General features: G+C 73.2%; 51 protein-coding genes (2 of these 51 cut by a window edge). 21 read left to right on the top strand and 30 right to left on the bottom strand.

Annotated elements, in window-relative coordinates; genetic code table 11:
• Window positions 1–1,605: the 3' portion of an ABC transporter substrate-binding protein gene (locus SYYSPA8_RS06800; protein WP_323446031.1), read on the top strand. 87 nt of this gene lie to the left of the window's left edge; only the last 1,605 of its 1,692 coding nucleotides appear in the window; the start codon falls outside the window, past its left edge; its stop codon occupies window positions 1,603–1,605.
• Between the two features lie 29 nt (window positions 1,606–1,634).
• On the opposite strand, the gene SYYSPA8_RS06805 is transcribed toward SYYSPA8_RS06800, so the two are convergent.
• From SYYSPA8_RS06805 to SYYSPA8_RS06820, 4 genes are read right to left on the bottom strand one after another with little or no spacing between them, the layout of a single operon-like run.
• A complete protein-coding gene (locus SYYSPA8_RS06805; protein ID WP_323446032.1) occupies window positions 1,635–2,810 on the bottom strand; it encodes a C45 family peptidase in 1,176 nt (391 codons plus the stop codon).
• Complete coding sequence (locus SYYSPA8_RS06810) at window positions 2,807–3,532, bottom strand: SDR family NAD(P)-dependent oxidoreductase (protein ID WP_323446033.1); 726 nt, start codon at window positions 3,530–3,532, stop codon at window positions 2,807–2,809. The genes SYYSPA8_RS06805 and SYYSPA8_RS06810 overlap by 4 nt, the downstream gene beginning before the upstream one ends.
• A complete protein-coding gene (locus SYYSPA8_RS06815; RefSeq protein ID WP_323446034.1) occupies window positions 3,529–4,326 on the bottom strand; it encodes an SDR family NAD(P)-dependent oxidoreductase in 798 nt (265 codons plus the stop codon). The genes SYYSPA8_RS06810 and SYYSPA8_RS06815 overlap by 4 nt, the downstream gene beginning before the upstream one ends.
• A complete protein-coding gene (locus tag SYYSPA8_RS06820) occupies window positions 4,323–5,150 on the bottom strand; it encodes a polysaccharide deacetylase family protein (protein WP_323446035.1) in 828 nt (275 codons plus the stop codon). The genes SYYSPA8_RS06815 and SYYSPA8_RS06820 overlap by 4 nt, the downstream gene beginning before the upstream one ends.
• Before the next feature lie 283 nt (window positions 5,151–5,433).
• On the opposite strand from SYYSPA8_RS06820, the gene SYYSPA8_RS06825 reads away from it, so the two are divergent.
• Both SYYSPA8_RS06825 and SYYSPA8_RS06830 read left to right on the top strand, forming a co-directional pair.
• Window positions 5,434–6,861, top strand: coding sequence for an APC family permease (locus SYYSPA8_RS06825; protein WP_323446036.1), 1,428 nt, complete (start codon window positions 5,434–5,436; stop codon window positions 6,859–6,861).
• Window positions 6,862–8,147: 1,286 nt separating this feature from the next.
• Window positions 8,148–9,038, top strand: a complete 891-nt coding sequence (locus SYYSPA8_RS06830) for a S1 family peptidase (protein ID WP_323446037.1) — start codon at window positions 8,148–8,150, stop codon at window positions 9,036–9,038.
• A 114-nt stretch (window positions 9,039–9,152) separates the two neighbouring features.
• On the opposite strand, the gene SYYSPA8_RS06835 is transcribed toward SYYSPA8_RS06830, so the two are convergent.
• Complete coding sequence (locus SYYSPA8_RS06835) at window positions 9,153–9,926, bottom strand: alpha/beta fold hydrolase (protein WP_323446038.1); 774 nt, start codon at window positions 9,924–9,926, stop codon at window positions 9,153–9,155.
• A gap of 180 nt (window positions 9,927–10,106) precedes the next feature.
• The gene (locus SYYSPA8_RS06840; protein WP_323446039.1) at window positions 10,107–10,439 is read right to left on the bottom strand and encodes a MazG-like family protein; all 333 of its coding nucleotides are present in this window, start codon (window positions 10,437–10,439) and stop codon (window positions 10,107–10,109) included.
• A 281-nt stretch (window positions 10,440–10,720) separates the two neighbouring features.
• On the opposite strand from SYYSPA8_RS06840, the gene SYYSPA8_RS06845 reads away from it, so the two are divergent.
• Window positions 10,721–12,112, top strand: a complete 1,392-nt coding sequence (locus tag SYYSPA8_RS06845) for a multidrug effflux MFS transporter (protein WP_407705919.1) — start codon at window positions 10,721–10,723, stop codon at window positions 12,110–12,112.
• On the opposite strand, the gene SYYSPA8_RS06850 is transcribed toward SYYSPA8_RS06845, so the two are convergent.
• Window positions 12,109–13,770, bottom strand: a complete 1,662-nt coding sequence (locus tag SYYSPA8_RS06850) for a hypothetical protein (protein ID WP_323446041.1) — start codon at window positions 13,768–13,770, stop codon at window positions 12,109–12,111. The genes SYYSPA8_RS06845 and SYYSPA8_RS06850 overlap by 4 nt on opposite strands.
• A 430-nt stretch (window positions 13,771–14,200) precedes the next feature.
• Here SYYSPA8_RS06850 and SYYSPA8_RS06855 point away from each other — a divergent pair, with 430 nt between their 5' ends.
• Complete coding sequence (locus SYYSPA8_RS06855) at window positions 14,201–15,241, top strand: small ribosomal subunit Rsm22 family protein (protein WP_323446042.1); 1,041 nt, start codon at window positions 14,201–14,203, stop codon at window positions 15,239–15,241.
• A gap of 146 nt (window positions 15,242–15,387) precedes the next feature.
• Here SYYSPA8_RS06855 and ddaH read toward each other — a convergent pair whose 3' ends face one another.
• Window positions 15,388–16,212: a dimethylargininase gene (gene ddaH / locus SYYSPA8_RS06860; RefSeq protein ID WP_407705920.1), complete on the bottom strand. Its 825-nt coding sequence runs from the start codon at window positions 16,210–16,212 to the stop codon at window positions 15,388–15,390.
• 317 nt (window positions 16,213–16,529) lie between these two features.
• On the opposite strand from ddaH, the gene SYYSPA8_RS06865 reads away from it, so the two are divergent.
• Together SYYSPA8_RS06865 and SYYSPA8_RS06870 are read left to right on the top strand one after the other, a co-directional pair.
• The gene (locus tag SYYSPA8_RS06865; protein ID WP_323446043.1) at window positions 16,530–17,135 is read left to right on the top strand and encodes a TetR/AcrR family transcriptional regulator; all 606 of its coding nucleotides are present in this window, start codon (window positions 16,530–16,532) and stop codon (window positions 17,133–17,135) included.
• Window positions 17,136–17,328: 193 nt separating this feature from the next.
• The gene (locus tag SYYSPA8_RS06870) at window positions 17,329–18,123 is read left to right on the top strand and encodes a bifunctional DNA primase/polymerase (protein WP_323446044.1); all 795 of its coding nucleotides are present in this window, start codon (window positions 17,329–17,331) and stop codon (window positions 18,121–18,123) included.
• Between the two features lie 147 nt (window positions 18,124–18,270).
• Here the strand turns inward: SYYSPA8_RS06870 and SYYSPA8_RS06875 are convergent, their stop codons facing one another.
• From SYYSPA8_RS06875 to SYYSPA8_RS06885, 3 genes are read right to left on the bottom strand one after another with little or no spacing between them, the layout of a single operon-like run.
• Window positions 18,271–19,116, bottom strand: a complete 846-nt coding sequence (locus SYYSPA8_RS06875; protein ID WP_323446045.1) for a heme ABC transporter ATP-binding protein — start codon at window positions 19,114–19,116, stop codon at window positions 18,271–18,273.
• On the bottom strand, window positions 19,113–20,270 hold the full coding sequence (locus SYYSPA8_RS06880; RefSeq protein WP_323446046.1) for a FecCD family ABC transporter permease: 1,158 nt from the start codon (window positions 20,268–20,270) through the stop codon (window positions 19,113–19,115). Before SYYSPA8_RS06880 ends, SYYSPA8_RS06875 begins: the two co-directional genes overlap by 4 nt.
• A gap of 2 nt (window positions 20,271–20,272) precedes the next feature.
• Entirely contained in the window at window positions 20,273–21,313 is a 1,041-nt protein-coding gene (locus SYYSPA8_RS06885; protein WP_323446336.1) for a heme/hemin ABC transporter substrate-binding protein, read from the bottom strand.
• A 262-nt stretch (window positions 21,314–21,575) separates the two neighbouring features.
• On the opposite strand from SYYSPA8_RS06885, the gene SYYSPA8_RS06890 reads away from it, so the two are divergent.
• The 3 genes from SYYSPA8_RS06890 to SYYSPA8_RS06900 all read left to right on the top strand — a co-directional run bounded on the left by SYYSPA8_RS06890 (window position 21,576) and on the right by SYYSPA8_RS06900 (window position 25,762).
• Complete coding sequence (locus SYYSPA8_RS06890) at window positions 21,576–23,030, top strand: HtaA domain-containing protein (RefSeq protein WP_323446047.1); 1,455 nt, start codon at window positions 21,576–21,578, stop codon at window positions 23,028–23,030.
• Between the two features lie 53 nt (window positions 23,031–23,083).
• Window positions 23,084–24,874 (top strand): HtaA domain-containing protein, encoded by a 1,791-nt coding sequence (locus SYYSPA8_RS06895; RefSeq protein ID WP_323446048.1) that lies wholly within the window; start codon window positions 23,084–23,086, stop codon window positions 24,872–24,874.
• Window positions 24,875–25,006: 132 nt separating this feature from the next.
• Entirely contained in the window at window positions 25,007–25,762 is a 756-nt protein-coding gene (locus SYYSPA8_RS06900) for a PhzF family phenazine biosynthesis protein (RefSeq protein ID WP_323446049.1), read from the top strand.
• Between the two features lie 70 nt (window positions 25,763–25,832).
• Here the strand turns inward: SYYSPA8_RS06900 and SYYSPA8_RS06905 are convergent, their stop codons facing one another.
• The gene (locus SYYSPA8_RS06905) at window positions 25,833–26,519 is read right to left on the bottom strand and encodes a biliverdin-producing heme oxygenase (protein ID WP_323446050.1); all 687 of its coding nucleotides are present in this window, start codon (window positions 26,517–26,519) and stop codon (window positions 25,833–25,835) included.
• A gap of 250 nt (window positions 26,520–26,769) precedes the next feature.
• On the bottom strand, window positions 26,770–27,627 hold the full coding sequence (gene map, locus SYYSPA8_RS06910) for a type I methionyl aminopeptidase (RefSeq protein ID WP_323446051.1): 858 nt from the start codon (window positions 27,625–27,627) through the stop codon (window positions 26,770–26,772).
• A gap of 59 nt (window positions 27,628–27,686) precedes the next feature.
• Between map and SYYSPA8_RS06915 the strand changes: the two genes are divergently transcribed.
• Window positions 27,687–27,917, top strand: coding sequence for a hypothetical protein (locus tag SYYSPA8_RS06915; protein ID WP_323446052.1), 231 nt, complete (start codon window positions 27,687–27,689; stop codon window positions 27,915–27,917).
• A 127-nt stretch (window positions 27,918–28,044) separates the two neighbouring features.
• Here the strand turns inward: SYYSPA8_RS06915 and SYYSPA8_RS06920 are convergent, their stop codons facing one another.
• Together SYYSPA8_RS06920 and SYYSPA8_RS06925 are read right to left on the bottom strand one after the other, a co-directional pair.
• Complete coding sequence (locus SYYSPA8_RS06920; RefSeq protein WP_323446053.1) at window positions 28,045–29,391, bottom strand: MFS transporter; 1,347 nt, start codon at window positions 29,389–29,391, stop codon at window positions 28,045–28,047.
• 75 nt (window positions 29,392–29,466) lie between these two features.
• Complete coding sequence (locus SYYSPA8_RS06925; protein WP_323446054.1) at window positions 29,467–30,072, bottom strand: hypothetical protein; 606 nt, start codon at window positions 30,070–30,072, stop codon at window positions 29,467–29,469.
• 148 nt (window positions 30,073–30,220) lie between these two features.
• On the opposite strand from SYYSPA8_RS06925, the gene npdG reads away from it, so the two are divergent.
• Both npdG and SYYSPA8_RS06935 read left to right on the top strand, forming a co-directional pair.
• Window positions 30,221–30,970 carry an NADPH-dependent F420 reductase gene (gene npdG / locus SYYSPA8_RS06930; protein ID WP_323446055.1) on the top strand — a complete coding sequence of 250 codons (750 nt, stop codon included), beginning with the start codon at window positions 30,221–30,223 and terminating at the stop codon, window positions 30,968–30,970.
• A gap of 99 nt (window positions 30,971–31,069) precedes the next feature.
• A complete protein-coding gene (locus SYYSPA8_RS06935) occupies window positions 31,070–31,255 on the top strand; it encodes a hypothetical protein (protein ID WP_407705921.1) in 186 nt (61 codons plus the stop codon).
• A 66-nt stretch (window positions 31,256–31,321) separates the two neighbouring features.
• On the opposite strand, the gene SYYSPA8_RS06940 is transcribed toward SYYSPA8_RS06935, so the two are convergent.
• From SYYSPA8_RS06940 to SYYSPA8_RS06950, 3 genes are all read right to left on the bottom strand, one after another.
• Window positions 31,322–31,531 (bottom strand): DUF397 domain-containing protein, encoded by a 210-nt coding sequence (locus SYYSPA8_RS06940; RefSeq protein WP_323446057.1) that lies wholly within the window; start codon window positions 31,529–31,531, stop codon window positions 31,322–31,324.
• 73 nt (window positions 31,532–31,604) lie between these two features.
• Window positions 31,605–32,933 carry a tetratricopeptide repeat protein gene (locus tag SYYSPA8_RS06945; RefSeq protein ID WP_323446058.1) on the bottom strand — a complete coding sequence of 443 codons (1,329 nt, stop codon included), beginning with the start codon at window positions 32,931–32,933 and terminating at the stop codon, window positions 31,605–31,607.
• A 152-nt stretch (window positions 32,934–33,085) separates the two neighbouring features.
• Complete coding sequence (locus SYYSPA8_RS06950; RefSeq protein WP_323446059.1) at window positions 33,086–33,889, bottom strand: site-2 protease family protein; 804 nt, start codon at window positions 33,887–33,889, stop codon at window positions 33,086–33,088.
• Window positions 33,890–34,011: 122 nt separating this feature from the next.
• On the opposite strand from SYYSPA8_RS06950, the gene SYYSPA8_RS06955 reads away from it, so the two are divergent.
• Window positions 34,012–37,362, top strand: a complete 3,351-nt coding sequence (locus SYYSPA8_RS06955) for an AfsR/SARP family transcriptional regulator (protein ID WP_323446060.1) — start codon at window positions 34,012–34,014, stop codon at window positions 37,360–37,362.
• A gap of 59 nt (window positions 37,363–37,421) precedes the next feature.
• Here the strand turns inward: SYYSPA8_RS06955 and SYYSPA8_RS06960 are convergent, their stop codons facing one another.
• The 3 genes from SYYSPA8_RS06960 to panB all read right to left on the bottom strand — a co-directional run bounded on the left by SYYSPA8_RS06960 (window position 37,422) and on the right by panB (window position 40,365).
• Window positions 37,422–38,306, bottom strand: a complete 885-nt coding sequence (locus tag SYYSPA8_RS06960; RefSeq protein WP_323446061.1) for an ABC transporter permease — start codon at window positions 38,304–38,306, stop codon at window positions 37,422–37,424.
• Window positions 38,303–39,316, bottom strand: a complete 1,014-nt coding sequence (locus SYYSPA8_RS06965; protein WP_323446062.1) for an ATP-binding cassette domain-containing protein — start codon at window positions 39,314–39,316, stop codon at window positions 38,303–38,305. The genes SYYSPA8_RS06960 and SYYSPA8_RS06965 overlap by 4 nt, the downstream gene beginning before the upstream one ends.
• A 188-nt stretch (window positions 39,317–39,504) precedes the next feature.
• A complete protein-coding gene (gene panB / locus SYYSPA8_RS06970; RefSeq protein ID WP_323446063.1) occupies window positions 39,505–40,365 on the bottom strand; it encodes a 3-methyl-2-oxobutanoate hydroxymethyltransferase in 861 nt (286 codons plus the stop codon).
• Window positions 40,366–40,858: 493 nt separating this feature from the next.
• Between panB and SYYSPA8_RS06975 the strand changes: the two genes are divergently transcribed.
• On the top strand, window positions 40,859–41,896 hold the full coding sequence (locus SYYSPA8_RS06975; RefSeq protein ID WP_323446064.1) for an endonuclease/exonuclease/phosphatase family protein: 1,038 nt from the start codon (window positions 40,859–40,861) through the stop codon (window positions 41,894–41,896).
• A gap of 102 nt (window positions 41,897–41,998) precedes the next feature.
• Here SYYSPA8_RS06975 and SYYSPA8_RS06980 read toward each other — a convergent pair whose 3' ends face one another.
• The 3 genes from SYYSPA8_RS06980 to SYYSPA8_RS06990 form a co-directional block, all read right to left on the bottom strand.
• On the bottom strand, window positions 41,999–43,756 hold the full coding sequence (locus SYYSPA8_RS06980) for an NAD+ synthase (RefSeq protein WP_323446065.1): 1,758 nt from the start codon (window positions 43,754–43,756) through the stop codon (window positions 41,999–42,001).
• A 94-nt stretch (window positions 43,757–43,850) separates the two neighbouring features.
• The gene (locus tag SYYSPA8_RS06985) at window positions 43,851–45,485 is read right to left on the bottom strand and encodes a multicopper oxidase family protein (protein WP_323446066.1); all 1,635 of its coding nucleotides are present in this window, start codon (window positions 45,483–45,485) and stop codon (window positions 43,851–43,853) included.
• Between the two features lie 87 nt (window positions 45,486–45,572).
• Window positions 45,573–46,604 (bottom strand): hypothetical protein, encoded by a 1,032-nt coding sequence (locus SYYSPA8_RS06990; protein WP_323446067.1) that lies wholly within the window; start codon window positions 46,602–46,604, stop codon window positions 45,573–45,575.
• Between the two features lie 76 nt (window positions 46,605–46,680).
• Here SYYSPA8_RS06990 and SYYSPA8_RS06995 point away from each other — a divergent pair, with 76 nt between their 5' ends.
• Together SYYSPA8_RS06995 and SYYSPA8_RS07000 are read left to right on the top strand one after the other, a co-directional pair.
• A complete protein-coding gene (locus tag SYYSPA8_RS06995; RefSeq protein WP_323446068.1) occupies window positions 46,681–47,358 on the top strand; it encodes a DUF998 domain-containing protein in 678 nt (225 codons plus the stop codon).
• Window positions 47,358–48,428, top strand: a complete 1,071-nt coding sequence (locus tag SYYSPA8_RS07000) for an alpha/beta fold hydrolase (RefSeq protein WP_323446069.1) — start codon at window positions 47,358–47,360, stop codon at window positions 48,426–48,428. Before SYYSPA8_RS06995 ends, SYYSPA8_RS07000 begins: the two co-directional genes overlap by 1 nt.
• Here SYYSPA8_RS07000 and SYYSPA8_RS07005 read toward each other — a convergent pair.
• On the bottom strand, window positions 48,349–48,768 hold the full coding sequence (locus SYYSPA8_RS07005; RefSeq protein WP_323446070.1) for a CBS domain-containing protein: 420 nt from the start codon (window positions 48,766–48,768) through the stop codon (window positions 48,349–48,351). The genes SYYSPA8_RS07000 and SYYSPA8_RS07005 overlap by 80 nt on opposite strands.
• Before the next feature lie 137 nt (window positions 48,769–48,905).
• Here SYYSPA8_RS07005 and SYYSPA8_RS07010 point away from each other — a divergent pair, with 137 nt between their 5' ends.
• The gene (locus tag SYYSPA8_RS07010) at window positions 48,906–49,364 is read left to right on the top strand and encodes a DUF5990 family protein (RefSeq protein ID WP_323446071.1); all 459 of its coding nucleotides are present in this window, start codon (window positions 48,906–48,908) and stop codon (window positions 49,362–49,364) included.
• A 23-nt stretch (window positions 49,365–49,387) separates the two neighbouring features.
• On the opposite strand, the gene SYYSPA8_RS07015 is transcribed toward SYYSPA8_RS07010, so the two are convergent.
• The 3 genes from SYYSPA8_RS07015 to SYYSPA8_RS07025 all read right to left on the bottom strand — a co-directional run bounded on the left by SYYSPA8_RS07015 (window position 49,388) and on the right by SYYSPA8_RS07025 (window position 51,233).
• Entirely contained in the window at window positions 49,388–50,071 is a 684-nt protein-coding gene (locus SYYSPA8_RS07015; protein WP_323446072.1) for a DUF305 domain-containing protein, read from the bottom strand.
• Window positions 50,071–50,721, bottom strand: coding sequence for a DUF3105 domain-containing protein (locus SYYSPA8_RS07020; RefSeq protein WP_323446073.1), 651 nt, complete (start codon window positions 50,719–50,721; stop codon window positions 50,071–50,073). Before SYYSPA8_RS07020 ends, SYYSPA8_RS07015 begins: the two co-directional genes overlap by 1 nt.
• A 137-nt stretch (window positions 50,722–50,858) precedes the next feature.
• Window positions 50,859–51,233 (bottom strand): hypothetical protein, encoded by a 375-nt coding sequence (locus tag SYYSPA8_RS07025; RefSeq protein ID WP_323446074.1) that lies wholly within the window; start codon window positions 51,231–51,233, stop codon window positions 50,859–50,861.
• A 263-nt stretch (window positions 51,234–51,496) separates the two neighbouring features.
• On the opposite strand from SYYSPA8_RS07025, the gene SYYSPA8_RS07030 reads away from it, so the two are divergent.
• Both SYYSPA8_RS07030 and SYYSPA8_RS07035 read left to right on the top strand, forming a co-directional pair.
• A complete protein-coding gene (locus SYYSPA8_RS07030) occupies window positions 51,497–52,858 on the top strand; it encodes a glutamine synthetase family protein (protein ID WP_323446075.1) in 1,362 nt (453 codons plus the stop codon).
• A gap of 122 nt (window positions 52,859–52,980) precedes the next feature.
• Window positions 52,981–53,217, top strand: a complete 237-nt coding sequence (locus SYYSPA8_RS07035; protein ID WP_323446076.1) for an antitoxin — start codon at window positions 52,981–52,983, stop codon at window positions 53,215–53,217.
• A 66-nt stretch (window positions 53,218–53,283) separates the two neighbouring features.
• Here SYYSPA8_RS07035 and SYYSPA8_RS07040 read toward each other — a convergent pair whose 3' ends face one another.
• Window positions 53,284–53,715, bottom strand: coding sequence for a VOC family protein (locus tag SYYSPA8_RS07040; RefSeq protein ID WP_323446337.1), 432 nt, complete (start codon window positions 53,713–53,715; stop codon window positions 53,284–53,286).
• Between the two features lie 89 nt (window positions 53,716–53,804).
• Complete coding sequence (locus SYYSPA8_RS07045; protein ID WP_323446077.1) at window positions 53,805–54,329, bottom strand: pyridoxamine 5'-phosphate oxidase family protein; 525 nt, start codon at window positions 54,327–54,329, stop codon at window positions 53,805–53,807.
• Between the two features lie 287 nt (window positions 54,330–54,616).
• Between SYYSPA8_RS07045 and SYYSPA8_RS07050 the strand changes: the two genes are divergently transcribed.
• A protein-coding gene (locus SYYSPA8_RS07050; protein WP_323446078.1) for a bifunctional [glutamine synthetase] adenylyltransferase/[glutamine synthetase]-adenylyl-L-tyrosine phosphorylase crosses the window boundary here: on the top strand, window positions 54,617–55,644 show its 5' portion. 1,963 nt of this gene lie beyond the right edge of the window; 1,028 of the gene's 2,991 nt are visible here — the first part of the coding sequence; the start codon lies at window positions 54,617–54,619; the stop codon falls past the right edge of the window.

Genomic DNA, 55,644 nt, shown 5'->3' on the forward strand with positions numbered 1-55,644 from the left:
CTGCTGCGGCGGGTCGCCGGATTCCACGCGTGCGGGCTGCCGAGCGCGCAGTTCCTGTGGTGCGAGGACGGGCGGTGGGCGTGGGTCCGGATGGAGCTGAGGCCCGTCGCCGGGGCCGTCGTCTCCGTCAGTGTGCGGCCGCTCGACGGGCCGCCCGCCGGGCTCACCGCGCGGGAGATCGATATCATCTCGCTCGTCGCCCTCGGGCTCGCCAACCGGGAGATATCCAGCCGCCTCGGCACCAGCGTCCGCACCGTGACCACACAGGTCGAACGGCTGCTGAGGAAGCTGGGCCAGGACTCCCGCGCCGGGCTGAGCGCCCTCGCCGTCGACCGGGACCTGATCCGGCTGCCCATCCCCGGCGGCGTCGAACACCGCCCCGGGATCCGGATGCTCGACCTCGAACGGCACGCCGCGACCGCGCGCACCCTCGCGACCCCCGCCCCCCGGCGCTTCCGCTCGGCCGGCCGGGACACCCTCCGGATCGGGACCATCGCCGTCGCGGGCGCCTTCGCCCCGGACGGGCGGGAGACCGCCCAGGGCGCCGCGCTGGCCGTCCGCGACATCAACGCCCTCCTCCACGACGACGGCCGCTCCGTCGAACACGTCGTCGTCCACGTCGACCCCCTGGACGAGGAGTCCGTACGGGCCGGTCTCGCCGCGCTGACCGCCGCCGATGTCGACGCCGTGACCAGCAGCTACGCCAGCGCGCTCAGCCCCGCCGTCTTCGACTTCGCCGCCGACCTGGGGCGGACCTTCCTCCACACCAACACCTGGACCCGCAGCGTGGACGCGGTACGCGAGGACCCGCACCGCTACGGCCACGTCTTCCAGACCTGCCCGTCCGAGACCGCCTACCGCTCCGCGCTGCTCGCGTATCTCCGCTGCCACCCGGCGGCCACCGGCGGGGAAGGGCAACGGCGAAGGCCCCGGCTGGCGGTGATCGAACTCGACGGCTACGGCTGCGCCGTCACCGACGGCACCTTCGCGGCCCGGGTCCACGACAGCGGCTGGACCGCCGTCTCCACGCACCGCGTCGGCCTCACCGTCGACGACGCCGACGCCCTGGCGGCGGAGGTCCTGGCCGACGGGCCCGACCTCGTCGTCGTCTCGCACCTGGGCGTCGAGGCGGCCGCCGCGCTCCAGAACGCGATCGTCGCGCACAGCCCCCGGCAGCCCACGTACCACATCTACACCCCCTCGGTGCCGGGGTTCGCCCGCCGGACGGCGCGGGGCGCGGGGGAGGGCGAGGTCATCTGGTCCACCGTGACCGGCCGCCCCGACGACCCGCTCGGGCGGCGGTTCAGCGAGGCGTACGCGCGTACGTTCGGCACGCGGCCCGGCCGCAGCCAGGCCAGCGCCGCCTACGACCAGGTCCGTATGCTGCACACCGCCTTCTCCGTGACCGGCTCCTTCCGCCCCGAGGCCGTCGACGCCTACCTCCGTGACGGTGCCTACCGGGGTGTCAACGGCACCTATCTCTTCGCCGAGCCCGGCCAGTCGTCCTCCGGATACCCCTACGACACCGCCGACCGGTCCCTCTCCCAGCCCACCCTGACCTACCGTCTCTCCCGCCACGGCCAGGAGGTCATCAACGTGGCCTGACCCCGGCCTCGGCCACCCCGGGAACCCGGTCAGGCGGCGGCGAAGAACTCCGCGTAGTCGTACGTCTCCCGGGGCACCGCGCACGGATGCCCCAGCACCAGATGCATCATCCGCCGCTCGGGCTCCATCACCACACTCGCCACCGTCGACCCCTGCTCCAGCTCGTGCTGCTTCTCGTCGGGGTGGCAGCAGATCGCGTCCGGGAAGTTGCCGTGGTCGCTGAGCACCTCGTGCCACCCGGCCACCGACGGACTGGGCATCAGCTCCGCCAGGGCCAGCGCCCGTTCCCGCCGGTACAGGGTGTCCGGCATCACCCGCGGGCCGTGATCCGTGACGGCCGTGACGTCCGTGACGTCCGTGACATCCGCGGTGTCCGTGGCGAACGAACCGAACTCCGCCGGATCGCTGGTGAAATGGTTGCAGTGGATGAGATGGCCGCCCCGCTCCACCCGCTGCCAGGCGATGTCGCCCGCGCCGCCGGGACGCGTCTCCGCGTCGACTCCCCGGCCCTCGCCCACCAGCAGATAGTTCGCCGAGGACGCCCGCTCGGCACTCCGCAGCACCTCCTCGGCCGCCCCGACCGACTCCGACTCCAGCAGCGCCCGCAGCATCAGGTGGTACGGGATCCCGGGCGCTCCCACGTCGTGCGAGGTCACCAGGGCGTTGGTCAGCAGCGTCACCCCGGACGAGTTCATCCCGAACTTCGCCAGCAGCCCCGCCTCCACCACCGACACCCACCGGGGACCCCGGTCCGGCACCGCCTCCAGCACCACCACCGTGTCGTGGGAGAACGGAATCCAGTCCCAGTTCTGTCCCACCACCGGCTCCGGCCCCCGCAGATCGCAGAACGCCGTGCACTCGGCGGGCGTCCGCACCCCCGTCGCCTCCGCGATCGCCTGCGCCTTGCCCGAGAACAGGATCTCCGTCCGCAGATTCAGCGCCAGCACATCCTCGAAGGCCACCCCGGCGCCCAGGGCGATGCCCTCCATCTCCTCCAGATACTCCGGCCGCCAGGCGGCTATGACGGGAACGAAGTCCTCCGCGAGAGCGGTGGCCTGGGCCCAGGTGAATCCGGCGAACTTCGCGTACACCCGCTCGTAGTTCTCCAAGGAGAGCAGGATCCGCTCCCGGGCGGCCACCCCGTAGTACCGGCCGCGCTCCCGCGGCCCCCCGTGTGCCCTGATGACCAGCGGTGCCGTACTCATGACGCGCTCTGCCCTCCGTCCACGGCGATCACCGTGCCGCTCACATACGCCGATTCCCCCGACGCGAGGAAGAGACATACCCGCGCCACCTCCTCCGCAGTGCCGAGCCTGCGGGCCGGAATCCGCCGCAGCACCTGCTCGAACGCCTCCGGGTCCCCGGACACCGTCGTCATCGGGGTGTCGATCACCCCGGGCGCCACCGCGTTGCACCGCACGCCGTACGGGCCCCACTCCACCGCCAGTTGCCGGGTCAGCGCCTCCACCGCCCCCTTGCTGGCGCTGTACGCGGCACTCGGCTCGCCCGCGTCGCCCCGCGCGGCGGCGATCGACGACAGCAGGGTCACGCTCCCGCCCCGGCCACTGTCGATCATCCGGCGGGCGGCGGCGGACGCCACCAGCAGCGAACCGCGCGCGTTGACCGCCAGGACCGCGTCCCACGCGGCGGCGCCCGTCGTTACGGCGGGCCCGAAGCGGTAGACCCCGGCGCAGTGCACCACCGCGTCCGGAGCGGCCCCGCCCCACGCCTCGTCCACCCGGTCGAACGCACGGCGCACCGATTCCTCGTCCGTGATGTCACAGGCGATGATCCCCTCCGCCCCGGTGAGATCGAGCCCGAGCACCGACCAGCCGCGCTCGCGGGCCAGCGCGGCGGCGGCCCGCCCGATCCCGGAGCCGGCGCCACTGACCACCAGCCGGCGCGGAGCCTCGACGACAGCACTCATGACGTGAGCACTCCTCCATTCACATTGAGGGTCTGCCCGGTGACATAACCGGCACCGGACAACAGATAGTGGACGGCGTCGGCGACATCCGCCCCGACCCCGTGGCGGGCCAGCGGCACCTCGGCCACCACCCGCTCCCGCTCCTCCTCCACGGAACGCCCGCTGCGGCGGGCCCGCGCGGCCAGCTCCTCCCGGTGCATCCCGGTCATCACATAGCCCGGCGCGACCGCGTTCACCGTGCAGGACGGCGCCAGCTCCACCGCCAGCGTCCGCATCAGCGACTGCACCGCCGCCTTGCTGGCGCTGTACGCACCGGCGCCCGGTGTGGGCCGCTGAGCGAAGAGCGAGCCGACGACCACGATCCGGCCCACCGACCCCTCCCGGCCGAGCAGGGGCCGCACGGCCTGCACGCAGTGGAGCACGCCGAAGAAGTTCACCTCGAACACCCGCCGTATCTCGGTCTCCGGAGTGTCCAGCAACGGGGTGTCGGGACCGCCCACGGCGGCGTTCGCCACCAGCGCGTCCACGCCGCCGAACAGCTCGGCCGCCGTCTCCGCCAGCCGTGCCGCGTCACAGGCCCGCGACACGTCGGCGACCACCCCGGCCGCCCGCGGCTCCCCGCCACCGTCACCGGAGCCGCCGACGGGACTGGTGTCCAGCTCCCGGGCCACCGCCTCCACCCTCGGGTCCACATCGCTCAGCAGCACCCGCCACCCCTCCCGCACCAGCCGCCGGGCGACACTCCGCCCGATCCCGCGCGCCGCGCCGGTGACCACGGCGGTACGCCCGGTCATGACCGCGCTCCCGCGAACCCGGCCCCGGACCCGGCCCCGGTTCCGGCGGGGGCGCGACGGACCGTGTCCGCCACTTCACCGCAGGTCGCGAACCAGACCCCGCCGCCCCCGCCCCCGTCGTACGCCCGCACGCCCGTCAGGAACTCCTCCAGCATCCGCAGCCGCCCCGGCCGGCCGATGAGCTGCGGATGCACCGTGAGCGTCACCAGCCCCCCGATGTCGTGGATCGCCGACGCCTCCTCGCCCCACACCTCGGCCACCTCCCGCGCCGACCGGATCGTCCGGTCCCAGCTGGTGGCGTCGAACCAGAAGTGGGGCGCGTCGTCCAGCGTCCAGTGCACCGGGATCTCCACCAGGTCATGACCCGGATGGCGATACGGCACGACCGCGTCCATCAGATTGGAGGAGTAGCCGAAGCCGTGCTCCACCAGCAGATCCAGGGTGTGCGGACTGAGGTCCCACGACGGCGACCGGTAGCCCGCCACCCGGTCCGTGAACTCCCCGAGCACCGCCAGCCCCCGGGCCAGCTCCTGCGCTTCCTCCTCCCGCGTCATCAGATGCGGCGAGCGGTGGGTATGGCCGTGATGGCCGATCTCATGACCCCGGGCCGCCACCGACTCCATGACCGACGGATACCTCTCGGCGTCCCGGCCGCAGACGAAGAACGTGGCCGGCACCCCTAGCCGGTCGAGCATGTCGAGCAGCCGCGGAACCCCGATCTCCGCCCCGTACCTGGCCTGGGAGAGCACCCCGGGACGGGCCGCGTTCGCGGGGTCCTCCGCGAGCCACAATTCCTCGGCGTCGAAGTCGACCGTCAGCGCCAAAGCCGCCTTATAGCCTGCTGGCCACATATGTGGTGGTCCTCTCTCAACGGGAGATCCCGGCACGATCGAGGAACACCGTAGCGATGCGTCTCCTTTTCCGACTTCCGTAAGATTACGTATCGACCGTGCCCACGGCCGCCGTGTCGCGACCGGCCGGGACGGCGCGTATTCCGCCCACCTCCCGTACGTACAGATACGTATGTCGGACACCCCCCGGGTTTGCCACTCTTCGGGAATCGACGGAACCCCGTCCCACCGACGGGCGCGGAGAGGAATCATGCCGGTGTCCAGTAATCACAGAGCCAGCGCGGAGAACGCCCCGCAGCTGAAGCGCGTGCTGCGGCTGCCCGCCGTCGTGCTCTTCGGCCTCACCTACATGTCGCCCGTCGCCGTCTTCACCACCTACGGGATCGTCAACGACGAGACCGACGGGCACCTCCCCGCCGCCTATGTGCTGGCACTCGCCGTGATGCTGCTGACCGCGCACAGTTACGGACGGATGGTCCGCAGCTTCCCGGCCGCCGGCTCCGCGTACAAGTACTCACAGAAGGTGTTCGGCGGGCATGTCGGCTTCATGACCGGCTGGGCCCTGATGCTGGACTACCTCTTCCTCCCGATGGTCTCCTTCCTGCTGGCCGGGATCTATCTGCACGCCCAGTTCCCCGGGGTGCCGCAGGCCGTCTGGAGCGTGCTCGTGCTCCTGGCCGTCCTCGTCTTCAACGTCCTCGGGGTCAAGTTCGTCAGCCGGATCACCGCGGTCATCATGGGCGCGACCGGGCTGCTGCTCATCGCCTTCGTCGTCCTCGGCGCGACCCACTCGCAGGTCCCCGCCGGTGACGCCCTCCAGTCCTTCGTCCCCGAAGCCGGGCAGTGGTCCCTGCTCGCCGGCGGCGCGGCCATCCTGGCGCTGAGCTTCCTCGGCTTCGACGCCGTCTCCACCCTCGCCGAAGAGGCCCACGACCCCCGCCGGACCATCCCGCTCGGCATCATCCTCACCACCGCCATCGGCGGCGGCCTCTTCATCCTGGTGGCATGGATCGGCTCCCTCGTCCGCCCCGACAACGCCTTCACCGACCCCGACTCGGCGGGCGCCGAACTGATGCGGACCGTCGGCGGCTCCGCGCTGAGCGGCGCCTTCACCGCCGTCTACGTCCTCGGCTGCTTCGGGTCCGCGATGGTCTCCCAGGCCAGCGTCTCCCGCATCATCTTCTCCATGGGGCGGGACGGGCTCCTGCCGCGCCGGGTCTTCGGGCGGCTGCACCCCCGCTTCGGCACCCCTGTGGGGGCGCTGCTCGCGGTCTCCGCCGTGGCCCTCCTCGCCACCGTCCTCACCCTCGACCAGGCCGTCGTAATGATCAACTTCGGGGCGCTGGCCGCCTTCTCGATGGTCAATCTGAGCGTGCTCAAGCACTATCTGGCCGGGGCGGGCCGCCAGACCGGCGCTCACCGGTCGCGGGCCCGGTTCCTGCTGGTCAACGGCGTACTCCCGGCGCTCGGCTTCGCCAGCACCGTCTGGCTGTGGACCAGTCTGACAGGGGACACCTTCATCGTGGGCGTCCTGTGGATAACCGCCGGACTGGTCCTGCTGGCGATCTCCACCCGCTTCTTCACGCGCCGCCCGCCGGAGCTGCACATGGACGAGGAGGGCAGCGATCCGGCCCCGGGACCCGAGGAAGCCGTCGCCCCCGCCCACCCCGCGTCCCCCCGCTGATTCCCGGAGCACGGAGCCCGCAGTCCGCAGTCCGGCGACCGGAGCCCGGCGACCGACAACAGGCGACCGGCACACCGATCCGGATACCGGATATCCGGCCCGCACCGGAACCCGTCCAGGGGCCGGTTCGGGCCGGTGTGGCCGACAACTTCCCTCGATTTCCCCTCTGTTGACTCGTGTTCCTCTCGGGGTGGCCGTCGCGAATCCTTTTGATCGGTGTTTCGTCGATGAGAGAAGAACCCCAGTTCCGTCAGCCGCCCCGAGGGGAACACGAAATATCGACACCCCGAGTGGATCCCGCGTGAACCGTTTCCCTTTCCCTCCGTTCCCGCAGGAACGCCGCTTCCCGCAGTGGCGCGGAACGTTTCTTGTCCAGGCGCAACCACCGCCGACACACTGGACAGGGCGCGCGGGAAGAAGGGCAGCGGATGATCACGGACATCGAGTCGGCCGGGCCCGCTCCGGGTCGTCTGCGCACTGACGGAACGGCCCCTCCGACGGCAGGGCCGGGGTGAACCCGGCGGCCCGCCCGCACGTTCCAGTGATGAGGGCGGCCTTCGGGAGCGCTGGGCCGATGGTGGAGTCGGCCGACCCGCCTTCTCCCCTGGCACATTCCCCTGGGAGATGCAGAACCGGTCACGCCGTTCCGGCGAACAAGCGGATATACGGCGCAAAACGGCAGAGCCCAGTGGAACTGGATAGAAGGATTCCGCACTTGCGCCCGACCGGCGCGCATCCCGCCTCCGGGCCGGGGCCCGGTCCGGCCGCCCGCTCCGGGCGGGTCGGGGTCCGTGGTCCCCACAGCCAGATGTCCGGTAGCGGAATATGGTGAAGCGTTTTCCCTCCGCCCCAACATCGCCCGCCGGGATGTTACTCCGGCGTTATCTCTGATGGTCTGTCAAGTACGCGTCGATCAGCCACGCGGGCGCGGAACGGCCGAAGATCGGGGCCGCCCGGCGGCGTCGTGACCCCGGGTCCGACGCCGGAGACGGGTCCGGGGGCGGAATCCGGACGTCGATCGTCCATTTCAAGGGCGCGGGCTCCCCTGGTGCCGTCGCTCCGTTTCGTGCGGAGGTTCGAGCAAGAGCCACTTCGCGCCATGGGGTCACCTCGCCACCATGACGCGCGTAGTGCGGCCTAAAGCCGCGCTGTACCGGTGGGGGAGCGCGGTTGAGGATCCGTACCACGCCGATTGACAGGCCCATGACTGCCGCATTGTCCATGGGGTTGCCGGAGGCGTATGCGAAGGCCCGACACCGAACGGGCCACGGATTCCCGGAGGATGAGTGAAGATCAACAAGATCTCCGTCGCCAAGCGCGCCCGTGTGATCGCCGTCGGCGTGAGCCTGGCGGCTGTCTCCGCGCTCGCCGCACCCACCGCGGTGGCCGCAGACTCGGCGGCGAAGCCCAGCACGGCCCAGCTCGCGAAGGCGAGCGACGCCGTACTCGACGCCAACATCGGCGGTACGGCCTGGTACACCGACGCCAAGTCGGGCAAGGTCGTCGTCACCGTCGACACCACGGTCTCGGCCGCCGAGATCGCGAAGATCAAGAAGCAGGCCGGCGCCGAGGCCGGTTCGCTCCAGATCAAGCGGACCAACGGCAAGTTCAGCAAGATGGTCGCCGGTGGAGAGGCCATCTACACGGGCGGCGCCCGATGCTCCCTCGGCTTCAACGTCACCGGTGGTGGCGGCTACTACGCCCTGACGGCCGGCCACTGCACCAACATCGGCGCGGTCTGGACCTTCGCCGGCGGCAACGCCACCCGTGTCGCCTCGGTCTTCCCCGGCGCGGACCACGGTGTCATCCAGCACTCCAACCCGGCCAACGCGGACGGCCGTGTCTACCTCTACAACGGCACCTACCGTGACATCGTCAACGCCACGACCCCGGGCATCGGCCAGTTCGTGGAGCGCACCGGCAGCACCACCGGCTACCGCAACGGCCGGGTGACCGGCCTCAACGCCACCGTCAACTACGGCGGCGGCCAGCTGGTCTACGGTCTGATCCAGACCAACGTCTGCGCCCAGCCCGGTGACAGCGGTGGCCCGCTCTTCAGCGGCAACACCGGTCACGGTCTGCTCTCCGGCGGCTCCGGCAACTGCACCGTCGGCGGCACCACCTTCTACGAGCCCGTCCTGCGGCCGCTGACCCAGTACGGCCTGAGCATCCTCTGAGGCACCGCACCACCCTGACACCGGTGGCCCACGCTCTCCGCGGAGCGTGGGCCACCGGCCCATGTCCTCACCACCGGGACGTTCCGGGCTTCGGGGCGACGGGGGCTGCGGGGATCAGCCGCAGTGGGCCAGGACCGTCCCGGCGATCAGATCGGGGACCCGGAGCGGAGCCAGGTGGTCCACACCGGGCATCCGGACGAGCCGGCAGTCCGGGAGCCGCGCCGCCAGCTCCTCGTTGCAGGTAACCAGGGGCGGGCGGTCCAGCTCGCCGAGGAGAACGACCGCCGGCACGGTGATCTCGCCGAGGCGGTCGAAGACCGGTGGGTCCGCCTCCTCGTGCTCCTCCTCGCCCGGCCAGGCCGTCGCCGCCGAGCGCAGCTGCTCCACGGCCCGCTCGTCGGCCCCGGAACGCGCCCACTCCCGGAGGCCGAACGCGGTCAGCCCGTCGATGTCCCGGGCGGCCATCAGCCGCTCGTACTCGGCGTCCACCTCGGGCTCGTCCGGCCAGGGGTAGCCCCCCACGCCCGGGGTGACGAGCACCAGCGACCGGACCCGCTCCGGTGCGAGCAGGGCGAGCCCCAGCGCCGCCCCGCCGCCCATGCTGCAACCGACCAGCGGAACCCGGTCGAGGGCGAAGTGGTCCAGGACGGCGAGGAGATCCCCGAGCAGGGTGTACGGCGCGGTGGGTGCGGGGGAACGGCCGTATCCCCGGACGTCGTAGCGGATGATCCGGTGGTGCGGGGCGAGCCGCTCCACCAGCGGATCCCAGATGCGGGAGTCCCCGACACCGGGGTGCAGCAGGACGACCGGCGGGGCGTCGCCCCCGGAGTCCTCGGCCCAGACGGTGTCGCCACCGGATACCGGGATCATGTGGTGCGTGGTGTGCATGCAGGCAGCCTGCGGGCAGGGTGCCGGACGGGCAAGCCGTTTTGCCTCACCCGGCGCGGGAGTCGTGGGAGTCGCGGGAGTCGTGGGAGTCGCGGGAGTCGCGGGGGCGCCGGATGCCCGGGGGGACGCGGGGCGCCCGCCGGCGGGGAAGGCCGGGCGCCCGCCGGGGGACCGGCCCCCTCACACCAGGGCCGCGCGCTCGGCCACCACCCCCACCCGGTCCTCCAGGACATGGGCCGCGGCCGGGGTCAGCGACCGGAGGGCCACCATCGCGGTCAGGATCACATCGCACAGCTCGGCTTCCACGTCGGTCCACTCATGGGTGTGGCCCTTGCGGGGATTCTGGCCGGTGGCGCCGACGACGGCGCCCGCCACCTCGCCGACTTCTTCGGAGAGCTTGAGGACGCGGAGGAGGATCTCCTCCTCGCGGGGGCGCGTCGAGTGGTCGTCGAGCCAGGTGTGGATTCGGTCTACGGTGTCCCAGATCGGGTCGATCGTGGAGTGCTGGTCCATACGGGTCAGAGTGCCACGCGGACCGGCCGTGGCGGCAGGGGGGTTGACACGGAACCACTCGAACTGGTGATCCCAGTACGACTGATCGCTTAACCCGCCCCGATGCGGGGCATGTTCGTGGCCACGAGCCGGCGGCGCGGACCCGTCCGCGCGCCGTCACCACCGCCGGAGCCGACAGGCACGGAGGCCGCCCGAGCGCGGCTGTACCGAGCGGAAATTCCGCCCGGCCCGATCCGGGGAGCTGAGAGCATAGGAAAGGATTCAACGATATGGAGAGCTGAATGGGCGGCGACCGAGCCGGCGGAGACGGAAACAGCGGAGAAGCACACATAGGCGGACACAGATCCGGCGGACACCGATCCGGCGGTGGCCCCGGCGCCACCGGTACGGCCGGGCCACCGGTGGCCGACGCCCCCGGGCCGGACCTCCGGCCGCCCCTCGCCCCAGCGGTGACGACCCCGTCCGTCGCCGCCGCCCGGCGGGCCGGGATCCTGGTCACCCTGGTCCTCGGCGGGCTCACCGCACTCCCGCCGCTCTCCATGGACATGTATCTGCCGGCGCTGCCCGCCGTCACCGACTCCCTCTCCGCCTCCGCCGCCACCGTCCAGCTCACCCTGACCGCCTGCCTCGCCGGCATGGCCCTGGGACAGCTGGTCGTCGGGCCGATGAGCGACAAGTGGGGGCGACGGCGCCCGCTGCTCGTCGGGATGGTGGTCTACATCGTCGCCACCGCTCTGTGCGCCATGGCCCCCACCGCCGGGTTCCTCATCGGCCTGCGGCTGCTCCAGGGCCTGGCGGGCGCGGCCGGCATCGTCATCGCGCGGGCGGTGGTCCGGGATCTGTACGACGGCGAGGAGATGGCCCGCTTCTTCTCCACGCTGATGCTGATCTCCGGGGTCGCACCCGTCATCGCGCCCGTGATCGGGGCGCAGGTGCTGAGGGTCACCGACTGGCGGGGCGTCTTCGTCGTCCTGACCGTGGTCGGCGTGCTGCTCACGCTGGTCGTGGTGCGCTGGCTGCCGGAGACCCTGCCGCCGGAGCGCCGGCACTCCGGCGGGGTCGGCGCGGCGCTGCGGACCATGCGCGGGCTGCTCGCCGACCGTGTCTTCAGCGGCTATGTCCTGGTCGGCGGGTTCGCCTTCGCCGCGCTCTTCGCGTACATCGCGGCCTCGCCGTTCGTGGTGCAGGACATCTACGGCGGGTCGGCGCAGACCTTCAGCCTGCTCTTCGCCGTCAACTCGATCGGGCTGATCGCGGTGGGGCAGCTCAACGGCCGGGTGCTGGTGGGCCGGGTCCATCTGGACGCCGTCCTCGCCGTGGGGCTCGGCGTCCTCACCCTGGCCGGGCTCGCGCTGGTCCTGATGACCTCCGGGGTGTTCGGAGACCCGGGGCTGGCGGGGGTCGCCGCCGGGCTGTTCGTCCTGATGGCGGCCATGGGTCTGGTGATGCCCAACATCACCGCCCGCGCGCTGGGCCGGACCCCGCACGCCGCCGGGTCGGCGTCGGCGCTGATCGGTACGTCGTCGTTCCTGACCGGCGCTCTGGTGTCCCCGCTGGTCGGGGTCGCGGGGGAGGGGACGGCCGTGCCGATGGCCGTGGTGCAACTCGTCTGCGGGCTGCTGGCGGTGGGGTGCCTGGTGGTGCTCTGCCGCCCGTGGCGGGCGGCGGACTAGCCTCCGGCGTCCCCCGTGTCCCCCGTGTTCGAGGAGACCCCGAGCCGGTCGGTGGCACGGCCCCCGGTGAGGCCCCCAGTGAGGCCCCCGGTGCGGCCCCCGGTGCGGTCGGTGGTGCGGTTGCCGGGTGGGGCGCCCGTACGGGGGTGGGCCGTCAGGTGGGTGTGGTCGCGGGCGTCAGTCCAGGTCAGGAGGGCCAGACCGGAGACCTCCGCCGCCGGGAGACGGATGTGCGGGGGCAGGGGGCGGGGGCCGGAGCCCTGGGCGACGGCGAGTTCGACGGGGGTGCCGCCGCCCGCGAGGGCATCCGCCGCGTCCCGGGCGTTGAGGGCGCCGTACGCGGTGCCGTCGTCCGTCACCGACGTCAGCACCAGCGGTGGCGCCCCGTCGGCCTGGTCGAAGCAGTACCCCTTCTTCCGCCCCAGGTCGAAGGCGAGCTGACCCGAGACGAGATAGCCGCTCCGGGGCGAGAGCACTGCTCTGGGCCGGTCGCCCGGGTCGATCTCCGGCCGGTGGCAGCGGGCGGTGGCCAGCACCCGGCCGGAGCGGGTGTCGTGCACCGCCCAGATCTCATGGGTACGGGCGTCCTGACGTCCCCGCGCCGGGCGCCACTTGGCCAGCAGATGGCCGGGAAGCACGGAGACCGGCACCCCCGAGGAGGGCGCGGTGCCGGGCGGGGCCACCGTCGCGCTGTACCAGCCGCCCCGTACCCAGAAGCCGGACTCGCCGCCGACCAGCAGGCCGCGCTCGGTGAGCCCGCGCACCTCGGTCAGGCGGCGGCAGCCCGCGCAGCCCCGGGGGTGGCCGAGGGCCTTCCCCCGTACCTCCGAGACCTCGCCGGTCGCCGGGTCGACCACCGCGTTGCGGGTGCCGCCGTCGGCGATCAGGACGCCGGGGCCGTCGCCGGACACGGTGGGGGCGCCGGGCCAGGGCAGTTCGACCCGCCGGCGGCTGCCGTCGGCGGCGTCGTACAGCTCCAGGACGACCGAGGTGCCCGCCGCGAGCCCGACCCCGTCGGTGCCATCAGCTCCATCAGCTCCGTCAGCTCGATCAGCTCCGTCCGCGCCATCCGCTCCCGCGGCCGGGGCGTCGCCCATACGGTCGTCCGTGCCGTCGGCCGGGGTCGTGCGGCCGAAGGACCAGACCACGAAGTACTCGCGTCCGTCCCTGGTGACCGGCAGCAGCCGGGGGAAGGGGACGGCGGCCGCGTCGTCGGCACCCCCCTCGGGGACGCCGGCGGGGCGGAGGGCCGGGCCGCTCCAGGACGGGCGGCCGGTGGCGGTGTCATGGGTCCGGACCCGGAACCGGTCGCCGTCCCCGCCCGGTATCCGGGCCAGATGGGCGATCCGGCCGGTGGTCCGGGCCACGGCGTACTCCGGGGAGAGATCGCTGATCTCCCAGCGAGGCGCCGGGGCGTACGAGGGAGGCGGGACCGGCCGGTCGACCGGGGCGGCGGTGCCGGTTCCGGTCCCGGTGCCCGCCGCGCCGGGCCGCCGGTCCTCCTGGCCCTGGCCCCCACCGCCGTCGCCACCGGTACCCGCCCCGCCGCCGGAGCCCCCGCCGAATCCGTCGCCGCCGGCCAGCGTCCACAGCAGCAACAGCGCGAGGACTGCGGCACCGGCCGCCAGGACCGTGCGCGTGACGCGCCGCTGTCTCATGGGCCCCTCGGGTCGTCGGCGCCGGTGGGCCGGCAGCGGGTCGGCTCCGGCCGCCGGCGTGGCGGGCGTACGGGTGGCCGGTGGTACGAACGGCCGGTAGTACGGGTGGCCGGTGGTACGGACGGCCGGTGGTACGGACGGCGGTAGTGCGGGGGTGGCCGTGCGAGCGCCGGTGACTGCGGCTGTGGACCGCACCCACCGCCGGGAAGGCCGTGCTCACCTTCCGTCCTGTCCGTGCGCGACCCGCGACCCCCTCGGCAGCGTAGCAATGCCCCTGCGGTGGCCCGCAGTTCGCTCCCCGGGAAGCGATCCCGTACGGCGGGGTCCGATGTTCCCGCAGGTCGGAGTGGGACGGGCGGGCACGGCCCGGTCCCGGCCGTCCGGTTTCGGGCGGTACTTTCCGCTCTGGTGCGCGACCTAGAATCGGTCAGTGCCTTCCACCCTGCCCACTGCCGCGTCGCTGCGTGCCGCCCTCGCCGGCCTGCTCGACGGGCTGCCGCCGACCCAGGCCGCCCAGGCCGTCGAGCGGCTGATCGCCAACTACCGGGGGACGACCCCGACCGACGCGCCGGTGCTCCGGGACCGTTCCGATGTCGCCGCCTACGCCGCGTACCGGATGCCCGCGACCTTCGAGGCGGTACGGGCCGCGCTGGCCGCGCTGCGGGACGCCGCGCCCGACTGGGTGCCGGTGACCCACACCGACATCGGCGGGGGTACGGGCGCCGCGAGCTGGGCCGTGGCCGAGGCCTGGGAGGACGAGCCCGTGGCGGCGGGGGCGGGGCCCGTGCCCGCGACCACCGTCCTGGACTGGGCCGAGCCCGCGCTCGCCCTCGGCCGGGAGCTGGCGGCGGCCTCCGGGGTGCCCGCGCTGAGCGCGGCCCGGTGGGAGCGCTCTCGTATCAGTGCGTCGCTCCGGATCGAGAGCAGCGATCTCGTCACGGTGTCCTATGTGCTCAAGGAGCTGACCCCCGCCGACCGGGTCGCCGTGGTCACCGAGGCCGCGCGGGCCGCCCGGGCCGTGGTCGTCGTGGAACCCGGTACCCCGGACGGCTATCAGCGGATCATCGAGGCCCGCGAGCGGCTGATCGCCGCCGGGATGACGATCGCCGCGCCCTGCCCGCACAGCGCGGACTGCCCCATCGTCCCCGGTTCCGACTGGTGCCACTTCGCCGCCCGGGTCAGCAGGTCCTCGCTGCACCGGCAGGTGAAGGGCGGTTCGCTGGCGTACGAGGACGAGAAGTTCAGCTATGTCGTCGCCACCCGCTTCCCGGTCCGACCGGCCCCCGCCCGGGTCACCCGGAAGCCGCAGATCCGCAAGGGTCTGGTCCTCCTCGACCTCTGCTCATCGGACGGGACCCTCTCCCGCACCACCGTGACCAAGCGGCAGGGGCCCCTGTACAAGGGGGCCCGCGACGCGGAATGGGGCGACCCCTGGCCCCCGTACGAGGACCAGGACGAGAACCGGGACTGAGGCAGAGACCGTCCGCCCCCGGCGGAGCGGACGGTCCCCGTCGGGCCGGCGAGGTGCACGGCGCCCGGCGCCTACCCGGGACCGGGTACCCGGCACCCGGTCCCGCAGCGGGTGCCCGGCACCCCCGGCCCTCCGTCGTCACCGGCTCACAGCCGCAGCTCCTGCGTACAGCACTTCACGCTCCCGCCCCCCTTCAGCAGCTCGCCGAGGTCCATGCCGATCGGCTCGTACCCCCGGTCCCGCAGGGGTTCGTACAGACCCAGCGCAGCCTGCGGCAGCAGCACATGGCGGCCGTCGCTCACCGCGTTGAGGCCCAGGGCCGCCGCGTCCGGTTCCCGCGCGACCAGCGCGTCCGGGAAGAGCCGCGCGAGGGCCGCGCGGCTGCCCGGTGAGAAGGCGCCCGGGTAGTACATGACGTCGTCCGCCGCGTCGTCCAGGACGCACAGGGCGGTGTCGAGGTGGTAGTAGCGCGGGTCCACCAGGTCGAGTCCGATCACCGGGCGGCCGAAGAACTCCTGCGCCTCGCCGTGCGAGAGCGGGCTCGACCGGAAGCCCCGCCCGGCCAGGACGTACGACGAGGTGACGGCGAAGTCCCCCTCGCCCTCGTTGATGTGCAGCGGTTCATGGACCCTGGTCCAGCCGTGCGAGCGGAACCAGTCGAGATGGGCGGCGGCCTCGCCCTCCCGTTCCCGGTGGGCGAAACGGGCGAGCAGCACCCGGCCGTCCACCACGGTCGCGCCGTTGGCGGCGAAGACCATGTCGGGGAGTTCGGGACGGGGTTCGAGCAGCTCGACGGTGTGGCCGAGCGAGCGGTAGCGGTCCCGCAGGTCCTCCCACTGGGTGATGGCCAGGGGCAGGTCGACGGGTTTCGCCGGATCCATCCATGGGTTGATGGAGTACGTCACTCTGAAGTGCGCGGGTGGGCACATCAGATAGCGACGCGGCGACGAGTCACGAAGCGATGAGCGCAAGGAGAGCTCCCCTCACCTACGACTGCGACTGCTGCGACAGCGAGCACGCGGTCTGCGTGCGTGGAGCCATGGTGAGGCCCGGAGGGTCCCGGGCCAACACACCGGACAGGAGAATCACGGGACCGGAATGCGGGCGCCGGCGGTCGGGGCCGCGCGGGCGTTCGGCCGGACAGCCGGGCGGGCGCCGGGCGGGCCGAGGGCCGACCCCTGGGACAGGCCCCTGAGAACGGCCCGTGGGAGAGGCCCCTGAGAGCGGCCAGGAGGCGCGGCCCGAAGAGACGATACGTATCGGGTCGACCGTTGCTAGATTGACTGCCGTGAACGAGACCAGGACCCCCGATTCCCGCCGCCGCAGCGAACGCTCCCGGAGGGCCATCTACGACGCTGCCCTCGCGCTCGTCTCCGAGACCGGGTACGCCCGGACCACCATCGAGGGCATCGCCGCCCGTGCCGGTGTCGGCAAGCAGACGATCTACCGCTGGTGGCCCTCGAAGGCCGCCGTGCTGATGGAGGCGTTCCTCGACCTGGCCGACCAGGCGGCCGACGGCGAGCACGTCTTCCCCGACACCGGCGACCTGGCCGCCGACCTGCGGCTGGTGCTGCGCGCCACCGTGGACGAGATGAACGACCCCGTCCACGAGCGGCCCACCCGCGCCCTGGCCGCCGAGGGCATCGTCGACGCCGACCTCGGCGCGCGTTTCGTGGAGAAGCTGCTGGAGCCGCCGCTCCAGCTCTACATCGGACGGCTGCGCTCCGCCCAGGCGGCGGGTGAGATCCGGCCGGGCATCGACCTCCGTACAGCCGTCGAACTCTTTGTCGGGCCGCTCACCCACCGCTGGCTGCTGCGTACGCTGCCGCTGACCCACGCCTACGCGGACACCCTGGTCGACTACGCCCTGAACGGCCTCGCGCCCCGCGACTGAGCCCGCGCCCGAGCCCGCGACAGCGACCTCCGCAGCCGCCGGGACTCCTCGTGAGCGGGGCCGGGCAGGGGGCCGGGCAGGGAAACGGAGCGTGAGCCTCCACCCCCGGTTGGGAAGGGTGGCCACCCACGGAGCAGGATGGTGGGACGATGGTAGAGACCACGTGGGGCGAGCGTGAGCTGTGAGGGGATAGATGGGCGACGGTAAAGGCCGGTACGACGGCGGTACCGAGGAGAGGCCGACCTGGGAACGGCACCTGCCCCGATGGCTGCGCAGGCGCCCCAAGGACACCGCCGCAGACGACCTCCGCCGCGAACAGATGCTGCTCGCCGTCGCCGAGGCGGGCATGCCGCTGGCGCCCGCCGCGTACCCCGTCGCGTACCGGTGCTCCTGCGAGCGCATCGGCTGTCCGATCCCGGGCAGGCACCCCGTCTCCTTCGCCTGGCAGACGCAGTCCACCACCGACCGGGCGCAGATCCTGCGCTGGGCCGCCGGCGTCCCGGGCCAGCCGCACGCCAACTTCATCACCGCGACCGGCATGGCCCACGACGTGCTCGATGTGCCGCTGGACGCCGGGCGGGACGCGCTGGAACGCCTGCTGGAGCAGGGCATCGAGGTCGGCCCGGTCGCCGAGTCCTCCGGCGAGGGCGACGAGGGCCGGGCGCTCTTCTTCACCGCGACCCGGGGCACCCCCGAGGACGAGGACGAGTGGTGGCCCTGTGAGCTGGACTGCCGCCCGGAGACCATGGACGAGCACCCGGGGCTGCGCTGGCACTGCCGGGGCAGCTATGTGCTCGTACCGCCCGCCCGACTCCCGGGTGATCACGCGGTGTCCTGGGTACGGGGGCCGGAGCATCCGCTGCCCGATCCGCTGACGCTGCTGGAGACGCTGACGGACGCGTGCGCGCGGTACGCCGGGGAGACGGCGGGCGACGAGTACACCGACGACACCGAGTACGCGGGCGGCGCCGCCGGAGTCAGCACGTAGCCGTAGCCGTAGCCGTAGCCGTAGCCGTAGCCGTAGCCGTGGCCCACGGTGCAGCCGTGCCGTACCGCCCGCCCCGCCCGGCCCCGTGCCGGACGCGGCGGGCGGTTCCGGTTCCCGGTTCTCGGTTCCGGTTCCGGTCCTGGCCGGTCAGGGCGTACGTCTCGGCAGGACCACCGGCACGCCCGTGGCCGGATGCGGGAAGACCTCGACCGGCTGCCGGTAGACGCGGCTCAGCAGCTCGTCCCGGAAGACCCCGGCGGGCTCCCCGTCGGCGGCGATCCGCCCCTCGTGGAGGACGGCGACCCGGTCCGCGTACGCGGCGGCGAGCCCGAGGTCGTGCAGGACGACCACCACCCCGTCGCCCGCCGCCGCGCGCTCCCGGCAGATCCGCAGGACGAGTTCCTGGTGCCGCAGGTCGAGGGCGGCGGTGGGCTCGTCCAGGAGGAGCAGCGGGGTGCGCTGGGCGAGCACCCGGGCCAGGGCGACCCGGGCCCGTTCCCCGCCGGAGAGCGCGGCGAAGGGCCGGTCCGTGAACTCCTCCGTCTCGGTCGCGGCCAGGGCTTCGGCGACGGCCTCGTCGTCCTCGTCCTCGCGGTCGGTCCCCGCCCAGGGCGCGCGTCCCATCCGTACCACGTCCGTCACCGGGAAGGGGAAGGAGACCACGGCGGTCTGCGGCAGCACGGCACGGCGCAGGGCGAGTTCGGCGGCGGTCCACGCTCCGGCCGGGCGGCCGTCGACCAGGACCGAGCCCCGGGCGGGGGCGAGGTCCCCGGCCAGCGCGCCGAAGAGGGTGGACTTGCCGGCTCCGTTGGGTCCGACGAGGGCGAGGACCTCGCCGGCGCGGGCGGTGAGGTCGACGCCGCCGAGTACGTCCCGGCCGCCGAGCCGGACCGCGAGGCCGTTCGCCTCCGCGAGGACGGAGCCGGGTGCGGGCCGCTCGGGGACGGCACGCCGGCGGATGCCGCCGAACAGGGTCCGGACGAGGGTGCTCATGCCCAACCACCTTGCTTGCGACGGGTCCTGCGGAGCAGCCAGAAGAAGAACGGGCTGCCGATGAGCGCGGTGAGGACGCCGAGGGGGAGTTCGGCGGGTTCGGCGACGGTCCGTGCGAGGAGGTCGCCGGCCGCCAGCACCAGCGCGCCGCCCAGCGCGGAGCCGGGGACGAGGAAGCGGTGGCCGGGGCCGTTCAGGAGCCGCAGCAGATGCGGGACGAGCAGTCCGACGAAGGTGATGACGCCCGCGACGGCGACCGCCGCCGCCGTGAGCAGCGCGACCACCAGGATGAGGACGATCCGCATCCGTTCGACGTCGACCCCCAGATGGCGGGCGGGCCGCTCCCCGAGGGAGAGCAGGTCCAGCTTGCGGGCGTAGAAGGGGGCGATCAGCAGTCCGGCGACCGTGCACGGCAGGACGGCGAGGACCTTGGGCCAGGTGGCCTGGGAGAGGGAGCCGAGCTGCCAGAAGGTGATCTGGGTGATCTGCGCGTTGTCGGCGAAGAAGATGAACAGGCCGATCAGCGCCCCGCCGAAGGCGTTCACGGCGATACCGGTGAGGATCAGGGTGACGACCTCGCTGCGGCCGCCGGCGCGGGAGAGCGTGTAGACGAGTGTGACGGTGACGAGTCCGGCGATGAAGGCGAAGACGGTCACGGTCCAGTTGCCGAAGAGGGTCAGCCCGAACGCGATGGAGGCGACCGCGCCGACGGCGGCGCCGACGGAGATGCCGATGATGCCCGGTTCGGCGAGCGGGTTGCCGAAGACGCCCTGCATCAGGGCGCCGGCGCAGCCGAGGGAGGCGCCGATGAGGAGGGCGAGGACGACGCGCGGCAGCCGCACGTTCCACAGGACGCTCTCGCCGACGCGGTCCAGGGGGGTGCCGCCGAGCCCCAGCCGGTGCCGGGCGGAGGCGAGTACGTCGCCGAGGGGGATGTCGTACGCGCCGTACCCGGCGGAGACCAGGGTGACGACGAGGAGGGCGGCGACGAGTGCGACGGTGAGGAGGTACGGGGTGGAGCGGCGCCGGCGCGCGCCGGCGGTGCCACGGTCCCCCTTGGCCGCCTTGGGGCCCTGCCCCTCCTTCGACGGGCCGCCGGCCGCACCGGTCGTATCGGTCGTATCGGTCGTACGGGACGACGAGGTGGTCGTCATGGTCACTTCCCGCCCGCGTACAACTGCTCCACCAGGGAGGTGAGCACTTCGTCGGTCCGGGGCCCGTAGTTCAGCAGGACGCCGTCCGGTACGGAGACCACCCGGCGGTCCAGGCCGGCCGGGGTCTGCGCCACTCCGGGGATCTCGACCAGGCCGTCCACGCCGCCCACCGACTCCAGGCCCTTGGACATGACGAGGATCGCGTCGGGCGCCGCCTTCGCCAGGGCCTCGCTGGTGATGGCGGTGAAGTCCTTCGTCAGCCCGGACTCCTTGCCCGCGTCGAGCGCGCCCGCCGCCTCCAGCAGGGACGAGGCGCCGGATTCCGCCCCGCCGAGGAGGTACACGGAGGCGGTGCCCCGCAGATAGAGGAACGCGACCTTCGGCTTCTCGCCGTCGGCGGGTACGGGGATGTCCTTCTGGACGGCCGCGATCCGGTCCTCGGTGCGCTTCTTCAGCTCGGTGCCCGCCGCCGGTACGCCGAGGGCCCGCGCGACCGCGTCGATCCGGGGGCCCACGTCGTCCAGGCCCTTCGCGGTCTCCACCACGATCAGCGGAATGCCCGCGTCCCGGATCTGCTGAAGGGATTCGTCAGGGCCGGACACCGTTTCGGCGAGGACCAGCGTGGGCCGCAGCGAGAGCACGCTCTCGGCGGAGACGTCGTGGCCGCGCGTCACCACGGGCAGCTTCGCGGCCTGTTCGAAGGTGGCCGTGACATCACGGGCCACGACCTTCTTCCCGAGCCCCAGGGTGTAGACGATCTCGCTGAGCGAGCCGGTGAGCGGAACGATCCGTTCGGTGGAGGTGACGGTCACTTTCCGGCCGTCCGCCGAGGGGACGGTGACGGGCAGTCCGGGGGTGGGCACGGTGCTCAGCGGCTCCACCCGGTCGGGCTTCGCGGCCGCGTGAGCGCTTCCGTTCCCGGCCGGGGAGGTGTCACCACCCCCGCAGCCGCTCGCCGTAAGGGCGAGGGCGAACGCGGTCAACACCGCGCCCACCAGGCGAATTCCGCGCACTGGGCGTGCCGGGCCCCGAGAAACCACCAGAGGTACCGTCCTGTCGTTCCGTCGCCCGCCGGCGTGCGGAGGGGCGCTGGGGGGCGTTCCCCCTGGTCGTGCCCGAGCCCCCCGCCGATTTCCGCCCCGGACGCCGATTCCGAGCCGGATCCGGCGTCCGGGGCCGAAACCGGAATGCATGGGGCTACCGGCACAGGCTGGACATAGCTTAGGTTAGCCTTACCTCGCTTTGCCAGACGCTCGACCCCCGTACGCCTCCGCACACCCCCGCACGCCCTTGGAGGGACCCCTCATGCTGTCGTTCAGACCGGCTCGCGCGTATGGCGCGGCGCTGCTCGCGGCCCTGCTCGGAGCCTTGCTGCTGCCGGCCGGGACCGCCGTCGCGGCCGATCGCACGGTCCAGGGCGGCAGACTCGACTGGGGCCTGAAATCGTCCTTCCAGAAGTACGTCACCGGGCCGATAGCCAACGGCAACTACCGTCTCACCGGCGGCTCCGCGACCGTCGGCCAGAGCCTCTTCCGCTTCCACTCGGCGCAGGGCGCGTACGACCCGGACACCGGCGCCTTCGAGGCCCGCTTCACCGGCGGGGTCCACTTCACGGGCCACCGCAAGCCGGACGGCAGCCATGAGCTGGACCTCTCGCTGAGCCGGCCCACGGTCAGGATCGCCGGCGGCAGGGGCACGCTCCATGCCGACATGGTGAGCAAGGAGCGCGGCACCGGGAAGGTCACGGACTCCCGGCAGGTGGCCTTCGCCTCGCTCGACCTCTCCGGTATCGACATGCGGGGCGGCACCAGCCCCGTCGCGCTCTCCAACGTTCCCGCCACGCTGACCCCGCAGGGGGCCACCGCGTTCGCCGGCTTCTACTCGGCGGGTACGCCCCTCGACCCGATCAGCCTCAGCGTGGACGTGGCGGCGGGCGCGCCGCAGCAGCCCGAGCGCACGCCGGAGACGCCGAAGGCCGAGCAGCCCCCGCAGAAGCAGGAGAAGGAGAAGAAGCCGGCGCCGGAGGAGCGGTCGGGCGCGGTGCGCGACGCCGCCGTGGACTGGGGCGTGCGCCGCACCTTCCGCGAGTACGTCACCGGCGAGATCTCGAAGGGCGGGTGGACGCTCGCCGACGGCGCGCAGGACGGCGGGGCGCTCTTCCGCTTCCCGCAGGGCAAGGGCACGTTCGACGCGAAGAAGCGGAATCTGACGGCGGCGTTCGCCGGGTCCGTCCGCTTCAAGGGTGAGCACATCGACCTCACCCTCGCCCGGGTCACCGCCGATGTGCGGGCGGGCAAGGGCACGTTGAGTGCCGATGTCACCTCGGCGGGCCGCACCGAGAAGGCCGTCCCGCTGGTGACCTTCGACGCCGCCGACCTCACCCCGAAGGCCGGCCTGGTGGCCCTCACCGAGGCCCCGGCCACCCTCACCGAGCGGGGCTCCCGCGCCTTCGGCTCGATGTACAAGGCGGGCACCGCCATGGACCCGGTCTCGCTCGCCGTGGCCGTGGACGAGGGCGCGCGGCTGCCCGCGCTGCCGGACCTGGGCAGCGACGCGGGCGCCTCGCCGTCGCCCGCCGCCTCCGCGACGGCGTCGGGACCGGCCTCCGCCGAGTCCGCCGACGCCCTGGAGAAGACGGCGTCCGAGTCCGACCCGGCCGTCGCCACCTGGGTGTACGTGGCCGTCGGCGCGGCCCTGCTCGCCGCCGTCGCGGTCGCCACCCTGCTCGTCGTGCGCCGCCGCCGTACGACCCCGAACTGATCGACCTGATCCACCTGATCGACTACTCGATCGACACGAGGAGTACCCCACCCATGTCAGCCCCCGCCTCCCGCCGCCGGGCCGCGCTCGCGGCCGCCGTCACCACCACCGTCGCCGCCCTCGGGGCCGGCGCCCTCGCCCTGCCCGCCTCCGCCGCCGGCGAGGGGGACGACCGCAGCGCCGCATCGGCCTCGCCATCGGGGTCGGGGTCGGGGTCGGGGTCGGGAGTGGCGACGGCGTCGGGGAGCGGGGCGGGCGGCCGGCCCGCCGGGGGTTCCCTGGGGCTCGTCGACGGCACGCTGGAGTGGGGCTTCAAGGAGTCCTTCCGGACGTACGTGGGCGCCGGGGGCATCACCGTCCGGGACGGGGCCCGGCAGGCGGAGCGGAACGGCGCGTTCACTTTCACCGGTGGTACGGGGGCGTACGACCTGGGCGGCACCCACGCCACGAGGACCGCCTTCCAGGGCACGGTCGACTTCACGACCTCCCGGTTCGCCCTCTCCCTCGGTGACGTCAAGGTGATCACCAAGGGGGAGAGCGGCACCATCGAGGCCGATGTCACTGTCGACGGCGAGAAGCAGGACGACATCACGGTGGCGACGCTCGACCTGGCCGGGAAGTCCCGTGCCGGCAAGGGCGAGGGCGGGGCGATGACCTTCACCGCCGTACCGGCGAAGCTGACGGCGCAGGGCGGGGCGGCGTTCCGCTACCCGGCGGGTGAGGCGCTGGACCCGGCGACGTTCTCCTTCAAGGCCGGTCCCGCCACGGGCCCGACCGACCCGGACCCGGACCCCGGTCCGTCCAATGAGCCGTCGAAGGAGCCCTCGGGGAAGCCTTCGAAGGACCCGTCCGAGGAACCTTCCCAGGAGCCGTCGGAGGATTCCTCCGGCGACACGTCCGGGAAATCCGGAAAGCCGGGCGGCGGCGGTACGCAGGCGGAGCGGTCGGGGGACCAGGCGTCCGGGCAGCTGGCCGACGGCAATCTCCACTGGGGTGTGAGCACCCGCTTCCGTTCCTACGTCACCGGCCCCATCGCCAAGGGGAAGGCCGAGCTGTCGGGCGGAGCGGTCAAGTCCGGTGAGGGCTACCGCTTCCCGAAGGCCCAAGGCACCTTCGACGCGCGGAAGAAGTCGCTCAACGCCGCCTTCGACGGCAGCGTCCGTTTCCTGGGCCACAAGAACCCCGCCGGGAAGTGGATCCTCGACCTCCAGATGAGCGGTTTCGAGATCCGGGTGAACGGCACCCGGGGCATGCTGATCACCGATGTCTCCACCACGAGCCGGTCCACCGAGAAGGTCACCGTCCACAAGGACCTCGAAATCGCCACGGTGAAGATCCCCTCCGGCGGGCTCCGGGTCACCGACCAGGTGGTCCAGGTGAACGGCGCCGAGGCCGTGCTCACCCAGGCGGGCACCAAGGCGTTCGACGGCGGCTACCAGGCGGGCGAGAAGCTGGACGACGTGAGCTTCGCCGTCTCCCTGGACAAGAAGGCCCCGCTGCCGCCGCAGAGTTCGGGCGGCTCGACCGGCGGTGACGGCGGCACGGGTACGACCGGCACCACCGGCGGTACGGGAACCACCGGCTCCACCGGGACCACCGGAGGAACGGTCGGCGGCGGCACGGTCGGTGGTGGCACCGGTGGCACCGGTGGCACCGGTGGCAGCGTCGGCGGTGGCACGGCCGATACCGGGTCCGCCGCGACGACGGGCGGCTCGCTCGCGGCCACCGGCGCCGGACTGCCCGCAGGCGCCCTGATCGGTCTCTCCGCCGCCGTGGTCGCGGCCGGCGCGGGAGTCGTCCTCGTGGTCCGCCGCCGGGGGACCGCCACCGCCACCGAATCCTGACCCCCGGCACCGAATCCGGCCCACTCCGGCCCGTACCCGCGCTCCCCGCGCGGGTGCGGGCCGTTCCCCGCCCCCGTTCCCGTTCCCGGACGGATCGCACGTCAGCGCCGTCCGTGGTGCTTCAATGCCCCCGTGAACCAACGCGATCCGCGCCAGTGCCTCGACGTACTCCATGTCTTCTGCGACGCCGACGGGCGCCACGGCAACGCCCTCGGGGTCGTCCGCGACCCCGGGGTCTGCCCCGACCCGGCGGCCCGCCAGGCGTTCGCCGACGAACTCGGCTACAGCGAGACCGTGTTCGTGGACGACCCCGAGCGCGGGACGGTGGACATCTACACCCCCGGTGCCCGGCTGCCGTTCGCCGGACATCCGCTGGTCGGCGCGGCCTGGCTGCTCGACCTGGAGGAGCTGAACCCGCCGGCGGGCACCGTCTGGGCACGCGGGGACGGCGAGTTCACCTGGATCACCGCCCGCCCGGAGTGGGCCCCTCCGCGCAACCTGGAGCGGTTCCCGTCCCCCGCCGACGTGGACGCCCTGCCCGCGCCGCCGCCCGGTGAGGGGTGGCTCTACGCCTGGGCGTGGGAGGACGAGGCGGCGGGCCGGATACGGGCGCGCGCCTTCCCCCGCCGTCCCGGGGGGATCGTCGAGGACGAGGCGACGGGCGCCGCCGCGCTGCTGCTCACGGAGGCGCTGGGCCGGGCCCTGAACATCACTCAGGGCCGGGGGTCGCAGATCCTGACGGCCCCCGGCCCCGACGGCACGGTGGAGATCGGCGGGCGGGTGCGGCTGGCGGCCCCGGCGCCCTCCGGGGTCCAGCCGATGGCGGGCCCCGCGCCGGTCCCCGCCCGGCGGCTGAGCGTGGCGGACGCCCTCCGCCTGATGGGCTGAGAGCAGCGCACAGCGAGGGGGCCGTACGGATCGATCCGTACGGCCCCCTCCGCGTCGGGCGGGCGGTCGCTCACGCGGCCGCGAGCGGGAACTCCTCCCCCAGGGCCGCGAAGACCGCGCTGTTGTACTCGTACGCCCGACGGCACTCCTCGACGATCCGCTGACGCTCCAGCTCGTCCGCGTCGACCGCGTCCAGCAGGACGCGGTACTCGCGCCGGAAGGCGGCCGGGTTGGTGATCTGGTCGAAGACGTAGAACTGGACCCCTTCACCCTTGCGGGAGAAGCCCCAGGACCGCTCCGCCCGGTCGCGGATGGCCTGGCCGCCCGCGAGGTCCCCGAGATAGCGGGTGTAGTGATGGGCGATGTACCCGGCGGGCCAGGTGCGCGCGCACTCCTTGATCCGGTCGGCGTAGGCCGTGGTCTCGGGCAGCGCCACCAGGGCGGCACGCCAGTCGTCGCCCAGCATATGGGCGAGGTCGCTCTCGATCCGGGCGGTGCGGAAGAGCGCGGGCAGGACGAAGGGCCCGGCGACCGGGTCGTCCTTCAGGGTCTCGGCCGACTCCTCCAGCGCCTGGTACACGAACCACAGCTGGGCGGTGTAGCGGGCGAACGCCCCGACGGCGTGGCGCCCGCCCAGGAGATCGCTCATGAAGGTCGAGGTGCTCGCCGTGCCGTGCTGCTCCATCGAGGCGGCCCGTATGAGCGCGGAGAACGGCGTGGCGGTGGCGGTGGCGGTGACTGCGGCTGTGGCGTCCAAGGCGGTGACCTCCGGGGGCCGGATGAGCGGACAGGCGTACGGCGGTACGGGGGCACAGACGTACGGAAGCGGCGGTAGTCGTGGCTGTCGCCGCCACCGATCATCCTACTTAGGCTTACCTAAGTCAATGGGATTCCGACGCCCTGTCGGTAAATTCCCGACGCGCTGTCGGTAAAACCCCGACGAGGCCGCCGGTTCCCGGTGCGCGGGAACCAGCGGCCTCGTCGGAGGGAGCTTGAGAGGGAGGGGCTCAGGGAAGGGTCAGGATCTCCGTCCCCGTCTCCGTCACCACCAGCGTGTGCTCGAACTGCGCGGTCCGCGCGCGGTCCTTGGTGACGACGGTCCAGCCGTCCTCCCACATGTCGTACTCGTGCGTCCCGAGCGTCAGCATCGGCTCGATGGTGAAGGTCATCCCCGGCTGGATCACCGTGGTCGCGTGCGGCGAGTCGTAGTGCGGGATGATCAGCCCGGAGTGGAAGGACGAGTTGATCCCGTGCCCGGTGAAGTCGCGCACCACGCCGTAGCCGAAGCGCTTGGCGTACGACTCGATGACCCGGCCGATGACATTGATCTGGCGGCCCGGCTTCACGGCCTTGATCGCGCGGTTGAGGGACTCCCGGGTCCGCTCGACCAGCAGCCGGGACTCCTCGTCCACGTCGCCGCAGAGGTAGGTGGCGTTGTTGTCGCCGTGCACCCCGCCGATGTACGCGGTGACGTCGAGGTTCACGATGTCGCCGTCGCGCAGCACGGTGGAGTCGGGGATTCCGTGGCAGATGACCTCGTTGACCGAGGTGCAGAGCGACTTGGGGAAGCCCCGGTAGCCCAGCGTGGAGGGATACGCTCCGTGGTCGCAGAGGAATTCGTGGGCGACCCGGTCGAGTTCGTCCGTGGTCACCCCGGGCGCGATGTGCCGGGCGGCCTCGGCCATCGCCCGGGCCGCGAGCCGGCCCGCGACACGCATCCGCTCGATGGTGTCGCTGTCCTGCACCTCCGGCCCGGTGTACGGGGTCGGGGCGGGCTTTCCGACGTATTCGGGGCGCCGGATGGCGGCGGGGACGGAGCGGGCGGGGGACAGCGTCCCCGGCACGAGCAGTGACTGGCCAGACATGTCAGCGAGTCTAACCAGGGGGTGTGGGGCAGCATGGCTGAAGAGGAAGGGAGCACCTGATGGCCCTGTTCAAGAGGCGCGAGGCGGGCAAGCCGGGCGAGTGGTACTACTGCCTGAAGCACGGGAAGGTGGAGGAGGGCCCGGAGTGCCGGGCGGCCGACCGCCTGGGGCCGTACGGCACCCGGGAGGAGGCGGCGCACGCGGTGGAGACCGCGCGGGAGCGGAACGAGGAGTGGGAGACCGACCCGAAGTGGAACGACAGCGGCAAGGGCGATCCGCCGAAGGCGTGACCCAAGGCGCGTGACCCGGGGCGCGTGACCCGGGGGGCGCGAGCGGCCCGCCCGGTGGGGGACCGGGCCCGGCCGCGTCCCGTACGCCCGCGTCGCCCGGCGGCGCGGCCCGACCCGTACGCCCGTGTCAGGCGCCGTCCGCCCGCGCGCTCTCCGCCCCCGGGCCCCCGGTGGCCGTTGCCGCCGCCTCCGCGAGGGTCTTCTCCTGCTGGGCCTTGCGGCGCAGCGCGTCCTCGTCCGTGGCCGAGTCGTACCGCAGCAGCTTGGGCAGCGCGGCGGTCAGCAGCACCACGCCCGCCACACAGAGCACCCCGCCGCTCCAGATCGCCGTCCGGGTGCCCGTCCACCCCGCCATCGCGCCCGAACGGACCTGTCCGAGCTGCGGCCCGACGCTGTACGACAGCACCTCGATGCCCGCGAGACGGCCCCGCAGCTCCTCCGGGATCGTCTGGTTCCAGATCGTCATCCGGCCCAGGCCGCTGAGGGTGTCGCCGGCGCCCGCGACCGCCAGGCAGAGCAGCACCAGCCAGATGTTGTCGAACCAGCCGGCCGCCGCGATCGCCAGCCCCCAGATGCCCGCGCCGAAGACCACGAAGAGCCCGTGCCGCCGGACCTTGCTGGTCCAGCCGCTCATCACGCTCAGCAGCAGGGAGCCGACCGCGATCGCGGTGAACATCAGCCCGAGCGACCACTCCGCGTCCAGGTCGTCGGCGAGGAAGGGGAAGATCGCGATCGGGAAGGCGAAGAACATGGCCACCAGGTCGATGGCGTACGTCCCCAGCAGCACCGGCCGGGACCACGCGTAGCGGGCGCCCTCCACGATTCCGCGCAGCGACGGCTTCTCCGCGCCCTCGGCGGCGGGCGCCGGGGCCAGCCGCAGACACATCACCGCCGAGACGGCGAAGGTGACCAGGGTGATTCCGTACGCCGTGGCATGGCCCGACCACGCCACCACCAGGCCCGCCGCCGCGGGCCCGGCTATGCCGCCGAACTGCCAGCGCAGATTGTTCAGCGCGGCCGCCGCCGTGAGCTGGTCGTGCGGGACGATCCGGGACATCAGCGAGTCCAGCGCCGGGCGCTGGAGCCCCGCCATCGCGGAGACGCCCGCCGCCACCACGTAGAGTGGCCACAGCATCGGATCCGGCAGCATCGCGTTCACGAGCAGCAGCGTGGCCAGGACCGCGAGACCCACCTCGGTCCAGATGATCAGCTTCCGGCGGTCGGCGGAGTCGGCGAGCGCGCCCCCGTAGAGCCCGAAGACGATCAGCGGCACCAGCTCCACCGCGCCCATCGCGCCGACCGCGAGCGGCGACTCGGTCAGGTCCTTGATCTGGAGCGGCAGCGCGATCATCGCCATGAAGCTGCCGAAGTAGGCGATCAGGCCCTGGATCCACAGGAGCCGGAAGTCGGCGGAGGAGCGCCAAGGGGAGAGATCCGGCAGGACTGAGGAGAGCTTGGAGGGCTTGGAGGTCACAGCAGGCCATGCTGAGGCTGCGGGAGGGGCCCCGGCAAGCGAATTAGCAGGCCGGGGGACCGGTCCCCGGCCGGGCTACCAGCGCGGCGGGGGCGGCGAGGTCAGCTGGTCGACCAGCCGGGACACGCGGTCCCGGAACTTGCGCCGCCCCCGCGTCCCCGGCAGGCAGTTCTCCCCGGCCGCCGCGCTGACGAGGTGCTGCACCATGTCCAGATCCACTTCGGGGCCCGGGGACGCCACCGTCAGGGCCTCGTGCGCCAGCTCCGGCAGCTCCCGGTCCCGGCCGCCGATGGCCAGGACGGTCGCGCCCGCCCTACGGGCGTCGTGGACCCGTTCCAGCAGGACGTCCTCCGGCCGCTCGGGGGCCACGACGAGCAGGGTCTCCCCCCGCCGCACGGCATCCAGCCGGGACAGGCCGATCGCCAGATGGGCCGGGTCCCCGGCCCGCGCCCGGTGGCGCACCAGGGTGGGCGCCAGCTCCGGCAGGCCCGACCAGGCGGCCTCGTCCACCAGATGGGCGGCCAGGTGCCAGGGCTCGTACTCCTCGGTGCCCACCAGCAGCAGGCCCCCGCCCTGCGGCACCACCGACGACCGCAGCACCCCCGCGAACCGCCGGGTCGCCGCCGGCCACTCCGTACCCGCGAGGACTTCGCGCAGCAACGCCACTCGTACGGCATCCATGGGCGGGATCCTGCCGTACGGGGTGGACACGCGGCGGGCGGTCGGCGCGGACTCACCCGTTCGTGGCGGCCCACCGCCCCGGACCCCGTGTCCGATACCCGTCCGATACCCCCGAACACCGCCTCTACCAGCGAGTAAGGTCGGCGCCATGACTTCCGAGAACTCCGCGAACCCCACAAGCGACCCGTCCGCCGCGCCGAACACGACGGCCTCCGCCAAGCCCGCGCCCAAGGACCCGTGGGACCTCCCCGACGTCTCCGGGCTCGTCGTCGGCGTCCTCGGCGGCACCGGTGACCAGGGGCGCGGCCTCGCGTACCGGCTCGCCCGCGCCGGACAGAAGGTGATCATCGGCTCCCGCGCCGCCGACCGCGCCGAGACCGCCGCCGCCGCGCTGGGCCTCGGCGTCGAGGGCGCCGACAACGCCGAGTGCGCCCGCCGCAGCGACATCGTCATCGTGGCCGTGCCGTGGGACGGCCACGCCAAGACCCTCGAAGCCCTCCGCGAGGAGCTGGCCGGCAAGCTCGTCGTGGACTGCGTCAACCCGCTCGGCTTCGACAAGAAGGGCGCGTACGCCCTCAAGCCCGAGGAGGGCAGCGCCGCCGAGCAGGCCGCGGCGCTGCTGCCGGAGTCCCGGGTCACCGCAGCGTTCCACCACCTGTCGGCGGTGCTGCTCCAGGACGAGTCGATCGCCGAGATCGACACGGACGTGATGGTCCTGGGCGAGTCCCGCGCCGACACCGACGTCGTCCAGGCGCTGGCCGGGCGGATCCCCGGCATGCGCGGGGTCTTCGCCGGGCGGCTGCGCAACGCCCACCAGGTCGAATCGCTGGTCGCGAACCTGATCTCCGTGAACCGCCGCTACAAGGCCCACGCCGGGCTGCGCGTCACCGACGTCTGAGCCACGCGGGTGCCGGTCCGGTGACCGGAGTGTCCGGGCGAGCGGGGCATGGGGGACACTGAACGGGACGGACAGATCCCCCGACAGGAGCCACCTCCCATGCCCCGCCTCGCTCTCTTCGCCCTCGCCGTGTGCGTCCTCGCCGTCGTCGCGGCCGTGCTCTCCTTCACCCAGGGCATGTGGATCGGGGTCGTCTGGGTGCTGCTCGCCGGCCTCTCCTCGAACATGGCCTGGTACTACTACCGCAAGGCCAGGATCGACCGCGCCCGCTCGGCGACCGGCTGACCACACGAGGCAGCCCCGCCTGCTCCGGAGTGCCGGAGCGTGCGGGGCCGCCGCGTGCTGGGCCGTTCAGAGATCGGCGGACCTGGCGAGGGCGACCAGCCCGGCGAACGCGTCTGCGGAGACCATCATGGCCGGGCCGGCCGGGCTCTTGCTGTCCCGGACGGGGACGGTGCCGGTCGTGGACGCGTAGGCGGGGGCCCACTCGACGCAGTTGCCGCCGTTCTCAGGGCTGTAGGTCGACTTGGTCCACCGGACCGCAGTCAGGTCAACGTCCATCTTGGAGATCCTTCCGGGTAGCGTTGATCAGGTCCAGGAAGCCGCCGGGGACAGCGTGCCCGCCTGCGAGCGTTCAGACCCGCTGGGCGACTCGCTCGCAGAGGTGCCTCGCGGTGGCGTTCGACGCGTAGGGACGAAGGCGCGGGATGATTTCGGCGACCTTCTGATCGACCCTCCCGGATCGCACGCCGGCGCGCTCGTCGAGCACCTTTCCCCACGTGTGGCACGCGGCCTCCAGATGTCCCAGCTCCAGCTGGCGCTCGGCGAGCAGGGCGCCGAAACGGAGACCGCTCACCTGGCTGTCGTCCGAGTCCCGCAACGTGAAATGCAGCTGGAGGGACTCGACACTGCCCGCCACATCCCCTCCCCAATAACGGACCTGGGACGTGGCGTAGGCCAGGGTCGACGGGGCGAAATTCCCGAAACTCCCCGCGCCGCTTTCGGCGATGTCGAGCGCCTTTTCCGTCTCCCTGATGCTGCGCAGCGCTTCCGCCCGGTTTCCCGCCACCGCGTAGCTGTGCGCCCGCTGCCCGCTCATGAAGGCGCGCATACGTGGCCCCGTCTGCGGGGAAGCCGCCGAAGCCGCGTCCGCGAGCCGCACGGCGGTGGGGCCGTGCCCCAGGTCTGCCGCCTGGACCGACATCCCTCGGAGGACATGGCAGTACGTGAGGTGATCGCTGCTCGCGCCCGCCAGTTCCAGCCCCTTGGTGTAGTACTTCTGCGCCAGGCCGCGCAGCCCTTCGTCCACGGCCATCCACCCGGTCAGATAGGACAGGAAGGCAGCGGCCGACAGCATGGCGTGACGGACCTCTGCGGACGCGTCCGCGTGAAGGTACGGGACCACCTCATTGACCAGGAACGCGGCGGCCAGAGGGCGTGCTGTCCGCCCTCCGAAATCGTCGTACATCGATCCCAGCCGCTCGGTCATCCGGGTGACCACGTCGACATCGGCCATCCCTACGCGCACGGCCGATCCGGACTTCACGGCCTCCATCCGTCCCACGACGTCCGGCCAGCCGGGGATCGCCAACGCGACCGAGAAGAGGCTCGCGGCACCGAGGATGCCGCGACGGCCAGGCACTATGTCGGCCGTTCCCAGACGGATGAGTTCGTCCACCGTGCCCGAATGGCCCGCGGAGGCATGGGCGGGCGGCGGGAATCCCGCGTCATCGGCCGTGATCGGGCGTTCCAGTCTCCGGGCCAGTGCCTCAAGAATGAGAGGTCGTGTTTCCTCTTTGGGCAGGAGCCCGCTGATCCACTGGCTGACGGACGGTTGCTGATACTTGGTCGGAGTGCCGCGCTCAGTCCCGATGCGATTGACCGCCATGACGAACTGGCGGTTGGTCCATCCTGCTTCTCGGCGCAGAAGTGCCAGACGTGTGTTCGGTTCCCGGGTCGCCACAGATGGTCAACTCCCAGTGGGGAAGCGGTCGTTCACTGCATTACGCCCTGCTGTGCTTTCCACGGTACTCGCACGCCCGCTGCCCTGTTCTCCCGGCCGTGAACACAGCGAGACGCGATATCCGCCGTACGGGTGACCGAGGGTCGGCTCCCTCAGCTCCCCGCCCCCGCCGCGCAATACGCGTTCTCGCCCTGCCAGAAGCGGTAGTACTCCAGACCGCACGACGGCAGCGGCTCATCGACCCCGAGCACCCTCAGCACCGCGTCCACGCCGTCGAAGAAGACCCGGTTCAGCTCGGGCACGAACAGCAGCGCGAAGACCAGGATCAGACCGAACGGCGCCAGCGGCTCGACCTGGCGGCGGATCCGGTGCGGGAGCCAGGGCTCGATCACCCCGTACCCGTCCAGACCCGGCACCGGGAGGAAATTGAGGATCGCGGCGGTCACCTGGAGCAGCGCCAGGAAGGCCAGCGCGTACCGGAAGACCCCCGGTACGCCGTCCAGCGCGTCCAGCCAGAACGGCGCCGTGCACACCACCGCGAAGAGGACGTTGGTCAGCGGGCCCGCCGCCGAGATCAGGCTGTGGCGCCAGCGGCCCCGGATCCGCTGGCGTTCGATGAAGACCGCGCCGCCGGGCAGGCCGATACCGCCCATGATCACGAAGAGGACGGGCAGGACGATGCTCAGCAGGGCGTGCGTGTAGCGCAGCGGATTGAGCGTCAGATAGCCCTTGCCCGCGATCGTCAGATCGCCGCTGTGCAGCGCGGTGCGGGCGTGCGCGTACTCGTGCAGACAGAGCGAGACGACCCAGGCCGAGGTGACGAAGAGGAAGACCGCGAGCCCGGCCGACGACGCGAAGTCGGTCCACACCGCCCACGCGGAGACCGCCGTCACGGCGGCGATGCCGATGAACACGGGGCTGACGCGCCGATCGCTCGCGCGGTACGCGGTGGACATGGAGGCGGCTCCTGGGCTCCTGGAAGAACGGCGGGCTGCGTGGACCGTGGGACGACCGTACCCGCGCCCGCCCCCGCCACACCCCGGACCGGGCCCGCGCCGGCACCGGGGACAATGAACGGGTGCGTCTGCTGCTGTTCGGCCCCACCGAGATCCGACACGACGACGGGACCCCCGTCCCGCTCGGCGGCGCCCGCCTGCGCGCGCTGCTGACCGTCCTCGCGCTGCGGCCCGGCCGGGCGGTCACCGTCGCCCACGTCGTCGCCGAGGTCTGGGACGGGGACCCGCCCGCCGACGCCCCGGGCGCGGTGCAGGCGCTGGTGGGGCGGTTGCGCCGGGCGATCGGGCGGGACGCCGTGGAGTCCGTGGCGGGCGGCTACCGGCTGCGGGCCGGGGCCGACGACGTGGACGTGCACCGGTTCGACCGGCTGGCGGGGGAGGGGATACGGGCCTTCGAGAGCGGTGACGCGGCCGGGGCTGCGGACCTCCTCGACCAGGCCCTGGGGCTGTGGCGCGGGCCCGTCCTCGCGGACCTCCCCGACCGGGCGGCCCCGGCGGCCCGCTGGGAGGCGCGGCGGCTGGACGCGCGCCGCACCCGGCTGGCGGCGGCGCTCGCCCTGGGCCGGGCCGAGGAGGCCCTGCCCGAGCTGACCGCGCTCTGCGCCGACCACCCGATCGACGAATCCCTCCAGACGCTCCGGCTCACCGCGCTGGAGGCCCTGGGCCGCCCGGCGGAGGCGCTGGCGGCGTACGAGACCTTCCGGCGGCGGCTCGCGAGCGACCTCGGCGCCGACCCGTCCCCGTCGCTCCAGGAACTCCACCGGGCCCTGCTGGCGCCCCCGGCCCCCAACGGCACGGCCCCGGCCCCGCGAACGGACACGAACGACCCGGCCCCGGAGACCCCGCAGGACATACCCGGCCCCGGGCTCGGCGCCCCACCCCCCGCCGCCCGGGGGAATCTGCGGGCCCGGCTCACCTCCTTCGTCGGGCGGGAGGCCGACATGGAGACCCTGCGCGCGGACCTGGGCACGGCCCGGCTCGTCACCCTGCTGGGGTCCGGCGGCTCCGGAAAGACCCGGCTCGCCCAGGAGGTCGCCGAACAGCTCGGGGACCGGGCCCCCGACGGCGTGTGGATGGCCGAACTGGCCCCCGTGCACGACCCCGACACCGTCGCCGAGGCCGTGCTCACCGCCCTCGGCGCCCGCCAGACCGTCCTGCGCGGCGCCGGCGCCGAGGAGCTGCGGGCCGCCGAAGGCCACTCCGACGACCCCCTGGACCTGCTCACCGAGCACTGCGCCCGCCGCCGGATGCTGCTCGTCCTCGACAACTGCGAGCACGTCGTGGCCGCCGCCGCCACCCTCGCCGAACGGCTGCTCCAGAGCTGCCCCGGCCTCACCGTCCTCGCCACCAGCCGGGAAGCCCTCGGCGTCCCCGGCGAGCTGGTGCGGCCCCTCGAACCCCTCCCGGCGCCCACCGCGCTCCGGCTGTTCGCCGAACGCGGCGCGCAGGCCCGCCCCGGGTTCACGACCGACGACGACCCGGAGGCGTGCGCCGAGATCTGCCGGCGGCTGGACGGGCTCCCGCTCGCCATCGAACTGGCCGCCGCCCGGCTGCGGCTGCTCGCCCCGCGCCAGATAGCGGACCGTCTCGACAACCGGTTCCGGCTGCTCACCAGCGGCAGCCGGACCGCGCTGCCCCGGCAGCAGACGCTGCGGGCCGTGGTCGACTGGTCGTGGGACCTGCTGGAGGCCCCGGAGCGGGCCGTGCTGCGCAGGCTCTCCGTCTTCGCGGGCGGCTGCGACCTCCCGGCGGCGGAAGCCGTCTGCCCCGACGACCACCGCACCCCCGACCAGCACGACATCGCGGACGTCCTCGGGTCCCTCGTCGACAAGTCCCTCGTGATCGCCGCCCCCACCGGCCCCGGCGGCGGCATGCGCTACCGCCTCCTGGACACCGTCGCCGCCTACGCCTCCGCCCGCCTGGACGAGGCCGCCGAACGGCCCGCGACGGAACGCCGCCACCTCGTCCACTTCCGTGAACTCGCCCGCACCACCGACCCCCTGCTGCGCGGCTCCGGGCAGCTCGCCGCCCTCGACCTGTTCAGCACCGAGTACGGGAACCTCCGCACCGCGCTGCGCCGGGCCATCGACGCCCACGACGAGGACGAGGCGCTCATCCTCGTCCTCTCCCTCTCCTGGTACTGGCACATGCGCGATCTGCGGGCCGAGGCCCGGCACTGGTCGACCCTGGCCGGCGGGCTCGGCCTCAACCCCTTCGCACCGCCCGTCGCGCCCGCGCCGCCGGTCCACGAGCGGTGCACGGACCACCCGCCGCCGCTCGATCCGACGCTGCTGTGGGAGGCCCGCCGGGGGGTCGCGCTGCTCCGGGTGATCCACGAGAACTCCGACATCGGGGAGTGGACGACCAAGGAGAACCTGAGCCGGATGCGCGGGGTCACCGACGCCTACCGCCCCGGGCTGCCGCAGACCTGCCGCCACCCCGGCCTCCTCTGGTTCTTCGCCCATGTCGTGTCCGGGGACGGCGCGGGGCTGCTGGGGATGCTCAACGAGACCGTCGACGCCTGCCGCCGCCACGGATACGACTGGGAGCTGGCCACCGCCCTCCAGACCCGGGCCAATGTGCTCGCCAACCGGAGCCACTGGGCCGGTGACGCGACCCGGGACGCCGACGAGGCGCTGGCCCTCTTCACCCGCCTCGGTGACCTCTGGGGCGCGGCCGAGGCGCTGTCCGCGCGCGGCGAGGGGTACGAGCGGTCCGGCCGCTACCGGCTCGCCGCCGACGACTTCACCACCGCGATCTCCTACGCGGAACGCATCGGGGCCCAGCTCCAGGTCGGGGTCTTCCGTGCCCGGCTCGGCGGGCTGCTGCTCGAACTCGGCGAGGAGGAGCGCGGGGAGGCGCTGCTGCGCGAGACCCTGGCGGAGCACGAGGCCACCGTCAACGAGTGCACGGCCGCGTGCCGGATCTTCCTCACGCTCCGGCTCGGGCGCACCGGCCGCCGGGACGAGGCCCGGGCCATGGCCGGGCATCTGATCGACCAGTTCGGGGCGAGCAGCCTGGCGATCTTCGAGGGCATGGTGATCGGCCTGCTCGCCTGGCTCGACCTCGGCGACGGCCGCCCGGCGCGGGCGCTGGAGCAGGCCCGGGAGGCGCTGCGCCGGGCCGACGACGCGCTGGGCGCGATGGTCGCCCCGCAGCTCGCGTCGACGCAGCTGGTGACGATGGCCACGGCGCTGATACGGCTCGGCCCCGGCCGGGCGCGGGACGCGGCCCGGCTGCTGGGGGCCTCGGACACCCGGCTCCCGCCCGGCCACTTCTCCACCTCGCACGAGGTGGAGGCGCGGACGGGCGCCGAGGCCGAGGTGCGGGCTGTCCTCGCCGACGCGGAGTACGCGGACGCGTACGCCGAGGGCACGGCCCTGACCGTGATGGAGGCGGGGGAACTGGTCTGAGCCCGACCCCCGTCCGGGCCCATCCCCGTCCCCGTCTCCCACCTCTGTGTACGCGGGACTCAGGTCTTCCGGCAGAACCGGGCGACCGCGAGCGGCGCCGTGGTGAGGGTGATCACCAGCGCCCACCCCAGGGTCCAGGCCACCGGCCCGGCCAGCTCGCCGCCGTGGAGCAGGGCCCGCGCCGCGTCCGCCAGATTGGAGAGCGGGTTGTAGTCGGTGAAGGTCTCCAACCAGCCCGGCATGGTCGATGTCGGGGTGAAGATCGACGAACCGAACTGGAGCGGCAGCACGATCAGCATGGCCAGCCCCTGCACGGCCTGCGGGGTCGGCAGCGCCAGCCCCAGCAGGATGAAGACCCAGATCAGCGAGGCCCCGAAGAGCAGCGAGAGGCCCATCGCGGCGAGCAGGCGCAGCACCGACTCGGGCGTGTCCATGCCCAGCAGGAAGCCCATGCCGAGCAGGATGAACATGGAGAGCGTCATCCGGCCCAGCTCGACCACGACCTTGGCGATGAGCACCGAGGAGCGCGCGATCGGCATGGACCGGAAGCGGTCCATGACCCCCTTCGTGACGTCGTCGTTCACGCCGGTGCCCACCGCCATCGCGATGGACAGGCCCATCATCGACATCAGGCCTGGCACCACGTAGTTCACATAGGAGCCCCCGGTGACCTCGTCGGATATCGCCCCGCCGAAGACGTAGACGAACAGCAGGGTGAAGACGATCGGCGTCAGCAGGGCGTCGGCCATCGACTCGGGGTTCCGCTTGATCTGGAGGGCGTTGCGGCGCACCAGGGCGCCGATGTGCCGCAGATGGGTGCGGAGGGGGAGCCGGCCGTCGGCCGCCGGGGCCCCGGGCCCGCCCGGTGCCGTGCCCCGGGTGGCCGCTGCCCGTGCCGTCTCTGCCGTCTCTGCCGTCTCTGCCGTACGGGTGTCGACGCTCATGCGGCCACCTCCTGGTCCTGCTGCTCCGGGGCACCGGTGATGGCGAGGAAGACCTCGTCCAGGCTGGGCAGTTCCGTGGCGATGTGCGCGATCTCGAAGCCGTGCTCGGCCAGCAGCGCCACCACGGCCGTGAGCTGGGCGTCCGCCAGGATGGGCACCGACAGCAGCGCCGCCTCCCGGTCGACGGTGGCCCCGGCGGGACCGTCGAGTCCCGAGGCGCGCAGCGCCGCCGCCATCTCCTCCAGCCGCTCCGGCTCACCGGGCCGGATCCGCAGGGTCCGGCCGCCGACCCGGGCCTTCAGCTCCTCGACCCGGCCGCCCGCGATGGTCCGGCCCCGGTCGATGACGGTCAGCTCGTCCGCGAGCCGTTCCGCCTCCTCCATGTACTGCGTGGTCAGCAGCACGGTCACCCCTTCCCCCACCATGTGCTGGACCTCGTCCCAGACCTCGTTGCGGGTCCGGGGGTCGAGCCCGGTCGTCGGCTCGTCCAGATAGAGCACGGCGGGCCGGCCGACCATCGACGCGGCCAGGTCGAGGCGGCGGCGCATGCCGCCCGAGTACGTCATCGGGGGCCGCTGCGCCGCGTCCGTGAGGGAGAAGCGCTCCAGCAGCTCGTCGGCGCGGGCGCGGGCGGCGCGGCGGGACAGGTCGAGCAGCCGGCCGATCATGTAGAGGTTCTCCCAGCCGGACAGCTTCTCGTCCACGGACGCGTACTGCCCGGTGAGCCCGATCACCCGGCGCAGCTGCCGGGGCTGGCGCAGCACGTCGTACCCGGCGACGGTGGCGCTGCCCGCGTCCGGTTCGATCAGGGTGGCCAGCGTACGGACGAGGGTGGTCTTGCCGGCGCCGTTGGGGCCGAGGACGCCGAGGACCGTGCCCTCGCGCACGTCCAGGTCGACCCCGTCCAGGGCCTTGGTGGTGCCGTAGTGCTTGACGAGCCCCCGTACCCGGATGGCGGGTGGGCCGCCGGCGGCGGGCCTGGACCCGGTTCCGTTCCCGTTCTGTGTCATGTCCCCACCCTGCGGGGTCCCGCTGACAGAGCGCTGACAGGGCGCCGACAGGGCGCCGACGGACCGCCGACACGCCCCGCCCGGCCCACCCGGGGAACGGCCGACGGCCCGCCTGCGGGGTGGCAGGCGGGCCGTCGGCGCGCGGCTCGGGAGCAGCGGCCCCAGGCGGGGCCGGCGGCTCGGCGGGCTCAGTGGAAGGTGTGCTCCTCCTGCGGGAACGTGCCACCGGAGACATCGTCGGCGAACGCCCGCGCGGCGTCGCCCAGCGTCTGCCGGAGGTTCGCGTACTGCTTGGTGAAGCGCGGCACCTTGCCCGCCGTCAGGCCCACCATGTCCGTCCAGACCAGGACCTGCGCGTCGGTGCCGGGCCCGGCACCGATCCCGATGGTCGGGATGTGGAGCGAACGGGTGACCTCGGCCGCCAGCGCGGCCGGCACCAGCTCCAGGACCACCGCGAAGGCGCCCGCGTCCTGCGCGGCCTTCGCGTCCCGCAGCAGCCGGTGGGCGGTCTCGTCGCTGCGGCCCTGGACCCGGTAGCCCATGGTGTTCACGGACTGCGGAGTCAGCCCGAGGTGGCTCATGACCGGGATCCCGGCCTCCACCAGCAGCTCGGTCTGCGGCAGCGAGCGCTCGCCGCCCTCCAGCTTCACCGCGCCCACCCCGGCCTCCTTGACCAGCCGGGTGGCGCTGCGCAGGGCCTGGACCGGCCCTTCCTGGTACGAGCCGAACGGCAGGTCACCGACGATCAGCGCCCGCTTGGTGCCCCGGACCACGGCGGCGGACAGCAGGGTCATCTCGTCCATCGTGACCGGCACGGTGGTGTCGTAACCGAGGTGGGTGTTGCCCATGGAGTCCCCGACCAGCATGACCGGGATCCCGGCCTCGTCGAAGACGGACGCCGTCATGGCGTCGTAGGCGGTGAGCATCGGCCACTTCTCGCCGCGCTCCTTGGCGGCGGCGATGTCGTGGACGGTGATGCGGCGGGTGCCCTTCCCGCCGTACAGCGCTTTGCTGCTGTCGGCGGGCTTTCGGGCAGCCTGAAGCGTCATGGCCAACGGCTCCTTATGTCATCTCGTGGCGCCCTGACGGCGTCCCCGGACCACTTCCATGGTGGCACTTCGTGTCGTCGGCGGGGAAGGGGCCCCGCCTGGTCACCGAGGGTTCCCCGGCCGACACGCGGCGCGGCCGGGGTGCGAGCGTGGCGCGGCCGGGGCACGGCCGGGGTACGGGCGGGGCACGCCGTGCCGACCCGGGCCCCGCACCGCCGGGACCCGGCGGGCGCATACAGGCCCGTACCGCCCGGATATGGACCGAACCACTCGCGCCGCGCCGGGCGACTGCCCCGGTGTGCCGGAGAACGCCCGCAATTGTGCTGATGCGGTAACACCATCCCCACCTGGACCGATTCGAGGAACCGCGCACGCCTCCCATTCGTCATGAGCACAGAACGGCCGCCCCCCGGGGCGGCACGACAAGTACCGTCATCACCTAGGGTCTTCCGCGAGGCTTGTGTGACGGCAGCAAGGTGTAAGGGACAGCTCCATGACGCAGACGTTCACGACGGAGACCGGGAACAGCGACCCCGAGGGTCCCGCCCCCCGATCCCGCCTCCGACGTCTGCGGGACCGCGTGCACGACCGGCTCCGCGACGACCCCGGCATCTGGCGGCGCGGCATCGTCCTCGCCGTATGCGCCGCGCTGCTCGCCCTGCTGATGGGCCTTCACGCGCACATCCCCAACCGCTACGGCAGCCTCGGCTCCCTCAGCGAGACCTTCCTGCCCTGGCTCGGCGTCGTCTTCCTGCCGGTGCTGCTCGCCGCCGCCCTCTGGCGGCGCTCCGCCACCGCCCTGATCGCCCTGCTGCTCCCCGGCGTCGTCTGGCTCGACCTCTTCGGCGGGCTGCTCACCGACAAGTCCTCCGGCGGCGGCGATCTGACGGTCGCCACCCACAACGTCAACGCGGAGAACAGGGACCCCGTGGGCACCGCCCGAGAGGTCGCCGCCTCCGGCGCGGACGTCCTCGCGCTCCAGGAGGTCGCCCAGGGGCAGGGCCCGGTGTACGCGAAGGCCCTCTCGGGCAGTTACGCACACCACTCCGTGCAGGGCACCGTGGGCCTGTGGAGCAAGTACCCGCTGACCGACGCCCGGCCGGTGGAGATCGGCATGGGCTGGCCCCGGGCCATGCGCGCCACCGTCAAGGCGCCCCAGGGCGACATCGCCGTCTACGTCGCCCACATGCCGTCGGTCCGGGTGAAGTTGAAGGCCGGCTTCACCGCCGGGCAGCGCGACCGCAGCGCGGACGCCCTCGGCCGGGCGATCAGGCATGAGCGGATCGAACGGGTGGTGCTGCTCGGCGACCTCAACGGCACCATGAACGACCGCGCGCTGAACGCGATCACCTCGCAGCTGCGGTCGACGCAGGGCGCGGCGGGCGACGGCTTCGGCTTCAGCTGGCCCGCGTCGTTCCCGATGGCCCGGATCGACCAGATCATGGTGAAGGGCGTCGAACCCGAGTCCTCCTGGACGCTGCCCCGCACGGGCAGCGACCATCTGCCCATAGCGGCCAGGATCACGCTGTAGCTCTCTGCGGATCGGGCGGTACGGGCGGATCCGGCCGATCGGGCGGTACGGGCCCGGCTCCGGCGGCCGGGCTCGTGTCCGTGTCCGTGTCCCCGGGGCGGGTCAGTGCGTGGTCTCGCGCCAGCGGTTCGTGATCGGCAGCCGGCGGTCCTTGCCGAAGCCCTTCGCGGAGATCTTCGTCCCCGGCGGGTACTGCCGGCGCTTGTACTCGGCGGTGTCCACCAGCCGCAGCGTCCGCGCCACCAGCTCCTCGTCGAACCCGGCGGCCACGATCGCGTCCTTGCCCTGGTCGCGGTCGACGTACAGCTCCAGGATCCGGTCCAGGACGTCGTAGTCCGGCAGCGAGTCGGTGTCGACCTGCCCCGGGCGCAGCTCGGCGCTGGGCGGCTTGGTGATCGACGCCTCCGGGATGGGCGGGGTCTGCCCGCGCTCCTCGGCGGCCCGGTTGCGCCAGCGCGCCAGCCGGAAGACCGTCGTCTTGTAGATGTCCTTGATCGGGCCGTACGCGCCGACCGAGTCCCCGTACAGCGTGGAGTACCCCACCGCCAGCTCGGACTTGTTGCCCGGCGCGAGCACGATGTGGCCCTCCTGGTTGGAGACGGCCATCAGCAGGGTGCCCCGCAGCCGCGACTGGAGGTTCTCCTCGGCGAGCCCCGTCAACGCCAGCGAGCCCATGTACGCGTCGAACATGGGCGCGATCGGCACCGTACGGAAGTTGAGGCCGGTGCGCCGGGCCAGTTCGGCGGCGTCGTCCTTGGAGTGGTCCGAGGAGTACTTCGACGGCATCGAGACGCCGTACACGTTCTGCGCGCCGACCGCGTCGCAGGCGATCGCGGCGACCAGCGCCGAGTCGATACCGCCGGAGAGTCCGATGAGGACCGAGCGGAAGCCGTTCTTCGCGGCGTACGCGCGGAGCCCGACGACCAGTGCCGAGTAGATCTCCTCGTCGTCGTCCAGCCGCTCGGCGTAACCGCCGGACAGCTCCGGCACATAGGCGGGCAGCGGGTCGGCGGAGATCACGACGTGGTCGATGCGCAGCCCGTCGTCCACCACGCCGGAGGGGATCTCCGCAGCGGCGGCGGGCAGCTCCAGATCGAGGACGACACAGCCCTCGGAGAACTGCGGGGCCCGCGCGATGACCTCGCCGGAGGCGTCGACCACGATCGAGTCGCCGTCGAACACCAGCTCGTCCTGGCCGCCGATCATGGCCAGATAGGCGGTGACGCACCCGGCCTCCTGGGCGCGCTTGCGCACCAGCTCCAGCCGGGTGTCGTCCTTGTCCCGCTCGTACGGCGAGGCGTTGACCGACACCAGCAGCCCGGCACCGGCGGACCGGGCGGCGGGCACCCGGCCGCCCTCCTGCCACAGGTCCTCGCAGATGGCGAGGGCCACGTCGACACCGTGCACCCGGATCACCGGCATGGTGTCCCCGGGGACGAAGTACCGGAACTCGTCGAAGACGCCGTAGTTCGGCAGATGGTGCTTGGCGAAGCTGAGCGCCACCTCGCCCCGGTGCAGCACGGCGGCCGCGTTGCGGGGCGCCCCGGCGGGCTGGCCGAAGCGGGGCTGCGCCGCCTCGGAGCGGTCGAGATAGCCGACGATCACCGGCAGCTCGCCCAGCCCCTCGTCGGCCAGCCGGGCCGCGAGCGACAGCAGGGCGGACCGGGAGGCCGCGACGAAGGAGGACCGCAGCGCCAGGTCCTCGACGGGATAACCGGTCAGCGCCATCTCGGGGAAGGCGACGAGATGCGCCCCCTGTTCGGCGGAGTGCCGGGTCCAGCGCACGATCGACTCGGCGTTGCCGGAGAGATCGCCGACGGTCGAGTCGATCTGATTCAGGGCGAGACGAAGTTGAGGCACGCCGCCCAGTGTAATCGTCTTTCTGACGCGATGTGGGGGGCGGGTGGTGTGGGGCGCCCCACGGTCCCCCCCCGGGGCGGGGGCGCCCCGGGGGTCACTTCCGGTAGCCGAGGACCGTCATCATGCCGGCCTCCGCGTGGTAGACGTTGTGGCAGTGGATCATCCACAGGCCCGGGTTGTCGGCGTCGAAGTCGACGGTGAGCGTCCCGTTCGGGAGGATCACGGCGGTGTCCTTGCGGGCCCCTCCCGCCGTGTGCGCGAGCGCGAAGGTGTGCCCGTGCAGATGGAGCGGGTGCCACATCTTCGTGGGGTTGCGGAACACCAGCCGGACCCGCTCCCCGGCGCGGACCCCGTGCGGGATCGTACCCGGGGCGTACGGAGCGTTGTCGAAGGCCCAGTCGTACTGCGCCATCCCGCCGGTCAGCTCGATCTCGACGGTCCGGTCGGGGGTACGGCGCCCCAGCGCCACGGAGGCGTCCGCCCGCAGCCGGTCGGCGGTCAGCAGCCGCCGGGACAGCTCCCGGGGCCGGGTCCGCGCGGTGGGCGCGGCACCGGAACCCGTCCGCAGCACCGCCAGCGCCGACGCCTTCTTGCCCTCGGCGACGGCGGTCAGCGGGAAGACGCCGTCGCCCGCCGTCACCAGCACGTCGTACCGCTCGCCCATGCCGAGGAGCAGCGCGTCGGTACGGGCGTGGCGCACCGGGAAGCCGTCGGTGTGCGTGACGGTCAGCTCATGGCCGCCCAGGGCGACCCGGAAGGCCGTGTCGCCGCCCGCGTTGACGATCCGCAGCCGGATCCGGTCGCCGGGCTTCGCGGTGAACACGGACGGGTCGTCGGGGGTGCGGCCGTTGACCAGGTAGTGCGGGTAGGCCACGTCCCCGGCGTCGCCGCCGAGGATGTCGCTGCGCGCGCCCATCATCATCCGCGACGGGCTCTTGGGGTCGGGGCTGCGGCGCAGCGACACCGGCGTGATCCCGCCGTGCCCCTCGTGGCCGCCTCCGCCCATGCCGCCGCGCAGCTCCTCCAGGACCGCGTCGGGGGTGGAGCCGTCCACGCCGTCGACCCAGTCGTCCAGGACGACGACCCACTCCCGGTCGTACGCCAGCGGCTCCTTCGGGTCCTCGACCACCAGCGGCGCGTACAGGCCACGGTCCTGCTGGACCCCGGAGTGCGGGTGGAACCAGTAGGTGCCCGGGTGCGCCAGGGCGAAGCGGTACGTGAACTCCGCGCCCGCCGCGACGGGCCGCTGGGTGAGGCCGGGGACGCCGTCCATGTCGTTGCGGAGCGCCAGGCCGTGCCAGTGCAGGGAGGTCGCTTCGGGGAGGTTGTTGGCGAGGGTGAGCGCCAGGGTCTCCCCGGCGGTGGCCCGGACCTCGGGGCCGGGCAGCTCCCCGCCGTACGCCCAGGAACGGACCGAGCGTCCGCCGCCCAGCTCCAGGGTCGCGGCGGTCGCGGTCAGCCTGACCTTGCGTTCGCGTCCGCCGCGCCGGGCGGCCTCGGCGGCGGCGACCTCCGGGCCGTCGGGGGCGACGAAGCCGGTGGGTGACGTGGTGGCGCCCGGCGATGTGGTGGGGCTTGCGGCGGGGGCCTTGCCGCCGCCGTGCCCCGCGTGTCCGCCGGAACCGGAACCGGAACCGGATCCGGAGCCCGAGCAGGCGGCGAGGACGCCGGTGCCGGCGGTGGCGAGGGAGGCGCCGATGAGGGAACGGCGGGTGATGGGCGTACGCATGACGAAGTGCACCTCGTGGTGGTGTCGGAGAAGGCATACGGATACGGCCGTGTGCGCCCCGGGGAGAGCGGGGGCGCGGTACGGCTGCTAGATCCGCAGCACCGACAACCGGGTGAGCGCGGCGCGGGGCGGCGGCGCCCGGGGCGTGTCGGCCCCGCCGGCCCGGGCGCCCGCCACGGGGGCGCGATCCCCGGGCCCGCGCCGCCGCAGCCAGCCGCCGGCGCCGACGAGGACGACGCCGACCGCGCCGAGGACGGCGAGACACACCAGCGCGGGATTCATCCCGTGCCCGCCCCCGCCCTGCCCGCCGGCCTCGTGCCCGGCCCGCTCGGGGGCGTCGACCACGAGGGGACCGTGCCCGGTATGGCTTCCGGGACGAGGGCCCGAGCCGGGGCCCGCGCCGGGGGCCGGGGCCCCACCCTCCGGACGGTGGGCTCCGGCCGTTCCCGCGAGGGGGCCCGGCGGGCTGTCCTGCCCGGAGGGGATGTGTGCCGGTACGGGGTGGGCGGCGGCGCTGTCGGTGCCGTGTCCGGCGGGTGCCGCCAGGGTGGCCGGGAGGGGCGTGGTGGTCCCGGGGCCGGTCGCCCCTGGCCGGTCGTTCTGTCCGGTGGGCATGTGCGCCCGTACGGCGTCGGCAGGGACCCGGTCGGTGCCGTGCCCGGTGGGTGTCACCCCGGTGGCCCGGCCGGGGCGGAGGTCTCCGGTGGCGGTCGCCCCTGGCGGACCGTCCTGCCCGGTGGGCGTGCGTGCCGGTACGGATGGTGCGGCGGGACGGTTCGTACCCCGGCCCTCGGCGGCATGCCCGGTGGGTGTCACCCCGGTGGCCCGGGCAGGGGCCTGTGGGCCGACGGCAGCAGCCCCGGCCGCCGTCGCGCCCGGGGCGCCGTGCGCGGTGGCCGTGTGCCCCGGGCCGTCCCCGGCCCGGGGATCCATGGCCGCGCCCGGGGCCGGACGCACCGGCTCCGGGGCGGGCCGCGCGTGCGGCGGCGGCCCCGTGACGGCGTGGTCCGCCGCCGTGGCCCGGGAGGGGTGGCCCACCGTGTGCATCGTGGCCAGGCCGAAGAGCAGCGCGATCAGCAGCAGCAGCCGCCCCGCGTACCCGTTCCGCCCCCACGTCATGATCTGCATCTTACCCCCACCGGGTATACGTGACCCGAGGGGGGCGGGCGCCGACGCGTCGGCGATCATGGGGCGTATGACCGCAGTCGTCCTGATCGCCCTCGGCGCGCTCCTCTACAGCGCCTGGCTCCTCGAAGCCGTCCTGGACACCGGGATCGACCCGGTGTCCGCCTATGTGAGCGAGCTGGCGGCGCAGGACCAGCCCTTCGGCGAGCTGTTCCGCGCCACCGACCTCGTCGCCGGGCTGCTGGTGCTCGCCGGGGTCCTGTTCGCGCTGCGCCGGGGCCCGCGCCGGCCCTGGGAGCTGGCCGGCTGGGCCGGGACCGCCCTCTTCGGCGCGGCCACCGCCGTCGACTCCCGGCTCCCGCTGAGCTGTCCGCCCACCACCGACCCCGCGTGCGCCGTCCGCGAGGGCGCCGGACTCGTCCCGACCACCCACACGGCGCACGCCGTCAGCTCCTCCCTCGCCATGACCGGGGCGGTCATCGGCATGATCGCGCTGACCGTCGCCGCCCGCCGCTACGGCCGGTGGCCCGCGCTCGCCCGGAGCGGACCGGTGCTCGTCGCCGTGGAACTCGCCGCCGGCGGCTGGACCCTCGCCTCCGTCGCCGCCTTCGAGGCCGGGCACGGCACCTACGGCCTGGGCGTCGGTCAGCGGATCCAGGTGCTCGTCGTGGCAGTCTGGCTGGGAGTCCTCGCGCTGTCCCTGGCGCGGGAACGGACACGCGGGCGGACAGCGAAGGCGGCGGTCTGATGGGCGGCGACGGCGACGGTGACCGTGATGGCGACAGGCCGTACGGCAGCGGTCACGGTGGTCACGGTGGTCACGGCGGCGCGTACGACGTGAAGGCCCACGGCGGGCGGTTCGTCGCCGTCGGCGGCGTACCCCACCACGTGGTCGTCGAAGGCACCGGACCCGTCTGCGTGCTCTCCGCCGGCCTCGGCCTGAGCTGGTTCGACTGGGACCCCGTCGTCCCCCTGCTCGCCCCCCACCGCACGGTGGTCCGCTTCGACCGCCCCGGCCACGGACTCAGCGGCCCCGCCGCCGGACCGCCCTCCGCCGCCGGTGAGGCGCACCGGATCGCCGCCGTCCTCGACGCGCTCGGGCTCACGGACCCCGCCACGATCGTCGGGCACTCGATCGCCGGGTTCCACGCCGAGGCGTTCGCCCGGCTCCACCCCGCCCGTACCGCCGGGGTCGTCCTCGTCGACTCCAGCGTGGAGGAGCACGCCCGCATCCCGGCCGCGCCCGCCGTGCGCACCGCCGCCGCCCGCGTGCTCGGCCGGGGCGCCATCGCGCTGGGGATCCCGGCCGCGCTCGGACCCCTCGCCCGCCGCGCGGCCGTACGCCTCGCCCGCGCCGCCGGCGGCGACCCGGCCCCCGCCGCCCTGGTCCGCCGCTGCTACCGCACCTCACGGGTGACGCGGGGCGTCCTCCTGGAGAACGCCCACTACGGGGCCGTCGCCGCCGAACTCCTCGCGCTGCGCGCCCGGTCCCCGCTGCCGGACGCGCCGGACGCGCCGGTCACCGTGCTCGCCGCCACGGACGGCGGACGGCGCTGGACCGCCCGGCAGCGCGGTCTCGCGCTGGAGCTGGGGGCCCGCTTCCGGCAGGTCGCGCCGGCGGGTCATCTGCTGATGCTGGACCGGCCCGACGCGGTGGCCCGCGCGGTCCTCGGGCAGCCGGAGCCAGAACCGGAACCGGAACCGGAGCCCGAACCGGACTCGCGGCCGGAACCCGTGCTCAGCTCCTCGCGTACACCCGCTCCACCCACCCCGCCAGCTGCTCGTCCGAGAGATGCCGCGCCAGGTCCGCCTCGCTGATCATCCCCACCAGGCGCTTGTTCTCGATCACGGGCAGCCGGCGGATCTGGTGCGACTCCATCTCCTGGAGCACCGCGTCGACCTCCGAGCCCGCGTCGATCCAGCGCGGGGTGCCCTGCGCCATGTCCCCGGCGGTGACCTTCGCCGGGTCGTGGCCCCGCGCCACGCAGTTGATCACGATGTCCCGGTCGGTGAGGATGCCGCACAGGCGCTCGTCCGCGTCGGCGATGGGCAGCGCGCCCACGTCCAGCTCGCGCATCAGCTGCGCGGCCCGGTCCAGCGTCTCGTGCGCGGGGATCCACTGGGCCCCGGCGTGCATGATGTCCTTGGCTGTGGTCATGTTCTTCGAGCCTCCTTGGCCATGGACGGATGGGAGCGACCTCATGGTGGTCGCCGTTCCCTGAGTACCGCGACCGGTGTAGGCCAAACGGGTGAGGCCGGGGAAGGCTCCGGCCCGGGGGAGTGGAGAGAGTCGTCATGGCTGCACTGACGCTGAGAATCACCGGGCGTGATCTCCCGGGCGCCGTGTGCGGCGACTTCCGGGACGTCCATGTCGGCGCCCAGCGCGGCCGTGAGCCGGTACAGCTGGTTCGCGCGGACGCGGCCGAGGCCGTCTTCGTCGTCCCGGTGGAGACCGTCCCCGGCCCGGATGGCACCACGGACTTCCGCGGCCCGTACGTCCAGGGCCCGCGCGGCTCCCGGTTCATCTATCTGACCTGGGGCGAGCTGCCGCCGGGCGGGGAGTTCACGATGTTCCGGCGGCTGAAGTTCTTCCTGGCCGACCTGGCCGACCTGGCCGACCTGGCGCCGGAGGCCGCCGGGGGCGGTGTCGCCGAGACCCGGATCGGGCTGACCGACGAGCACGGGCTGCCGCTGTGCGCGGGGGCCCGCCCGCCCCGGATCGCCTGGCGGCTGACCGGGGCGGACGGCGGCTGACCCATGAGGCAGGTCCTGACCTGTCAGGTCCTGACCTGGGCCCCGCGCTTCTTCAGCAGGTCGACCATCAGCTCGACCTCCGAGCGCTGCGCGTTCACCATCCCCTGCGCCAGCGACTTCTCCGTGTCCACCGTGCAGAGGTCGACACAGCCCTGGGCCATGTCCACGCCGCCGTTGTGGTGGACGATCATCAGCTGGAGGTACTCGATCTCGGCGGCCCGGCCGCTCAGCTCGCCCAGCCGCTCCAGCTGCGCCTGCGTCGCCATCCCCGGCATCGGGGCCGTGTCGGCGTCGCCGGAGCTATTGGCGCTGGCGGCGTCCTTCGTGCCGTGTCCGGCGTGCGCGCCGCCGGCCTTCGCCATCCACGCCATCGGCGCCTCGCCCGGGGCGACCTTCGGCAGCCCCCACAGGTCCAGCCAGCCCATCATCATGCCGCGCTGGTTGGCCTGGGTGTTGGCGATGTCGTACGCCAGGCTGCGGATCTCCTCGTTCTGCGTGCGGTCGCGCACGATGAACGACATCTCCACCGCCTGCTGGTGGTGGACGGACATGTCCCGGGCGAAACCGGCGTCGGCCGATGCCGCGTCCGGGGTCGCGGGCCCGGCGGGTCCGTCGTCCTCGCCGGCGACCACGGTGGCCGTCCCGGCGAAGAGCAGCGCCAGCACGACCGCCGCGATGGACGCCCAGTGGGTACGGGTCATACCCATCACTTGGCGCTCACACCGTTGGTGCACGCGGCACCCGGCTCCGGGGTCTGCGGGCCGTTCACGTACTTCCCGAGGAACTGGTCGACGCGCTTGTCACCGGCGCTGTCCACGCTGACCTGCTTGCCCCAGGCCGTCATCATGAGCGGGTCCTTCTGGTCCTTGACCGGGCTGATGAAGGTGTACGAGGTGTCCTTCACCCGCTTCTCCAGCTTCTCCACGTCGGCCTTGGGGGCCTTGTCGTTGTACGTGATCCACACCGCGCCGTGCTCCAGCGAGTGCACCGCGTTCTCGTTGGGGACCGGCTCCTTGTAGACCTGCCGGTCGCAGTTCAGCCACACCTTGTTGTGGTCGCCGCCGACCGGGGGCGTCTGCGGGTAGGTGACCGGGGTCTCGACATGGGTCTGGCTGAGCTTCTTGAAGGACTTCTCGCCGGATATCGGCTGGGCGAGCAGCTTCTCCTCGGCCTTCTTCTCCTCGTTCTCCTTGTTCAGCACATAGCCGCCGAAGCCGACGAGACCGGCCACGACCACGCCGCTGATGGCGATGGTGATGACGCGGTTGCGGCGCTCGCGGGACGCCTCGGCCTTCCGCATGGCCTCGATGCGGGCGCGGCGGTCGTCGTTGGTCTTGCGGGGGGTACGGGAACCCATGGTGATGTCGTCCTTCGTCGTGGGGTGATCAGGAAACGATCGAATGATCGGAGGTGGAGCGGGGCGGAGCGGGAGCCTGTCTGATGGATCAGCGGGGCGCGGCCGTGCCGGGCCCGTCCACCGGCGATGGACGGGCCTTATGTCCGCAGCACCTGAAGGACGTGCAGGTCGGGGGCGCGCGACCGGACGGGTGTCGCCGGGGCCGCCCCGGCCGCGGCCGACCGGTCCGGCCGGGGCGCGGGCTCCTCGGCGGCGGGGACGGAGTCCGGGGGCGGCACGGTCAGAACGGCGGCGGAGAGCACCGGCCGCAGCCCGCAGGAGCCGTTCTCGTACGGGCACGAGAAGGCCGGGGCGGACTGTGCGGCAGGCGTCAGCGTGATGCCGGGCCCGTGGTGGTCGTCCGGCGTCGTCGCGAGGCAGAGGAAGAGCGCGCCGAGGAGCGTCGCCACAGCACTCAGCAGTGCCGTGGGACGCTGGTTCGGCGGACGGTGTCCGGACGGCGAACCCCCCATGTCCGCAGATCGTAGCGAGCGGAGCCGCCGCGCACCTCATACGGGGCGCCGGGGCACCGCCCACAGGGCGCCGGGGCGGGCCTCCCGCCCGTGGCCGGGGACGTGCCGGGGACGTGCCGGGGATCCGCCGGGGACCTTCGGGGTCGTTTCACCGGGAGCGCTGACCCACAATGGGGCTTGGCCGCGGGTTCGCAATGTGCCGGAAACCCGCGGATGGGATGCTCGGCGGGGCAGGCGGCTTGACCAGCAAGGATTGGGTGGAAATGGATAAGCAGCAGGAATTTGTGCTCCGCACGCTGGAAGAGCGTGACATCCGGTTCGTGCGCCTGTGGTTCACCGATGTGCTCGGCTTTCTGAAGTCGGTCGCGGTGGCCCCCGCCGAACTCGAACAGGCGTTTGACGAGGGGATCGGCTTCGACGGCTCGGCGATCGAGGGCTTCGCCCGGGTCTACGAGTCCGACATGATCGCCAAGCCGGACCCCGGCACCTTCCAGATCCTGCCCTGGCGGGCGGAGGCCCCCGGCACCGCGCGCATGTTCTGCGACATCCTGATGCCGGACGGCTCGCCCTCCTTCGCCGACCCGCGCTTCGTCCTCAAGCGGGGTCTGGCCAAGGCCTCCGACCTGGGCTTCACCTTCTACACCCACCCCGAGATCGAATTCTTCCTGCTGAAGGACAAGCCGCTGGACGGCTCCCGCCCGGTCCCCGCCGACAACTCCGGCTACTTCGACCACACCCCGCAGAACGTCGGCATGGACTTCCGCCGCCAGGCGATCACCATGCTGGAGTCCATGGGCATCTCGGTCGAGTTCAGCCACCACGAGGGCGCCCCCGGCCAGCAGGAGATCGATCTGCGGTACGCGGACGCGCTCTCCACCGCCGACAACATCATGACCTTCCGGCTGGTGATGAAGCAGGTGGCGCTGGAGCAGGGCGTCCAGGCCACCTTCATGCCGAAGCCGTTCAGCGAGTACCCCGGCTCCGGGATGCACACCCACCTCTCGCTCTTCGAGGGCGACCGGAACGCCTTCTACGAGTCCGGCGCCGAGTACCAGCTCTCCAAGGTGGGCCGCTCCTTCATCGCCGGCCTGCTGAAGCACGCCGCCGAGATCTCCGCCGTCACCAACCAGTGGGTCAACTCCTACAAGCGCATCTGGGGCGGCTCCGCCCGCAGCGCCGGCGCCGGCGGCGAGGCCCCCTCGTACATCTGCTGGGGCCACAACAACCGCTCCGCGCTGATCCGGGTCCCCATGTACAAGCCGGGCAAGACCGGCTCGTCCCGCGTCGAGGTCCGCTCCATCGACTCCGGCGCCAACCCCTATCTGACCTACGCGGTCCTGCTCGCCGCCGGACTCAAGGGCATCGAGGAGGGGTACGAGCTGCCGGCGGGCGCCGACGACGACGTGTGGGCGCTCTCCGACGCCGAGCGCCGGGCCATGGGCATCGAGCCGCTGCCGCAGAACCTGGGCGAGGCCATCTCCCTGATGGAGCGCAGCGAGCTGGTCGCCGAGACGCTGGGCGAGCACGTCTTCGACTTCTTCCTGCGCAACAAGAAGCAGGAGTGGGAGGAGTACCGCTCCGAGGTCACCGCCTTCGAACTGCGGAAGAACCTGCCGGTGCTCTGAGGCCCGGCCCCTCGCTGCCTGCCGCCCGCCCGGGGCCCGGCTCCCGCCCGCCCGTCGGGATGCGGAGCGCTCCGGGTGCGGCCACCCTTGAGGTGGGGGAACGAGGGCGAAGGGAAGAGTCCATGTCCATGCTGGACAAGCTCAAGCAGATGCTCAAAGGCCACGAGTCCAAGGTGGACCAGGGGGTCGACAAGGCGGGTGACGCGTTCGACGCGCGGACGAAGGGGAAGTACAGCCGCCATGTCGACACCGCCCAGGAGAAGCTGAAGGGCCAGTTCGGTACGGGGAGCCAGGCGGGGCGGCCGCCGAACGAGCCGCCCGCGCAGTCGCCGCCCACCCAGCCGCCGGCCGGGGGCTGACGGCCGGAGGCTGATGCAGACCCCGGCCCCGGGGTGCGTCGGAGAGCCGCCCCGGGGCCGGGCCGGTCAGCGCTCCGAGAGCGGGGCCGGCGCCTCCTGGACCGCCCAGCCGTTGCCGTCGGGGTCGCTGAAGAAGCAGAACGAACTCCAGACGCCCCCGAAGCCCTCCTCCCAGCCCGCCGCGCCGATGGTCTGGACCGGGGTGACCGCGACCCCGCGCCCGATCATCGCCTCCCGGGCCGCCGCCAGGTCCGTGACGCAGAGCTGGAGGCCGTGCAGGCTCCCCGGGGCCATCGAGGTCTGGCCGGGCGCCTCGGGGAAGCCCGACATCAGCGCGATCGAACAGCGCGAACCCGGCGGGGTGAGCTGGACGACGCGGACGCCCGGCGACACCTCCTGGTCGACGTCGACCGCGAAGCCGCACCCCTCCGCGTAGAACTTCTTCGCGACCTCCACGTCCGAGACCGGCACCCGGACCACTTCGAGCGTCAACTCCACTGCCACCGACGTCCTTTCGTACACCTGTTCGTATATGCGTGTCCCATCATGGCCCCGGCACCCGGGCGGAGGAAGCGGTTCCGCCAATATCACCGGCCCGCTCGGCCGGTGAACTCCCACCGGGTCTGGCCGTACGGGTCACGGGCGAAGCCGAACGCCGTGCGCGGCTCCACCCGGAACACCAGCGCCCGCCCGCCGCCGCCCACGAAGGCCCCGTCCCGGACCCCGAACGTCCACTCCTCGCCGTACTTCGCGGTGTACGCGCCGGCCAGCGCCCGCAGCCGGTCCTCGTCCTCGACCCGCACCGCCGTGCCCTCGACCACCAGGTCGAGCCCCGCGTCCAGGGCGTTCGAGCCGGTGGTGAGGACCACTTCCGGGTTCTCCCGCAGATTGAGCGCCTTGCGTTCGGCGGGGCCGGTGCAGAAGTGCGGCGCCCCCTCGTGCCAGACCGCGAGCAGCGGGGTGACGTGCGGACGCCCGTCGGGCCGTACCGTCGACAGCCAGAAGATCCCCGCCGCCGCGAGCAGCGCCTCCGCCTCGGGCCAGGCCACCGCCGTGGCCTCCCGCGCGCTGTAGCGGGCGTCCAGCGCGGTCCTCGGAACACTCTGCGGCATGCTGCTCTTCCTTCCTGACGCCCGCGAACCCCGCGGGCCGGGCCGGCGGCGGCCGCCACCGGAGGGGGAGACCGCGCCGGAGGCCGGTACTCATCGCCGCGGGGCGGGCGGCGTGGGCCAAGGGGCCCTGCCTGGGGCTAGTCTCGATCCCACGGGTCTTGATCGCAGGACTGCGGGATCGCGGAACTGCGGGATCGCGGTACGCACGGCCCGCGGGCGACGCTCAAGCGGGCCCGGCCACAGCGCGGACGCGACGCAGACGGATCGCGGAACGAGGAGACGGCGGGATGACGGCGGTGCCGGGGCGCAGGAGCAGTACCTTCACGAGGCTGCTGCGGCACGGCTTCACCGACCCCGGTGGCGCCGAGCAGCTGCTCGACCTGGACGAGATGGCCCCCGTACGGGAGGACTCCGTCCTGCTCGACGCCCTCGGCGCGAGCGCCGACCCCGATCTCGCCCTGCGCGGCCTGGTCCGGCTGGTCGAGGCCCAGCGCGCGTCCGACCGGCAGGTCCTCCTCGACACCCTGGTCACCGCCAAACCGCTGCGCGACCGCCTCCTCGGGGTCCTGGGCGCATCCGAGGCCCTCGCCGACCACCTCGCCCGCCACCCCGGCGACTGGCGGGCCCTCGCCACCTACGAGTCCACCGACCTCCACCCCGGCGTCGAGGAGTTCGAGGAGTGCCTCGGCGACGCCGCCGACCCCGTGGCCCTGCGCATCGCCTACCGCCGCTGCCTGCTCTCCATCGCCGCCCGCGACGTCTGCGGCACCATCGACCTCGCCGAGACCGCCGCCGAACTCGCCGACCTCGCCACCGCGACCCTGCGGGCCGCGCTCACCATCGCCCGGCTCGCCGCGCCCGACGACGCCGGACAGTGCCGCCTCGCCGTCATCGCCCTCGGCAAGTGCGGCGGCCAGGAGCTGAACTACGTCTCCGACGTCGACGTCGTCTTCGTCGCCGAACCGGCCGGCGGCGCCGAGGAGACCGACGCGCTGCGCGCCGCGACCCGCCTCGCCTCCCACATGATGCGGATCTGCTCGGAGACCACCGTCGAGGGCACCATCTGGCCGGTCGACGCCAACCTCCGCCCCGAGGGCCGCAACGGGCCGCTGGTGCGCACCCTCTCCAGCCATCTCGCCTACTACCAGCGCTGGGCCAAGACGTGGGAGTTCCAGGCCCTGCTGAAGGCGCGCGCCGTCGCCGGCGACCCGGCGCTCGGCCAGAGCTACGTCGACGCCGTCTCCCCGCTGGTGTGGCAGGCCGCCGAACGCGAGAACTTCGTCGCCGACGTGCAGAAGATGCGCCGCCGGGTCAT

It is taken from the genome of Streptomyces yaizuensis, assembly GCF_034961445.1.
In the GTDB taxonomy this organism is placed as follows: domain Bacteria; phylum Actinomycetota; class Actinomycetes; order Streptomycetales; family Streptomycetaceae; genus Streptomyces; species Streptomyces yaizuensis.

Excerpts from the sequence above, each read along its gene's own strand:
- SYYSPA8_RS06985 (WP_323446066.1), bottom strand. The coding sequence starts at position 45,485 with ATGCGTACGCCCATCACCCGCCGTTCCCTCATCGGCGCCTCCCTCGCC.
- SYYSPA8_RS06870 (WP_323446044.1), top strand. The coding sequence starts at position 17,329 with ATGGGCGACGGTAAAGGCCGGTACGACGGCGGTACCGAGGAGAGGCCG.
- SYYSPA8_RS06895 (WP_323446048.1), top strand. The coding sequence starts at position 23,084 with ATGTCAGCCCCCGCCTCCCGCCGCCGGGCCGCGCTCGCGGCCGCCGTC.
- SYYSPA8_RS07035 (WP_323446076.1), top strand. The coding sequence starts at position 52,981 with ATGTCCATGCTGGACAAGCTCAAGCAGATGCTCAAAGGCCACGAGTCC.
- SYYSPA8_RS06925 (WP_323446054.1), bottom strand. The coding sequence starts at position 30,072 with ATGGATGCCGTACGAGTGGCGTTGCTGCGCGAAGTCCTCGCGGGTACG.
- SYYSPA8_RS07030 (WP_323446075.1), top strand. The coding sequence starts at position 51,497 with ATGGATAAGCAGCAGGAATTTGTGCTCCGCACGCTGGAAGAGCGTGAC.
- SYYSPA8_RS06975 (WP_323446064.1), top strand. The coding sequence starts at position 40,859 with ATGACGCAGACGTTCACGACGGAGACCGGGAACAGCGACCCCGAGGGT.
- npdG (WP_323446055.1), top strand. The coding sequence starts at position 30,221 with ATGACTTCCGAGAACTCCGCGAACCCCACAAGCGACCCGTCCGCCGCG.
- SYYSPA8_RS07010 (WP_323446071.1), top strand. The coding sequence starts at position 48,906 with ATGGCTGCACTGACGCTGAGAATCACCGGGCGTGATCTCCCGGGCGCC.
- SYYSPA8_RS06850 (WP_323446041.1), bottom strand. The coding sequence starts at position 13,770 with ATGAGACAGCGGCGCGTCACGCGCACGGTCCTGGCGGCCGGTGCCGCA.
- SYYSPA8_RS07025 (WP_323446074.1), bottom strand. The coding sequence starts at position 51,233 with ATGGGGGGTTCGCCGTCCGGACACCGTCCGCCGAACCAGCGTCCCACG.
- SYYSPA8_RS06935 (WP_407705921.1), top strand. The coding sequence starts at position 31,070 with ATGCCCCGCCTCGCTCTCTTCGCCCTCGCCGTGTGCGTCCTCGCCGTC.
- SYYSPA8_RS06805 (WP_323446032.1), bottom strand. The coding sequence starts at position 2,810 with ATGAGTACGGCACCGCTGGTCATCAGGGCACACGGGGGGCCGCGGGAG.
- SYYSPA8_RS06810 (WP_323446033.1), bottom strand. The coding sequence starts at position 3,532 with ATGAGTGCTGTCGTCGAGGCTCCGCGCCGGCTGGTGGTCAGTGGCGCC.
- SYYSPA8_RS06815 (WP_323446034.1), bottom strand. The coding sequence starts at position 4,326 with ATGACCGGGCGTACCGCCGTGGTCACCGGCGCGGCGCGCGGGATCGGG.
- SYYSPA8_RS07000 (WP_323446069.1), top strand. The coding sequence starts at position 47,358 with ATGGGCGGCGACGGCGACGGTGACCGTGATGGCGACAGGCCGTACGGC.
- SYYSPA8_RS06990 (WP_323446067.1), bottom strand. The coding sequence starts at position 46,604 with ATGACGTGGGGGCGGAACGGGTACGCGGGGCGGCTGCTGCTGCTGATC.
- SYYSPA8_RS06965 (WP_323446062.1), bottom strand. The coding sequence starts at position 39,316 with ATGACACAGAACGGGAACGGAACCGGGTCCAGGCCCGCCGCCGGCGGC.
- SYYSPA8_RS07005 (WP_323446070.1), bottom strand. The coding sequence starts at position 48,768 with ATGACCACAGCCAAGGACATCATGCACGCCGGGGCCCAGTGGATCCCC.
- SYYSPA8_RS06960 (WP_323446061.1), bottom strand. The coding sequence starts at position 38,306 with ATGAGCGTCGACACCCGTACGGCAGAGACGGCAGAGACGGCAGAGACG.
- SYYSPA8_RS07015 (WP_323446072.1), bottom strand. The coding sequence starts at position 50,071 with ATGGGTATGACCCGTACCCACTGGGCGTCCATCGCGGCGGTCGTGCTG.
- panB (WP_323446063.1), bottom strand. The coding sequence starts at position 40,365 with ATGACGCTTCAGGCTGCCCGAAAGCCCGCCGACAGCAGCAAAGCGCTG.
- SYYSPA8_RS06880 (WP_323446046.1), bottom strand. The coding sequence starts at position 20,270 with ATGACGACCACCTCGTCGTCCCGTACGACCGATACGACCGATACGACC.
- SYYSPA8_RS06950 (WP_323446059.1), bottom strand. The coding sequence starts at position 33,889 with ATGTCCACCGCGTACCGCGCGAGCGATCGGCGCGTCAGCCCCGTGTTC.
- SYYSPA8_RS07020 (WP_323446073.1), bottom strand. The coding sequence starts at position 50,721 with ATGGGTTCCCGTACCCCCCGCAAGACCAACGACGACCGCCGCGCCCGC.
- SYYSPA8_RS06915 (WP_323446052.1), top strand. The coding sequence starts at position 27,687 with ATGGCCCTGTTCAAGAGGCGCGAGGCGGGCAAGCCGGGCGAGTGGTAC.
- SYYSPA8_RS06835 (WP_323446038.1), bottom strand. The coding sequence starts at position 9,926 with ATGCACACCACGCACCACATGATCCCGGTATCCGGTGGCGACACCGTC.
- map (WP_323446051.1), bottom strand. The coding sequence starts at position 27,627 with ATGTCTGGCCAGTCACTGCTCGTGCCGGGGACGCTGTCCCCCGCCCGC.
- SYYSPA8_RS06940 (WP_323446057.1), bottom strand. The coding sequence starts at position 31,531 with ATGGACGTTGACCTGACTGCGGTCCGGTGGACCAAGTCGACCTACAGC.
- SYYSPA8_RS06890 (WP_323446047.1), top strand. The coding sequence starts at position 21,576 with ATGCTGTCGTTCAGACCGGCTCGCGCGTATGGCGCGGCGCTGCTCGCG.
- SYYSPA8_RS06995 (WP_323446068.1), top strand. The coding sequence starts at position 46,681 with ATGACCGCAGTCGTCCTGATCGCCCTCGGCGCGCTCCTCTACAGCGCC.
- SYYSPA8_RS06840 (WP_323446039.1), bottom strand. The coding sequence starts at position 10,439 with ATGGACCAGCACTCCACGATCGACCCGATCTGGGACACCGTAGACCGA.
- SYYSPA8_RS07045 (WP_323446077.1), bottom strand. The coding sequence starts at position 54,329 with ATGCCGCAGAGTGTTCCGAGGACCGCGCTGGACGCCCGCTACAGCGCG.
- SYYSPA8_RS06845 (WP_407705919.1), top strand. The coding sequence starts at position 10,721 with ATGGGCGGCGACCGAGCCGGCGGAGACGGAAACAGCGGAGAAGCACAC.
- SYYSPA8_RS06875 (WP_323446045.1), bottom strand. The coding sequence starts at position 19,116 with ATGAGCACCCTCGTCCGGACCCTGTTCGGCGGCATCCGCCGGCGTGCC.